The following is a 44,954-nucleotide window of genomic DNA, read 5'->3' as shown; positions in this document are numbered from 1 at the left end:
GGGAGGCTTGAGCGAGCAGATCATCCAAGTAGGTTGTCGGGTCGATAGAATGTGGTGCAGCGGTCATCGTCATATGCCTTTCGGTGAGATGTGGTAGTTGAGTCGAAAGGTTAACTGACGGTGACCGTCCCACTATTTCCGGGGCCCACCATCAGCAAGCGTTACACCACACTACTGGACGCAACCCACGAAGAAAACTGGGCGTGGCTTGTCGTTTGATTGGCTGATTTTTGACGAGTGTTTTGACCTGCCTAATGAGGTCTATGCTGCGATGAATAACACCACGAAGGCGCGGCCGAACGCGCAGAAGGTGTTTATTTCGTCGCCGGTGAATATTCATGAGCATTTTCATGGTGCGATTTTTTCCGCTAAGCGCTGGGCCGCGCTCGATGGTGCCGACGGCATTCTTTTCAAGGAGTGGTGCCGCGAGGAAGACGATGACCCATTCGAGGAAGTAACGTGGGCTAAGGCGAATCCATCATTGGTGAATGAGCCGCGGCCGGGTGTGCAGCTGGACGAGGTGCGTTCTGAAGCTAATTCGGCGCGTAGCTCGGAAGCTCTGCTGGAGCCGTTCCTTGTGGAGACGCTGGGTCAGGGTTATTGGGTGCCGCGTGATGGTGACTTGGTTGATGATTTTGTTCCGGTGATTGATTATGAGGCGTGGTTGGTGGCGTCTGCCATGATGCCGTCGTCGTTGGGTGAGTCTTGCCTTGCTGTGGATGTGACGCCGGACGGTGAAGCTGTCGGTGTGGTGTCTGCCGCCCAATGGGGCGACAAGGTTTTCTTGTCGCTGGCCCCTTATGAGGATTTTGACCGTGGCCTTGTTGTGGACAAGGTGGGGAGCACCGTTGAGTTGAATGACCCTGCTGCGGTGGTGCTCGACCCGTCGGGGCAGTGTTCCACGTTGGTGGACCCCTTGCGCGGTATTGGTGTTGCGCCGGAGACGCTGGGCGGCGCCCAAGTGTCGAAAGCTTACGAGTTGTTTTTGCGCATGTGGGCTGAGAAACGTATTGCGCATGATGGGGCGCAGCGGTGGTTGGATGCGCTTGGTGTGGCTCAGGAACGGTCGAAGAACGGTCGGTTCCGAAGTCTGGACCGTTATGCCGGTGATGTGACCGTCCTGGTTGCCGCCACGTTGGCTGTGTGGGGATTGCAGGAATACGGGGTTGGTGAGTTCGACGGCGAAGTGAAACGCCGCACGCACTATGTCAGCTCGGCCCGGGGCGTGAAACGCGGTCGTCGAGTTGCTGAAATGAGTTTCTAAGGAGGTGGCCGCTGTGGCTGGATTTAAGGCGCGTGAGGTAGGCCATGCGCGGGCCGCCCGTAACCACGCCCTGTCGGAAGATAACTGGGAACTGCGCTTCCCGCATTCCGCTCGTGTGTTTGCGAAGATGGGGCGTGAGGACGCGCAGGTCACATCGGTGTTGCGTGCAGTGACTCTGCCGATTCGGCGTGCCACGTGGTTCGTGGAGCCGAACGGCGCGCCCGATGACATCGTTGCCGCCGTCTGTGAGGACTTGCGGCTGCGGGCTAAGGGCGAGGACCCTAATAAGCCGTTTGCGCCGCGTACCGGGCGGGTGTCGTGGGAAAAGCACCTGGAACAGGCGCTGAAAGCGATGCAGTTTGGGCACATGTTTTTTGAGCAGGTGTACGAACCTGGCGCGGATGGTCGCGAACACCTCGTGAAGTTGGCCCCGCGGTGGCCGGGGACGATTGATGCAATCAACGTCGATGACGACGGTGGGTTGATGTCAATCCGTCAGACCGCTGCTGCCGGTACCCGACGTGGCGACGAGGTGCGTGAAATTCCCGTAGACCGGCTCGTAGCTTATGTTTTTGATGACGAGGGGTCGCAGTGGACTGGTAAGTCTGTGTTGCGTCCGGCGTATAAGCATTGGAAGCTGCGGGACTCACTGCTGCGGCTGGAGCTTAGTACTTTGGACCGTAATGGCATGGGTGTGCCGGTGTATACGGGTTCTGAAGTGGCGATGGACCCGGATAAGGATTTGGCTGATGGTCAGGGAATTGTTGAGGGTTTTCGTGCTGGGGAGCATGCTGGTGCGTCGATTCCTGCCGGCGCGAAACTGCAATTGTTGGGTACTTCGGGGCAGTTGGTTTCGCCGCGTGAGGCGATTAATTACCACGACAGCATGATTGCTAAGAGTGTGCTTGCTCACTTCCTGAATCTGGAGGGCAAGGGCGGGTCGTATGCGCTGGCTGAAACACAATCGGACTTGTTTATTCAGTCTTTGCAGACCACCGCGGAGTGGTTGGCTGATATAGCCACGCAGCATGTGGTGGAGGACCTGGTGCGAGTGGCGTTCCCGGACCACACTGGTTTGGCACCGCGTGTGACTTTTGACCCGATTGCGTCGAAGAAGGAAATCAGTGCGGCGGACCTTGCCGGGTTGAAGAACGCCGGGTTGATTCTGGGTGATAAGGACCTGGAGGAGGATTTGCGGCGTCGGTACACGCTGCCGCCGAAGCAGAAATTATCGGACGCTTTGGAGTCCAAGAAGCAACGTCAACGCCTCGAGGAAGAAATGGGTGTCACGTTGAGTTCTCAAGATGAGATACCGACTCATGTTGGGCCTGTGGACGAACTTAAGGAGTGACCTTGAACGAGATTCTTATCTATGGAGATATCGGGTTTGAAGTTCAAGCGAAAGACATTGTTAACCAGCTAAACAACGCGAATGGCCCTGTGACTGTCCGCGTCGATTCTTTTGGCGGCGATGTCTACGCAGGAATTTCAATCCTTAACGCGCTACGTCGATACCCGGATGAAGTGACGGTGTATGTGGACGGTATGGCCGCGTCTGCGGCGTCGTTTATTGCCGTTGGTGGTGCTGACCGTCTAATTATGTCGCCTAACTCGAGCTTGCTTATTCACGGGGCATGGTCGCAGGGGGTGGGTAACTCTGAGGAGATGGCGCAGCTATCCGCAGACCTGAATCAGATTACAGACAACCTCGCCACCATTTACGCCGAGAAAACAGGGCAGGAGCCTGAATATTGGCGTGAGCTAATGAAGCAGGACACGACCTTTACTGCTGAGCAGGCGGTTGAGGCTGGTCTGGCTGATGCTGTTGACGAGCTGGAGAAGTCGGCGCGTGCCGAGAAGCGTCACGCGGTAATGGCGGCGCAGCGGTCGCGGTTCGCTAAGCATGTTGGCGGCCGTGGTGTTCCTGAGATTGAAACCCGGGCTGCGGCTCCGCCGCCGCCTGTCACCCGGTCGGAATCGGGGGACGACAACACAACGCCCAGTGATGGGCAGAAAGGGGATACCGTGGGTATTCTGAATCAGCTTGCCCAGGAGCTGGGTAAGACACCGGAGGATGTGCAGGCTGCACTCTCCGGCTTTTTTAATGAGGAAGTAACCGTCACCGCCAAGGTTGACCTGACCTACCCGGAGGACACTAGCGTCGTGCCTACTGGTGAGGTTGAGGTCGGGCCGAGTGAGGAGGTTCCTGCAGGCTTGGTCTTTTCGTTGGGTGATACACCGGAGGGCTGGTCTGGTGAGCTCAATGAGGAATCTGGTGTGCTGAAGATAACCGCCCCGTCCGGTGTGGAACCAGGCGCGGAGGTTGCGTTCACTGTCACCGCTGAGAGTGATGGTGAGGTGACTGAGTTTACGATTCCGGTGACGGTAAAGGCTGCGGCTGAGTCTCAGAACACTGACGCCGCCCCGGAGGTGACGCCAGCGCCTGCCGCGACTGCGGAGGACACTGTCACCTTGGATGCTGAGACCTACAACGAGCTCAAGGCCGCCGCCCAGCATGGTTGGAAGGCTATGGAGGAGCAGAAGGAAGCAAAACTTGTGGCGGAGGTGGACGGCTGGATTAAAGAAGGTCGTATTTCTGCCGCTCGTCGTGGCAAGGCTATTGCTGCGATGAAGCGTGACCCTGATGCCGCTCGTGACATCTACGGCTCGAACCCCGCCGGAACTATCCCGCGGGTGGAGATTGGCTACGGCAAGGACGTTGAACCTGATGCGTCTAAGGCTGTCCGTAGCAAGGCTGACCAACTGGGTTTTTTGGCCCGCACGAATTTTCACTAAGGAGTAATTAACTATGTCGAATCCAACTTTTCGTTCAGGCCCGATTAGCTTCAAGGCCGAGGAAGACGTCACCAAGTTCCGCCTAGTGCAGGTGGGCGAAAAGGGTGTGAAGCACGCTGTGGCTGCTGGCCCGGTGTTTGGCGCGGTCACTGAGAACGCGTCCGCCCCAGTAGAGGAACAGCCTTCTAATACGTTGGCGTTGGGCGCGCCGGGCACCGTTGCTGTGCACATCGGCCCGGCAACGGTGCCGCTGGAGGTTGCTGGCACGGCTGAGGACATTAAGCAGGGTGCGCCGGTGTATGCCGCCGCTGACGGCAAGGTGTCCGGCTCTGGCTCGCTGCTGGTGGGTGTTGCTGCGCGTAATGGTGCGGGCAAGACCGTAAAGACGACCCTGGTGACCCCGGCAGTAGCTGCGCCTGCGGCTGCGGGCATGTCCGAGGGCTAAGAAAAGTACCTGAACTTTAAGGAGAAAACATAATGGCAGAACTCATTACGAGTGCCTACGACGGGCCTAAGCTGACCGTGAACGAAATGTTGGAGGACCCAACTTTTATTCCTCAGCGCGTTGTTGACGGCATGCAGGGACAGTTCCTGGAGGACCTGTTCTTCCGCCAGGCTGAAAGCAACAAGGGCGTGGTCGCGTTCCGCGAGGCCGCCGGCCAGTACCTCGCGGACAATGCAGAGGAAATCGCCGAATTTGGCGAAATCCCCGTGTCCGCCCCGGAGCTTGGGCAGCTACGTGCCGCCTACGGCATCAAGTCCGGTGAAGCTATCCGCATCTCGTACGAGATGAAGAACGAGAACAAGGTTGACCAGGTCAACCGCCATATCCGGGCGTTGGAAAAGACCATGATTCGTCATGGTATCCAGGCCACCCTGGGGGTGTTTAAGTCCGCTAAGGTGCAGGAGCTGCAGGTATCGTCCCCGTGGACCGGAGGCGACCCCGTTAAGGACGTGTTCGATGCGGTCGAGATGGTGCAGTCCGCGCACGAGGATGGCGACCTGAACCGTCAGTTCGACTATGAGCCGAACACTATTTTGCTGCATCCTGCTTCTTACACGAAGCTGGTTCGCAACGAGCAGATGCAGAAGTACTACATCGGCAACGCCGCGCTAGACAACCCCATCTTCCTGGACCAGAATGGTGATTCCATCTTTGGCGGTCTGCGAAACACGGAGCTTTTCGGCACCCTGCGTGTGGCCACATCGCGGCTGATTGAGCAGGGCACCGCCTACGTCTTCGAGGCTCAGGGTGTGGGTTTCAAGTCCGATACGATGCCGCTGACCGCGACCCCGATGTATTCCGAGGGTGGCGACACTCAGCTGGGCGGGCCGACGATGTCGTGGCGCTCTGACCTGGTGCGCAAGCGTGCCATCGCGGTGGATAACCCGAAGGCCATCGTCAAGCTCACTGGTATTGCCTAATGGTCACAGTCACGCTCGCGAAGTACTGGAACCCGGAGGACATTTTGTTGCCTCCGGGTTCTGTCGTTGAGGTAGATGATGCGACTGCCGGGTGGCTGGATAGTTGCGGCGCTGTGCGTCATGAGACTGACCACACTGCCAAGAAACCGGAGAGTAAGCCCGCCCTGGTAGAGCAGGAGGTTGAAAAGCCCGCTGCCGCGCCAAAGGGTGGTGATGTGCCGCGCCCAGCTAAGGCCGCGCCGATAGATGACTGGCGGAAATACGCCGAAGCCCAAGGCATTGTCACTAAGGGTTTGTCGAAGAAAGAACTCATTGGGGCAACCCAATAAAGAAGTGGAGGTTAGCCGTGCTGAACATCAATGCTGCCTATGTGGCAGACCGCCTACCACGTGAGCTAACCGACGCTGAAACAAAGCGCCTGCAGGTACTCATTGATGATGCCGTTGAGCTCATTGATGTGGCTTTCATGCGGGCGGGCCGTGACTTTGATGCGGAGCTGGTGACAGTGCCGTGGCTGGAGTCGGCGGCGCGCCGGGCTGTGCTTGAAATGGTGTCTGCCGCCACCTTGGTGGGTGGGAATGCTGGCATGCGGTCTATTTCGTCTACGACGGGGCCACAGTCGGATTCGGTGACGTTTGCTGACGTGGATTCCGTCTCGTGGGGTGGGGTGCGGCTAACCGACGACCTTTTGAAGCTTCTTGGGTTGTGGCGTGAGGGGGCGCGTGGTCGTTTCCCGCAACCGCGCCGGTGGCCGGAAAGGTGGTCATAATGATTCGTCCTGACCAGGCTGGTGAGCCCATCACCGTTAAAGGCGAGGTGGTGGGCCGTGACCATCGTGGCAGGCCGCAGTACGCGCCGGGGCGTGTAATTGAGCATTGTGTGGTGTCGCCGGCGGGGGACCAGGTCGTTCGCGGTGATGGTTTCGTGCATGGTGACATTACGAAACTGCAGGTGATAGCTCCTGCAGGCACGGTCGTGGCTGATGGGGATACGGTCACGATTCGTGGTGAAGATTACATAGTGCAGCAGCGTCAGTCTTTTGATTATTCGGTGGGGCGTCGCCCCGTGGTGGGGTGGCATCAGCCGAAAGTTGTGTTCGTTGTCGAGCGGGGGGAGGTGTCCGGCAATGTCGCTTGATTATCACAAGTTGTTCAAGGAATTGGCGGCTACTCCGCAGGTTCGGGACGCGTCGCGTAAGAAAGCGGAGCAGGTGAAGCGGTTTATTGAGGCTCGCTGGCCCGAGGTCAATGAGCTGTCTGCTCGCGATAAAGCATTTTTGCGTGGTGGCGGCGATGCGGTGAAAGTTACCCTCGCGACTCGCAATACTTTGCGCCCTACGCACATTGTGATGGTGCGGCACCCGGGTGCGGTTGCGAAGCAAGCTAAGGACGGCTTTTTGACCAAGGCGGTGAAGGATGCGTCCTGATTTTGGGATAACTCCGGACCCGCCTGCATTGGTGCGCAAGCATGTTGCGAAACTCTTTTCTGAAGAGGATGCGGATATGCTGCACCTGCACTTCCTGCCGGATGGGTATAACTGCCACACGGACGGTTTGGCCGTCGTGGTTGGTGGGGATACGGCAGAGGTGGACGGGGTGGCGCATTCACGTGACCTCGTCAAAATCAGCGTGTATGGGCCTGACCACGAGATGGTGCGCCGTCTTGGTCGCAACTTGTACACCGCTTTGACCCAAGGAATGACGGGTATTGGGCTGGGTGTGTCCCGGTCTGGCTCGCGGTTTTTTGGGTCTGGCCCGTCGTATCAGCCGACGGGGTTTGTGGCGACGATGTCTTTGTCGGTCGGTATCGCGAAGATGTTTTTTACCCCGTCGGCGCAGTAATCACACATTTTATCTAGTGGCCGCCTTGTACGGGGTGGTCATAATTTCTATTTATGTCCTTTGAAAGGGGATACTAATGGCTAAGAATCGTAGTGTTGGCCTTGACCTGCGCGTCTTGGAAGACCGCGAAGTACTCGTCAACTTTTCCGACACTCCAATCATCGACAAGAAGACCGGTGCTTTCGTTGGTGAGTGGGAATCCCTCGGCCTGGAGCCTACCGACTCCCAGCACTCCCACACCCGTGAGGTCTCGTCCAACACCACGAACCTGACCGGTGGTCAGTCTTCTACTTCCTACACTTCCGGCGCTATTACCGCCGCGGTGGATGGTATCGCTGGCTCGCCGGTGATGCGTTACATCGAAAACCCGGGCGCGGTTGTGCAGGACGGCACCACCTACGGCAAGCACTCTGACCAGGTCGCAAAGGCATACGTGGCTTTCGTGCATAAGTTCACCTCTGGTCTGGTGCGTATTTGGGTGTCTCGTGAAAAGGCTGACCTGGTGGTCAATGAGCGTGCGACCGCTAAGGACCCGCAGGCTCGCCCGGTTCAGATTACGTTCAACAACGGTGACGATGAGCGCTACTACGAGGAGCGTTTCTACATCGTCGGAGAGGATGGCTCCGTGGTCCGCGTGGAGGAGAAGGTCTTTAAGGACGTCGCTGACGTCAAGGCTCAGATTGAAGCCGGTACGGCGTTCCACCCGCAGGCTTCTTCCAGTGGCCTGACCGCAATGGTCGTGGCCGAGGACAAGTCCGACCACGTCAACTTGTATGAGTACAAGAACCCGGAGACTGATGAGGTTGCTGAGGGGTCTTCTGAGGGTGTTCGCCCGAGTGACGAGCCTCGCGGCCCGGGCGCTGGTTCTGAGGAAGAGGAAGCTGGCGGCTTGCCTGGGTCTGAGGAGGAGTCCGGCGACTCTGCAGGTAGCGAGCAGCTGTAGTGGGTTGATGGGCCCTGCGTCTTTTGTGGTGATTCCGCGCAGGGCCCTACACCAGACTTTAGGTCGAGGAATCACCACCACTTTTATAGTCCCCGTAAAGCGCGGGGCTTTATTCAATTCCATAGGAGGAATCACCATGACCACGGCAAAGAAAAACACCACCAAGAAGACCAGCGACGAGATTGAGGTCCTTGACAAAGCACCCGAAGTTAACTGGAGCGTCGAGAACCGTATCTACACCGAAAAGGGGGTAGAGCTTACCAACGGCGTGAAAGTCGATGTTAGCGTCTTCTTAGATAATGATGACCTGCCTGCATCTTTCGCTGCGCTAGTTGCTGAAGGCAACGTTGGCGGAATGCTTATGGCGAAATTGCCCGATCCGACTCGTACGCTCTTGGATTGGGTTGGTGCGACACAAAAAGACTTGCGTGAGGTCATCGCCCCGGTTATTCAGCGTGCAGATGACCTGCCCGAGTCTGAGAAGTACAAGAAGTAATGTCCGTCCGGCTGATTTTGGACGATGAGCCGGGCAGCTGGGTGGAGTTCACGTGCGGTCGCCGGTGCTTTAGGGCGCGGCGTGACCCCATGTGGCTCGGCCCCGACGACCTACCCGAGTTGCTGGTCAACCCGCGCCTACTGTGGCGGCTGATGGATGATGACTCGCGGATAAAGTCCATGACCACGGCGATGGTCAACGGTGGGCTCAATGACCAACTTGCCGCGTACCTGGAGGCGGTGGGGCTGAGTATTTTCAAGCTAGCACTGGCCACTCACGCCCTCGAAGATGCCGACCTACTCGAAGTAGACCTGCTGCGTATCGGGGTGGATATTCGTGACTGGCTCGCCCCTGAAGGTCCCCTGTCTACGCGCCGTGTAGTGGCGCTGTATCAGGATTTGCTGGACCGGCCGGAAACACGTGTGGGTGCGAAGCGTTTCGACGTGCAACCGATTGACAAAGCAGGCCTTGCGGCCGTTCTTTTCCACACCAGTTTCATGGACCAGGGGTTTGAGCATTCGTTTATTAAGTCGCCTACTGATTTGGAGCAAGAGGCTGAGCAGGCGCGTATTGCCGCGCAAAAGCGTGAGCGCATGAGCCAAGACCGCCGGCGCGTGTTGTCGGATGGTCGTGGCCGGTCGTTTGAGTCTTCGCAGTCGGAGTCGCTGCGGATGCTGGAGGAATTAAATCGCACGTAGGTGGGGGAAATTGAGGTTTTTGAAATGGCTGCTGGATTCGTATCCGTCCCCGTCGTGCCAACTTTCAAAGGGATGTCCAAGGAGTTTTCTGAGCGCCTGGAGAAGCCCGCGAAAAAGTCGGGCGAGGCCGCTGGTAAGGCCATCAGTGACGGGTTGGGCAGCAGTGTTGAAAACCTTGAACGTCAGGTGCGGGCGTCGTCGTCGAAGTTGCAGGACTTGGACCGTGCTTATGAGAAGTCTGCGGCGAAGCAGGCGGCGCAGAAAGAAAAGGTGGAGGCCGCTACTCTTAAGCTGCAGGATGCGGAAGAAAAGTACCAGAATGCTCTGGAGAGCGGCGACAAGGGTCTTGCTGAGCTCGCCAAGGTCAAGGAGGCGAAAGCACGCCTTATTGGTGAGACGGAAAAGCTAGAGCAAGCTGAGATTAATACTCGCGTTGCTGAGGAGAAGCACAAGAATCAGCTTGATGATTTGAACGCAACCTTGGGCAAGCTGGGTGATGCCCAAAAAGAGAATGCTCATGGTGCGAAGGAATCGGCTGGCGCGATGCGTGAGGCTGGTGACGCGGCTGATGATGCGGCGGCGAAGTCTGAGCGGCTGGAGAATTGGCAGCTTAAGGCAGCAGCGGGTTTTACCGCCTTAGCTGGTGGCGCTGCCGTCGTCGGTAAGGCCCTGTTCGATATGGGCTCCCAGTTTGATGACGCTTACGATAGCATCCGCGTAGGCACGGGTGCATCTGGTCAGGCTTTCGATGACCTGAAAGAATCGATGCGCAATGTCGCCACGGAGTCTATTGGTGTGGGCTCTGATATGGGCGCTATTGGTAGCACTCTGGCGGACTTGAATACGCGCCTGGGGTTGACCGGTGAGCCGCTGGAAAAGATGACGTCCCAATTCCTGCAGCTGCAGAATTTAGGTGTCGATGCAGACATCAACGAAGTGTCTAAAGCGATGAGCGGTTTCGGCGTTGAGGCTAAGGACATGCCGGGCGCTTTGGATGAACTTTTCCAGATTTCTCAGGCCACGGGCTTGACTATTACTGATTTGTCGAAGTCTGCGGTGAAGGCTGGCCCGGCGCTGCGCGGTTTCGGGTTTTCCATGGCTGATTCTGCTGCCTTGGTTGGTCAGATGGATAAGGCCGGTTTGGATGCGGATAAGACGTTGCAGTCGATGCAGCGTGCTTTGGCGGGGTTCGCGGCTGAGGGTCGTGACGCGCCGGAGGCGTTGAAAGAGACTATTGGGTCTATTGAAGATTTCATTAAAGCTGGTGATGAAGCAGCGGCCATTAATATGGCTGCGGGTATTTTCGGCACTCGCGGCGCTACCCAATTTGTCGATGCGGTGAAAACTGGCACTTTGTCCGTGGAAGATTTCATGGGTGCCACGGGTGCAACGTCGGACACAATTGCTGATATGGCTGAACAAACCGCTGATTTTGCCGAGAGGTGGGACCAGTTCAAGACCCGGGTTATGGTTGCTTTGGAGCCAGTCGCGACAGAGCTATACAAAAGTCTTGTGCCCGCGTTGGATTTTGCTGCGGAAAAATTCGAATCCCTGGCTAAGTGGGTTACCGATAGTCTCATCCCCGCGTTTAAAGACTTTGGCGAGTGGGTGCAGAAAAACAGTGACTGGCTGATTCCTTTAAGTGTTGCTTTGGGCACTTTTGCTGGCTCTATTACTGCGGCGGTCGTTGCGGTGAAAGCCTGGAATGGGGCGCTGGGCCTGTATAAAAAGGTGACGGAGCTGGCCACGGTTGAGACGAAGCTTTTTAACAAGGCTTTGAAGACAAACGTTATTTTCGTGGTGATTTCTGCGGTTGCTGCCCTGGTGGCGGGCCTGACGTGGTTTTTTACGAAGACTGAGACCGGTAAGAAAATCTGGGCTCAATTCATGGATGTGCTCAAGTCCGGCTGGGACACGGTCAAGGAAAAAATGTCCGGCTTCTTTTCCTGGGCTAAGGACCTATGGGATAGCGCGGTTCAGAAATTCGGTGAGGCGCGTGAGGCCATGGCACCTATCATCGATGCAGTTCAGGAAGTCGCCCGGGTCATCGTTGAAAAAGTTGTCGGCGCTTTCACCTGGTGGGCTGAGACCGTGGTCAGTGTATTTGCTGCGGTGTGGGGCAAGATTTTCGAGTTCTTGGGCTATATCAAGGATAAGTTTTGGCCCATAATCCAAACGGTTTTCACCAAAGTTGGCGGGCTGCTCTCTAACTTTGGGGATAGTTTGTCGTGGGCGTGGGGGAACATCATCCGGCCGGTGTTCCAGGCGCTCGCGGATTTTGCCACCAATGTGCTGTGGCCTGGGCTGCAGCAGGTATTTACCAGGATTGGTGATGCCTGGAAGGCCTTGTCGGATACGTTTTCTGCCTTGTGGTCCTGGATTCGTGATAGTGTGCTGCGGCCCATGGCCGACTTTTTCCAGAACACCCTGTGGCCTGCTATCCAGAACGTTTTGGGTTGGATTGGCGAAAAATGGCAGTGGATGTCGGATAGGCTTTCAGCTGTCGTAAATTGGATTTACGACAACGTCATCATGTTCTACGTTAATGCCCTCAAAACGCTGTGGGACAACGTCCAGCAGGTCATCAACTGGATTGCGGACAAGTGGCAGTGGATGGCGGACCGGCTGTCCGACGTGTGGAACTGGATTTACCAGAACGTCATTTTGCGCGCTATCGACGGGTACAAGAACCTTTGGAAGAATTTCCTGGACGTTGTGACGTGGATTTCTGAGAAGTGGGACTGGATGGGCGCCCAGCTGCATAAGGGCTGGGCGTGGATTAACGACCGTGTTTTCACCCCGTTTAAGGACGGGTTGACGCAGCTCAAGTCGTTCTTCGGGACTGTTGTTGACGGCATCCGCAGCGTATGGGATGGGTTGAAGTCCGTGCTGGCGAAGCCGATCAACTTCATGATTAACACCGTCTACAACGACGGCATCGCTAAGGCGTGGGACACTATCGCTGGATTCTTGCCGTTGGAGCCGAAAACAGCAAAACGCCTGTCCCCAATTGGTGGATACGCTACTGGTGGCGCTATCCGCGGTAAGGGCACCGGCACGTCGGATGACATTTTGGCGTGGCTGTCGAATGGTGAGCATGTATGGACGGCGCAAGATGTGCGTGACATCGGCGGACAGTCCGCCATGTATGCCATGCGTGACGCGCTGAAACATGGGCGTGGATTCACCTTCGACGGGAAAAACTTGGCGCTGTTGCCACGCGTGGATTCTCGTGTGGGTGACTTAGCAGGTGCCGCGCCGGGGCTGTTCCCGCAGGGTGCGTTTAAGGACGGCGGCGAGGTCCGCCCGATGTGGGAGCTGCAGCTGGAGAAGGGGCATCTTTGGGCGAAGTCTCGGCATGGTCGCCCGTATGTCCTGGGTGGTTCCGCTGACGGTGGCGGTGGTACTGACTGCTCCGGCTTCATGTCGGGCATTGCCGACGTGATGGGTGGCGGTAGTGGTGCTCGTCAATGGGCAACGATGGCGTTCAACGGCGGCGGAAACTCGCAGTACCCGGCTGGCCCGCAGGGTTTCGTTGCTGGGCTTAAAGGCAACACGTTTTCTATTGGTGTGACCAATGGCGGTGCGGCCGGCGGCCATACCGCAGGAACTTTGGGCGCTACGTCGCGGGTTGGTGCGGTAAACGTCGAATCTGGCGGCTCCCCTTCGCTGGTGAAGTACGGAGCGGGTGCCGCTGGTGCTAATGACTCGTATTTTACGACGCATTATCACCTGCCCATTGGCCCGGGGGGCGCTTTCGAGATTGGTAAGGGCAGTGGTGGCCCGTCGCCGGACATGATGCGCGCCTACGTTTCCAACAAGGTTGAGGGTGCTATTGACAAAATCATGGGTCCGATTGCCGCTCGACTGCCCTCTGGCCCGCCTAGCTGGAAGGAAATCCCCCGCGGGGTCTACGACAAGGGCAAAAAGTCCATGGCTGATAAGACTGCAGACATTGTCACTAATCTTGGGGACCGCTTATCCACCGTGTTTACCGCCGCAAAAGAAGTCGGCGACATCGTACGCGATGGTGCCCGGGGTGTAATGGATTTGGCAGGTCGTGCCATTGGTCTGCACGATAGTGGTGGCTGGCTGCAGAACGGTAATCTGGCGTTAAATCTGTCGGGTAAGCCGGAGCCGGTTTTGACTAATGCGCAGTGGGCTTCGGTGTCCGAGATGGTCAAGTCCCTTGGGGATTTGGTGCCTGCGATTAAGAAGCAGACTGAGGCTATTGCTCAGGCCACTGATAGTGCTCAGGACTGGTTTATGAAGGTCGGCGATTACAACAGTGTTGAGGGCATTAATGCCCGCCAGGGTGTGCGCCGTCTCCTAGACCTTGGTCTAGACCTGCCGGGCACGGAGGTAATCACGCAGGTACTCGATGCGGAAGATACTCTGTGGGATTCTCGTGCTCGCGCTATCGGGCATGTGCAGAATCTGGCCGATAAAGAAAAAGCTTTGCAGGAGGCGCGGCAGGCTGCTGCAGAGCTGGCTAATCGGCCTGCTGGCGTGTCTGCGGACGACCAAAAGAAAATTGATGATGCGCAGAAGGCGCTCGATGAGGCGAAGGCTGAGAAAGCTAAGGCTGATTCTGATGATGCTCGTGCAAAGGCCGCTGACAAGGTTACCGAGGCTGAAGAGAAGCTGAAGCAAGTCCGTGAGGGGGTGGATAAGAATTCGGAGGAGAATGCTCAGAAGCATGCCGAGGAGGTCATTAGGGCTAATGATGCTGTGGCTAAGGCTGAGCAGGAGCTGGTTGCTGCTCGCAAGCAGCAGGCCATGGACTTGGATAACATCGTTTTGGTATCGCAGGCGCAGGTCAGTGGTTTGCTGCCGATGGTGGAGAAGTTTGCAAACCAGCTCGTGACTTTGGGGGTCCCTGCTGCCGCTGTTGGTGCTGGACTCGCACCGCTTACGGGTGGTTTGTCAGCTATGGCGGCGTTTGTTGGCCCAGCTGGAATTACTTTGGGTATGGCGCTTGACCTACTCAAGGCGGGTATCGCCATTATTAAAAAGATTGTGGCTGCGGTGAAGGAAATAATCGAGAAGGTTCGAAAGGCCCGCCTTGATGCGCTTAAGGCTTTGGCTGATGGTTGGGCGGTGATTGCGGATTATGCGAAGCTCACCATGGAGCTAGAGACCAATGCGGCTAAATTGCAGCAGGCGCTTGTGCGCGGTGCGAATGCTCAGCGGGAAGCCGAGTACAACCTAATGCTGGCTCAGCATGACCGTTACATTGCGGAAGCTGAGGGTGCGTTGAAGGTGGCTGAGGCGCGTTTGGCTTTGGATGCTGAGATTAAGCGCGGTGCGACCATCGCTCAGCTGAAACTGATGGGCTTGCATGAGGACTGGGACTCGTATTTGGCATATCAGGCGATGAAGTCGCAGGGTGTGTTGGAGCAATGGTCTGATGCGGCTATTAGTGCGCTGTACACCTATGAGAAAGCGCGTGCCGAAGCGCTTAAGGGTGAGGTCACTGCTCGTCTGGAGCACATTAAGGCCGAAGCTGCTTTGGCTGCTGCGGCGCGCCAAAACCTGCGAAATCAGCAGGACTTGTTGGCGGCGCACGAGCGGCTGATTCGCATGTCTGCGAAAGTCGCCGGTGTCGACCTGGTGGAGGCTACCGGTACCGCGCAGGTGGCGAAGCTTATGTCTGAAATGGCGCAGCTTACTCAAGCGATGAATAAAAACACGCTGGGTAAATGGGGTGCTCGCTTAGGTGCCCAGGGCTCATTCGCTAATGAGTATCGTGGCCAGAAAGCTAAGCTGGAGGGCCTACGAGAAGCTTTGGACGCGGTGGTCAAGGAAACCGGGGTCACTATTGACCGTGGTGAATTGGACCGCACGCTAAAGCTCATGGCTAGGGCTGCCTACCGTGGTGGTACCCCGATGGATGTGCTGCGTGCGCGGATGCCGCAGCTGGCGGATGCGGAGACGGCGCTGCGGGTTAATGAGGCGCTAAAGCCGATTTATGATGCGCGAGACCAAAAGAAGCAGTTGGAGCGGCAAGTCGAGGACTTTAAGTCTGAGATGGACTTGTATGAGAAATCTAATCCGCTTGAGCGCACTATTAAGGGTCTTGAGTACACGATTAAGTCGCTGGAGCAGTCGGCTGGGGCTTTCGCTAAGGGCAATGAGGGGTTGCGTGGCGAGTATCTGCGGGCTGCTCAGGCTAATAGTGATGCTGCGGCCGCAGCCGGTGTTAATTGGAAGTTGGACAAGAAGTATGCCAACCAGGGTGTGCGTGACCAGATTCGCCGGGAGACCACGATTCACCTGGACGGGTCGAAGATGTACACCGCAGACCAGATTGACCAGCTTTTGGCTGAGGTCACGGCTGGTACGAGCGCGGCTTACCGTATGGTGCGCTCGGCTAGTGAGGTGGCGACGGCTCGTCGAAAGGAGCGTGTCTAAACAATGCTGAATGTGGTGCTGATTACCGCTCTGGGTGACGAGTGGAGGCTTACCGGGACTGACCGGGAGTCTGAGGTGCTTGCGCCGTACGGCATGCTGGAGGAGCTGAAAGCGAATGCGTCTAGGTCTGATATTGCGGTGCCTGGTGGTGCTGGGGTTTTGCCGGGGGCGCGTCGTTTTGGGCCGATTCAGGCGGAGCTGGAGTTTTATTTGAAGGCTCGTGAGGGTCGTGACCTGGAGGACGTGTACCGGCGTTTGCGCCAAGGGTGGGCGGCGGCAACATGGTTGAATCCGTGCGTGCTCAGCATTGAGTCAGATAACCCACTGTCGCCGCTTACGTTTGAGCTCGTCGTAGACGGGGCGTTGCCGGGTGTGCCGGTGGACATGAGGCGGCGTTCCGCTGAGGTTTTGTCGGTTCCGGTGGTGTGCGTGGATGGTGTTGCGAAATCGTCACTAATGGCAGGTACAGGTAACGTCACAGTGACGAATCATGGTGATGTTCCAGTATGGCCGATAATCCGCTATAAGGGTGCCGGTGGGGCAGTAACAACCCCATCGTCGGCGACGTTCACGCTTCCGGCCGTGGAGTCGGAAGCAGTGGTGGATTTGAATCCGATGAACCTTCGCCTGGACGGAGCTTTCCCCGAAAGCGTCCCACCCGGCGGGCAGGGCGTATGGAAGCTACCCGCGGGCGCTCAGCTTGAGTGGTCGATTGGTGTGGCTGACCCGTGGAGCTAGACAAAAAAAGGGGCCTAAAGCATGTGGAGGTGCGGCCCCGCCTCCCCCTATTTTTTCTAACTGAATTTTTGTGAGGTGTGAGCATGACCGATTGGGACTCGTGGCAAAAGACCGTCAACCATACAGTGCGGACGCAGGGCCGGTGGTATGGGATTGGTGATGCTAATGGCGCGCCGCTTTTTACATTGCCGATGCCGTCGGAGCATGACACGCCGGAGCAGTGGATGGATGCGGCTGATTTGCAGATGACATTCCCTGCACGTGACCAGTATGGGAGGCCCAACCGCGTTACGGAGCTTTTGCTGACCTCGGCGATTGAGCATTTTGACCCGTCCGGCCAGTTGCCTACCGCCGAGGGTGACTACATGCTGCTGGTGGCATTCCCCGGCAAGAATGGCACGGTGGTGCGCCGGGGTGGGGCGATTGTGCACGCCGTCGGAAACGACCCCACGAATGACGGCACGCCGTCAGAAATTACGATTAACGCCCTAAACCTTATGGATGTGTGGCACACGGTACCGGCTGTGTCGTGGCCTGCGGCGTGGTGGAAAGCTGAGCCATACGAGACAGAATCCGATGAATCTGGCCTGGAATATAAGAAGCCCAGGTACATGGCACGCGTCGAGTTGGCGACGCGGCCGATGTTTGTGTGGAAAAACGGGCCTGCCGCTTTCGTCATCCGCCGCCTGGCCCAAGAATCCCTAGACGCGACAATGCGTACCCAAGCAGACCCTGATGGGACGAAATGGGTTGATGACCCTTACCACGTGGTTGAGGTGCCGGAGCTGGATACGTCGGCGGAAATCAGTCTGGAAGCTCGCGACGGTTTCTTGTGGGAGACGGTGAGTAAGCAGGCTGAGAACGCTGGTGTCATTCTTGGCGCGTATTTGTGGTGGCCTGGTGATGCGCCGGTGCGGTGCTGGAATCAGGCCACGTCGGATATGGCTCCGCGAGATGTGGACATCACCCCGTCTCAGGGCGAGTCTTCTCGTACTTTGTCGTATCGGAGTTTTGAGCATGCGATGACCGTGATGACAGTAAAGGAGGTGGCATAGGTGCCCATACCGTATTTTGTGGCTGATTCTGCTCAAGTAACTGTGTTGCGCTCGCTCGCCTCGACGGCGTTCGGGAAATATAACCTCACGTTGCCTGAGGGCGTGGACCTGGAGGACGTGTACGAGGTGGCAGCGCCGGGCAATGAGCTTGCTTACGTGTCCTCATTGGACCCGCGTAAAAGGGTCGGCGGGATGTTTCGCCGGTTCGTACGCGCTGACGTGGACATCACCGCCAAGGGTGAGGGCACCACGCCGACGTCGAACGTGGAACGAGTCCTGGACGAAGCAGCGCAACGCACCTCGGGTGATTTCTTCCTCGAGTCGGACATTAGCCTGGCTGGTCTCGGCCCGTGGCGTCCTTTTGAGGATTTCGTCGTGGGCGATTTGGCGAATGTGGATATATGGGGGCGTGTGGTGCCGCTGCGCGTGACACGCATTGAACCGAAGCGCACGGAACACTCGGATACTGATTGGGCTGTGCACGTCGGCGGGCAGCTGGTGTCTGATGCTGATGCGCGCCTGGCTGAGAACGCGGATATTTATAAGGCCGTGGTGGACGACCGGCGTGACTTAGCCGGGCTGGATGCAAAGATTCAGGCTGAGACAAGTAATCGTAAGCAGGCGATTAGTGCTGAGTCATCAGCGCGGCGTGCTGATGTGGAGTCGGTGCGTAGTGTGTTGACTGGTGGGGGTGAGCAGCAACGGGATTTGCTGGCGTCGCTGGAGGGGTTGAATCGGCAGCTTCGGCGTAATGGTGAGGACCCTGCCCCGGGTCTTATTCCGGCGTATTTGCAGATGAATACGCAGTTGTGGCGTGTGCAGCAGGAAACAAATGAGGCATTGCGTCGCTCTGATGAGGCTTTGCGTGAGGGGCAGAAGGCGAATACGAATTTGATTCGTACGAATTCTGCTCGTCAGCAGGAGATACAGCAGAATCAGGCGCGGCTTAATGCTCAATCGCAGCGGTTGAGTGGTGTTATTGCGGATGTGCAGCGACGGCAGCCGCAGTTTATTGCTTTTGGGAGTAGGGGTGGGGTGAACGCGTTGGGCACTATTCAGGTTCGGCGCGGCAATATTTATTTCGACAAGTTGGGTTCGTGGTCGGGGACGGTGGCGATTTTTGCGTGGGTTGAGGCGTTGATTTCGTATCCGGTTTCGGCTCAGATTTCTCTTGGTGTGCAGGAGACGGGGAAGGAGTTTCGTGTGGGTGTTTTTGAGTCGGTGAAGGCTGGTTTGGCGATTATTGTCCCGGATTAAGGAGGGTTTATGGCTACTGTGAGTGGAAGTTTGTTGTTTGTGTCGTCGCGTGCGGCGCAGGTTAGTGAGGTGTGGGTGCATGCCCGTGAGGTGCGTACTCATGCGGGTGGTGTGGTGACGACGGGGAATGACCGTTTCCCTGTTAATGATGGAGAGGTAACGTTTACGGCGTTGCCTGGGCCTGCGGTACTTGCGTTGATTTCGCAGGGTAGGGCTGTGGATACGATTCCTATCGTCGTTGGTGAGGGCGATGAGCAGTCTTTGCGGCATGTGGTGCGTGCTGGTCAGGTGGTGGATGAGGCGTCGGCGCGTGAGATTGAACGGTTGTCTGCGGAGATGATGGGGGCTTTGGATTCGGCGCGGTCGGAGGCTGAGGCTGCGCGGGGTCATGCCAGTACGGCTGGTGAGCAGGCGGTGGTGGCGCGGGGGCAGGCTGAGGCTGCTGCGTCGTCGGCTGAGGAGGCTAAGGGTCATGCGTCGTCGGCGGAGGGTCATGCGTCTCGGGCGCGGTCTTCTGCTGAGGGGGCGGGGCGTGCTGCTGACCGTGCGGAAGGCGCTCGAGGAGAAGTCGGTTCGGCTCGTGATGCCGCTGTTGAGGCCCGCGATGCTGCACAGGGGCATGCGAGTACGGCTCAGGGTCATGCTAATGCGGCTGCTGCGTCGGCTCGTGAGGCTGAGGGTGCTGTCGGGCGTGCTGATGCGGCTGCTCGGCAGGTGAGGGAAATAGCTACCTCGACTCGGTGGGATGGTGACCGAGTTACGGTGAATGGTAAGCAGTCTCCACCACTGACTGGGCCACGGGGTGAGCGTGGCCCGCAGGGCCCGCCGGGTGAGGTGGATAATATTGACCTCAGCCAGTACGCGAGGCTAGACCAGCTGTCTGATGTGGTGCGCAGCGGGGAGTTGGAGAAGCGGTTTAAAGCCTACCGGCCAGAGACTACGAGCGAGATAGGTGGTAAGGACCACATTGGGGTGCCTATTGCTGCTGGTAAACACGGTCTGCTTTCTATCAGAACAGGCACCATCATCATGTCTCGGGGCGGAAAGATAAGCCTGAATGACCCGAGTTGTATCTGGGCACCTAACCGCCCTAGGGACTATTCAGATGTGACCAATAAGCGGTACGTGGATGAGAAGACTGACCTGAGTAGGGTGGCACCAGCTAATCACACGCACAGGGTAACGGATATTTCGGGGCTGTCAGAGTACGTAAGTTCAGCGACGCATAAGCTCAAGGTGCTGAAAAACTATTCATTTCCCGAGCAGAAGATTAATTTCCGAAAATATTCTAATGGCATGGTGCGAGTGCATTTATACGGGGCGCGACAAGGTGCTGAAATCACTGTTCCAGCAGATTGCGCACCTGAATTGGGTCTTTTTTACGGTGTGGTGCTAGATACTGCTGGTAATAAAGCAGGGATTTTCACTATCAAGACAACCAAGGCTGTAGTAGAGCGCATATCTGACACTGCTATTGGAACCTTCGTTTATCCAGCTTCCTAAATGTAAGGAGAAATTATGAGTATTCAAGAATTGAAATCCGCTGTCAAAAGTCTCAGCGCCCATGATTGGGATGAATTTTTAGACTGGATTTTTGATGATGAGGTCAAGCGTCGTCAAGCATTGCCTGCGGTGGAGGAAGCGCAGGTGGAGATGGTGAAGGATTTGGCGGCGCAGGGCGAGATTACGCGCCCGGACGTAGCAACGGAGGAGGCCGCGATTAATGGTGATGGCATCATTCCCGCGTGGCATAGTCCACAGGGGAAGAAGCATAAGGCGTATTTTCTGGGCGAGGCGGTGATGGATGAGGGCCGTATTTACATCAATCGTCGGGACGGGCTGAATTACGCTAAGCCGAGTGCGCCGGATTCTGGGTGGGAGGTCTACAATCCACCGAAAGAAGACGAGCAGGCGGAGGCCCCGACCGGCGGCCGGGTGGAAGAATCACCGGCACCAAGCACCCCGGCATGGCGTGAACCGGCCAATAAGGCTGAGCTTTATCCGGCGGGCGCTATCGTCACCCACAAAGGCAAGCAGTGGCGCTCCACCACCGACGGCAACCGCGCCGAACCCGGAACCGACAACAGCTGGGAAGAAACCGGGGAGGAAGCTTAGCGGCGCAGCTGTGCCGGTGAGCCCGGCCGGGCCGCATGCCAGAGCTTAATATCCTCAGCAAGCCACAGTGCGCTACGGCCATCGAGCATGGCCACAGGGGCGGGTGTGCGTTTATTCGCGTAGTAACTCGCCCACGTACGTGGGGTGATACCGCAGTGCGCTGCGCACTCTGTAGCGCGCCACAGTTCTTTTCCTGTGTCCGCGTCAATGATTTTAGGCTGCATTTTTCCGCCATTTCTGTACGAGCTGGACGGTCTCAATTGTGAGCGTAACCACAGTGGCGGCCATGATTATCCATAATATTGGGGTGCTTTCTTGGGTGAGTGTGATAAGCACGGCTAGCACTATTAGTGCGCTTGAAATTTTAGACATGATGTGACCTTTCGAGGGTGTGGTATTTTGAGGGGGTGCACCCCAGGAGCTGAGTAGTAAGGATATTCAGCTCCCGAGGTGCCTAGCTATCTAGTTCCAGCTTTTTCATCTCAATCTTGTGATTTGAAATTAGTTTTGCTGTCTCTATTGATAGCCGCCAGATGATTGCTATGGCGATAAGCCACTCCATCTTTCACCTCCTCTTTTCAGTTATTGTAAGTGCCTTGCGGCCTTACACTTAATATTGTACTGTAATAATACAGCATTAGCAAGCTGCAAACACATTAAATTCGCGGAATTTTCCAGCCCAAAACACGCCCCAGCCCGCCACAACGGCCGGGCTATTTTTATGTCAAAAGCAGGTGAAAAAATGAAAGATTATTACCAGGTCCTACCGGACAAAATACGACTACTGCAAAAACACTTCACGCCCGGCCGTGGAGGCCACCGCATCAAATACATCACACGTCACCACCTCGCCATGGTCGGCGACACAGACGCCGCATGGAATGTCTGGCAGTCACGCGCCGCGTCAGCATCCTATGTAGTATCGCCCATCGGTGAGGTCGGCCAGGTCGTCTACGACCGTGATACCCCGTGGTCCAACGCTAATCTAACCTCGAATCGCGAGACCATCACAATCGAGCATTCCAACAGTGCAATCAACGGCTACCCAATTTCAGATACCACCATTCTGGTGGGAGCACGCCTAGCCGCCTCGCTCTGCCTTTTCTACAATCTCGGTCGCCCGCTTTTCGGTGTCAATATCCGCGACCACCGCGAATTTACCTCCACGAGCTGCCCACACCACCTGGCGGCCGGAGGGAAATATCACGACCGCTGGATGGCAGAAGCCCAACGCTTCTACGACCTACTAGCGGCAGGCAAGGTCAACCCAGACGGCTCATTGAAAACACCCCAACCTCGAAAGGAACCAGCTGACGTGCTGACGATTAAATATTTCACTGATTTCATCACGGGCTTTCTCGGCCCGGTCATCTCGGACGTAAAAGACATCCGGCAGCAAATTACCGGCGGGCGGGACAGCGGCCAATACAACGGCTGGTCCATCAGCCAGCTGGTGAAAAACTACCAGTCCAAACCCGGCGACCAGGGCACCATGCCCGAAATGCTGGCCGTGATGCTGACCGAGCTGGAGAAAATACGCACCGACCTCGACGACATCAAAAAGAACGGAGCACAAAAATAATGTCCACCGAAATTCAAGACTCAGTAGCAAACGCGCTGCGTAGCCAACCATGGTTTATACGCCGCAAAGACACCATCGCCGCCGTGGCCGGCACAATCCTCCAGCTGGTTAACCTGCTGGTTGTCATCACAGCAGATGCGCCGCAATGGGTTAACGCCGTCATTGCCATCACCGTCGGTATCGCACAGACCTTGGTGCACGCGACAACGCCGGGTGCGATTACTCCATCTATGGCAACCCGGTTGGAAAAAGCCGCTCTCGAGCCCGCCCCTGTTACGGCGGAGACCACCGCCTACTCGGCAGGCGAGGAAGCAGCACGCCGAGCCGGTGAAGCCGTCCCCAACCACCAGGACCCCGAACACGCACAAGGCACGCACCCGCCAGCACATAGTCACGGTCGCGGCGAATAAGGAGGTGGCCAATAATGGGCACAACCACTCTTGACTGTGCGTTCGCCCCACTACACCGCAACCTACCCCGGCTTATCGCAGGGGTATGGTGCACATGGTCCTGGTCCATGGTGCTCGCCTACATCGGCGGCGCACCACGCCAGCTCATATCACTGGAACAGTCCATCCCCCTCCAATTGTGGACACTATGGTTTATTGCCGCTGTATTCCTCACCCTCGGCACCGTGCTACCCCTGCGAGGGAGGTATCAGCGGGTATCGAGACTTGCGAGGGTAAACGGGCTGACGCTAGTGACTGTGATGCTCATGCTGTGGAGCGTGGCGTTTTTCACCGCTGACATGTCCCGTGGCTGGGTAAGCGCAAAAAATTACCTCCTGCTGGCTTTTTCAGCGTTTTCACCTCGTATTTCATAGCCCGCGATAAACCATCTTCGGTGCATCACCTGATAGAGGGGAGGCCTATTGAATGACGTCAATCCCGACCGAAATATGGGTTGGCCTTATCACCCTCGGCGGCGTTATCATCACGGTCATCATCAATCGTCAATCGTCCCGTGATGAAACGAAAGTAAAAACCGTCACCACGCATATTCAATCCCTGGACAAGCAGGTTACGGAGCTTCGCGGCGTAGTCGATAAGCATGACCGGCAGATTGAGTATCTCAAGCAATACAATTGGGAGCTTAAGCGAGAATTGGGTCATGCTACTGACCATGCGCTTGCCGTTGCGAGTTGGAACCGAGAAGGCCGTGTCGGTGACGTGCCGGCGGCCAGCCGGATTGATTATTGGAAAAAGATTTTAGATAAGCCGATGATGCCAGACGACTAGCCAGGCCCCCGCCCCAACGTAGGGTGGGGGCCTTTTTCGTCGTTTATAGGGCGTGGGAGGCTACTACGTCCCAGAAGTCGGCGTCCGGGTCGATGTAGAACTGTGGGTTGGCTTCGGTGCCACTGGAGATAATCAGCTCGTCGATGATTTCGTGCTGGACTGCATCGTTGAAACGTTCATAGGTTTTCATTTTCGGACTTCTTTCCGTTTTTGCGGCCTCTTCCAGGAGGTTTTCTCCTTGCCGTCTGATTCTATTATATGTCGTAATTTACGACATTGCAAGTCGGTTTTACATCTTTTTCCACCGCGCCACGGTCGATTGGGTGCGTTCTACAGCCTGGGCGATGCGGTATTGGGTGATACCGTCGGCGAGTGCGGTGCGGGTGGCGGCGGCACGCCTGGCTTTCAGCTCCTCTAGTGTGGCTTCCAATCGGGTGATTTCTTTGTCCAGGCGCAGAATCTCGGCTAGGCGGTCGCACATTCCGCACCTCGCATGTTCTTGAGCTGGACAATCATCTTGCGGCACACGCGGTAAAGCTCGGCATTGTCGAGCATGTCCGCGGGGAAAAGGGTGAGTGCTTGGTCTGCTGCAATTACCGCGTCGTCTTGTACGCGGCGCTCGAAAGCAGTCGGGGCATTGTCGTTGCGGTTGAGGAGTTCTTCGGCGCGTTCTTCGACCGCCTGCCATAGCTCCATGTCAATGGCTGCTTCGTAGCCTTTGCTGTCGAGGGCGTCGGTGTAGTTGGCGATGATGGTGTTGACCTGCGCGGCGCGGAAGCGGAGGTAGTAGGCAACGGCGCGGTGTGCAGCAGCATTAAGGGCGGCAGGCTCGAAGTTCTCTTCGTTGTCCAGGCCTGCAGCAGTGTTGGCTTCGATACGCTCGGCGAGCTGGGCGCGATTGTCCTCAATCCACGCATTCAGCTCGGCCATGATGCCGCTACCGACGAGGGTGAAAGTCTGGTCCAGGTTGGTGGCTAGGGCTGGGTGGCGACCGTCTTTCAGGGTGTCGATAAGGGCGCTGGCTTCGGCGGTGGTGAGCTCGTCCAGGCCACAAGAAGCGGCGTGGTTGTGCTGCTCGACGAGGGTGTCAATCCATGCGGAGACCTGCCCGGTGGGGAGGATGTCGCCGTCGAATGCAGCGGCGTTGACAATGAAGGTGACGTTGTCGTTGAGTTGCTGACGGGTGCGGCGGGTGATTGGGGTGAAGTTTTCGCGGAGGGTGGTGATGAATTTTGCTTGTGCTGGGGTGGTCATTGTTTTTCCTTCCTCTTGCTTACACCCTTAATACTACACAACACGTAGTACTATGTCAAGCGTAGCAATAGGGAAAAGAAAAACCCCGCTAACGCGGGGAAAACAAGAGAAACATTAGCATATAAGCACTAACATCGGCTCAACCCCGCTAACGCGGGGACACCACACAATCTATACCGCTACGGCGCAGGAAGCAATTCATAGTCAAAATCGCACTGTTCTAAAGCCATACAAATATGCCCAAGCAACGCCGCATGCTCGTTGGCACTCATACCCTGCCGCTCGAAAGCAGTCGCATCATCACGGTAAGAAATAAGCCGGATTGGCTCACCGCGCTCGGCCAGGTCGATAACATCGCCCACCCGGTCGGCTACCAGCGCCCACTTATCCAGCAGCCACGCCTGAACATCGGCCGGAGGTTCTTGTGAGACCTCCCAGCGCTGTGCGGTGCGCAAGGCAACCTCGCTGGCGCTAGCCACATCTTGCGCGGTTAAACCTAGCGAGTTGCGCAGGACACGAAATTCAGCAGGGGTCAATTAAGCAGCCTCCTTAACGGCCTGGCCAACCCAATTCCACATGAAGTCATTCGAAAAAGTTATACCCTTTTCGCTCGTGATACGTGCCACGATTGTGCGGTCGTCATAATCTCGCAGGGTGAGTGTGTGTAGACCATCTCGAACGAGAGAAATAAGGCGGTAGGTGAATACGCCGTCAACAATGACGTCAGCGGCCATTCCGGTGCGATTGGGAGTTGAGTTAGCGATAGTAAAGGACATTTTCGGACTTCTTTCCGTTTTTGCGGCCTCTTCCAGGAGGTTTTCTCCTTGCCGTCTGACTCTATTATATGTCGTAATTTACGACATTGCAAGTCGGGGAGCGGGGTGAATCTGTCCCGCAAAATCCCGCAAAAATCCCGCAATTCGCCCCAGATCCACTGTAATTCCTGGAATTTTCGGACGTATCGAAACGCTGTGACCAGGACAAACACACAAACCGCAGGCCATAAAACCGCCGCTACATCATGTCACGCGTAGAGGAGACAACGGTGGAAAGATCCGGAGTTCGGGTGACCAATCCGGCGCGGACGTGCTTGGATATCGCTAGGTTACATGGGTTTACGGAAGGGCTTGTAGCGGTTGATTCCGCGTTGCGTGCGGGCTTGGTTTCGATAGAAGAGCTGAAGGAAACTCGGGCAGCAATGGCGCGGATGAAGGGACCAATCCCTATGACAATGGCAATAAAGCATGCATGTGCCGGTTCCGAGTCCCCGTATGAGTCGCTTTTGCGGGCGTTAATTATTGAAAAGATTCCCGCGGCCAGTGTGTACCCACAATTTCGCGTATTGGGAAAGTACCGGGCTGACTTATGCATCGATGGGTGGCTCATTATCGAGGTTGATGGGGATACCAAGTATGACGGTACTTATGGAAAGCCACCGGAAACAGTGGTGAAAGAACAGATGCGCAGGCAAAGAGAAATCGAAAACCAGCACTTTACGGTCTTAAGATTTGGCCCAAAAGAGCTGGTCAATGACTCAAATCGGGTAGTGGAGACGATAGTTGAGTGCCTGGGACGAAGGGCAGGGAAAGTAGCGTAGATCACCCCCGAATCACCCCTAGCTATTGATGTTGTTGAACAACATCAGTACTAGCAATTATGATGATGCGAATCACATTTGGCAGAGACCGGTGTCACGAAAGGTGAAAATAGTGAGTGCTGAAAAACAGGCATCCGCCCCGACACAGGCGGAGGCGAAGACCCCGCCCAAAGGTATCGGCGCCTTGGCGGGTGCCATGTTCCTCATGGCTACCTCGGCCATCGGTCCGGGATTTTTGACCCAGACTTCGGTCTTTACCGTCCAGATGGGCGCCTCTTTTGCCTTCGCAATTGCGCTGTCTATCTTGGTGGACATCGCCATTCAGCTCAATGTGTGGCGTGTGCTCTGCGTATCGGGAATGCGCGCCAATACTCTGGGCAATACCGTCTTTCCCGGCTTGGGCTGGGTGCTCGCTGGTTTCGTCTTCTTCGGCGGAGCGATCTTTAATATCGGCAATATCGCCGGCGCAGGTTTAGGATTGAATGCGATGTTGGGCATCGATGCGCGGATTGGCGGCGTCATTGCGGCGGCGATTGCGGTGTTCATCTTCCTTTCTCGTCGCGCCGGAATGGCGCTTGACCGCCTCGTGGCTGTCCTGGGCGCGGTGATGATTTTGCTTATGCTTTATGTGGCTATCGTCAGCCAACCGCCGGTGGGAGAGGCGCTTAAGAATACCGTTGCGCCGGGCGAAATCGATTTCTTTGTCATTACTACCATTATTGGCGGCACTGTGGGCGGCTATATCACTTTTGCCGGCGCGCACAGGCTAATCGATGCGGGCTTTTCTGGCGTTGAAAGAGTCAAGGATATTACCCGAACCTCCGTCAGCGGCATCATCGTTACTGGAATTATGCGCATGCTGCTTTTCTTGGCGGTGCTGGGCGTGGTGGCTACCGGCGTCACGCTTGCAGAAGATAATACGGCCGCCGATGCCTTCTACCGTGCCGCCGGTGAATTTGGTCTCCGCGCATTCGGTGTTGTTCTCTTTGCCGCGGGCCTGTCTTCCGTCATTGGTGCCGCATATACTTCGGTATCTTTTGTGACCACCCAGGGAACCTCGGCCCGTACGCGTAATATTTTCACCGTCATCTTTATTGCGGTCTGCACGATTATTTTTGTAATAATCAATTCCGCGCCACAAAAGCTCTTGATTTTCGCCGGTGCGATTAACGGGCTCATCCTTCCCATTGGTTTCGCACTGGTGATGTGGGTAGCCTGGCGCCGCAATGACTTGCTGCAAGGTTATAAGTACCCAAAGTGGCTGCTTATCCTTGGTGGTCTGGCGTGGTTACTTACCATTTTCATCGGCCTTCGAGCAGTCTCCGGGATCACCGCAATCTGGGCATAAAGCACACCCCAGAAGAGGTGCGTGAGTTCACGCGCACCCATGAGAAGAGGCTTACCGCTGGGCATGCACGGAGATCTACAGGGGCCAACCTGCTGTCGTTGCCCAGCGCAACCCCCAAGCCGGTCCCCATTGTCGGCGTTCTTAAGGCTGGCTAGTACACATCGGATCTGCCTGCCCGTCTTTTGGGCGTGTGGGGTCACTTCGTAGGCCATCGTGATGGAATTAAAGCTAGAGTTGGCCGTCACACATACGCCTGGCAAGCGTGGGCGAACAATGCCCGGGATGCGGAGTATTTTATCCCTTAGGCTTTTGACCTTGCCACTGGATTTTAGTCCGTGACGGCCAAGATCTTATCGCAGGTTTTTAAGAGGCTATCGCGCAAGTGCGTGGTGGCCTCTTCGCGTTTTCCCTCCGCGATGAGCGTGGCCACATCAACGTTGCCTTGAATGTGCTCGGCGTGCAGCTGTGGGTAGCGGGGGATGACCAGGAGGAAGGTGAGCCGCATGCGTGCGAGCAGGTTGCTCATCTGCTCATCCAGGGTGGGGGAATTAAGTCCGGCTACCAGCGCTTGGTGGAAGCGCTGGTTAATGGAGGAGACTTCCTGGTGGTCATTGTGACTTGCGTAGTCAAAGGCGGAGGAGGCGAGGGAGATGAGCGAGGGGGCATCACTAAACGCGCCCCACCGCGCGGCAGCCGGCTCGATGGCGGCGCGGGCGGCGAATAAATCGCGGATATAGGCGGCATCCGGGGTGGCGATAAAAACGCCGCGGTGGGGGATGCGTTCAACCAGACGCTCGGCTGCGAGCGTGGTGAAGGCCTCGCGGAGGGTATTGCGGGAGCAACCGAATTGCTCGGCCACCTTTACCTCGCTGAGCTGCTCGCCGGGCTGAAAATTGCCGGCCGACATCTCTTGGCGCAAAGCGGTGGCGACGGACTGGGAAAGCATGCCCCTCACCTTACTGAATGGGTGAGGCGTCAATGGTCATTCCGTATGACTTAAAGATCTAAAAGTTCTAAAGGGGTGGTGAAGTTCTAAAAGATCTAAACTGAAGTCATAGTTCTAAAAGATATAAACGGAAGGTCTGTCAGAGTGATTCCGGATAAGAACCCTTTTCGCCCCAGTTTTGGTGCGTCGCCGGTGCAGCTGGCCGGGCGCGAATTTGAAATCAGCTCGTTTAACTATGGGCTCGTGGGTGGCGTGGGCAGCATGCAGCGCGCCTTGCTGGTAAGCGGTACGCGCGGGGTGGGCAAAACCGTGCTGCTTAATGAGTTTGAAGAATCCGCACACCGCTTAGGGTGGGTTGTCATCCGTGCCTATGCGGATGCCCAGATGGTAGCGCAGCTGCGCGATTCCACGATTCCGGAAGCCATAGAGGAGCTGGACTATACGGAGAAGAAGGGCCGCAAGATCACGGGATTCTCTGTGGCGGGCGTGGGATCTGTGACGACGCAGCTAACCCACAACCAGGCCCAGCCCAGCTTGGTGTCGCGGCTGCGCAGCCTCCTCAAGGCCGCGCGTGCGCATGATGCTGGCGTCTTGTTGACGGTCGACGAGGTGCAAGCAGCTTCCGTGGATGAGCTTGCGCAGCTTGCCACCGCCATCCAGGATCTCATTCGGGACGAATACGATATCGCCTTCGCCGCCGCGGGATTAACCTTTGGGGTAGAAGAACTATTGGAGCACGAGGGTACAACCTTTTTGCGCCGCGCTCAAAGGTTGGATTTGGGTCTGCTTGATGATGCCACCGTCGCCGAGACCCTCCACAGCACCGCCACCGCGGCTGGGCGCGGTTTCGCCGAGCGCGCTTTGGAAGAGGCAACCGCATTGGTGCAGGGCTATCCGTACCTCTTGCAGCTGGTCGGTGCTTTGGCGTGGACCTGTGCGGTACTCGAAGGGACGGAGACCATAGAAGAGCGCCACGTGTCCTCGATTGCGCGCGAGATTCCAGCGCATATGGGCAACCAGGTGCACAAGATTGCGTTGAAGAATGTTCCTGACGCCCAGCGCGCTTTTCTCAACGCCATGGCGGAGCTGGAGACCGACCACGGTACTGATATTCCCACCGGTGCCATCGCCACGAGCCTGGGCAAGAGTCCCAATGCCATTTCCATGGCCCGCAAGCTGCTTTTTGAGCGCGATCTCATCGCCAGCCGCCGCTACGGAACCGTGCATTTTCTCTTGCCCTACCTGGGCGAGTATCTGCGCGGCCAGGCGCCCAGGTAGGTGTGCGGGCCCACCGGCAGGCAGCACGCGCTAGTCGATGGTCGCAAGCACCGTCGCAGAATCCAGGCGGTCGCCCTCCTGAGCGATTATCGTGATGGTGCCGCCGCGCGGGGCCTTGATAGCAGATTCCATCTTCATAGCCTCGACCGTGGCGATGGAATCACCCTCGGAAACGCTATCGCCATCGGATACATTCCAGGCCACGAGATTGGCTTCGAAGGGGGAGGTGACCGCATTATCATCGGTGGCCTGCGCCCCGGCCGTCGAGGGAGCGGTGGCACCAGAACCACCCGTGGCGCCCGCGCCAGCGCCGGGACCGGCACCAACGAGGAAATCCATGGGCACGCCGATATTGACGAGCTTGCCGTTTATTTCCACCGCGACCGTACGGCGCTTGGTATAGATTGCCTCGACCTTGTCCACCTGATTGGCGGCAGAGGGCCGGTAGTTGTGATCGAGCCAGTCAGTAAAGACACCGATTTCGCTAGCACCGGCATCGGCATCGGCGGAAGAAGCGGTGCCAATGAGGGCAGGCTCGTCCATCATGTCGCGGTGGAAGGGCAGCACGGTGCGCACACCAGAGACATCGAACTCGCGCAGCGCCTGGCGCGAACGGGCGAGGGCTATCTCGCGCGTGGGTCCCCACACGATGAGCTTGGCGATGAGCGAGTCATAGTACGGCGGGATGATAGAACCCGAACGAACAGCCGAATCGACGCGGATACCCGGACCGGTGGGCGGCTCGAAGGACACAATGGTGCCAGGGCAGGGGGCGAAACCGTTGAGGATGTCCTCGGCATTGATGCGGAATTCGAAGGCGTGGCCGGTGGGGACCGGATCCTCTGAAATGGACAACGGCTCGCCGGCGGCGATGCGGAACTGCTCGGCGATGATATCGGTGCCGGTAACTACCTCGGTCACCGGGTGCTCGACCTGCACGCGGGTATTGACCTCTAAGAAAGAGATGGTGCCGTCCTCGGAGACGATGTATTCCACGGTGCCCGCGCCGGTGTAGCCCACGTGGGAACAAATGGAACGAGCACCTTCGATGATGCCGGTGCGTTGGGCAGCGGAAAGCGCGGGCGCAGGGGCCTCCTCGATGAGCTTTTGGAAGCGGCGCTGGGTGGAGCAATCGCGGGTCCCCAGCACGCGCACGTTGCCGTGGTTATCTGCCAAGACTTGCGCCTCTACGTGGCGCGGGTGGGTCAGGAACTTCTCGACGTAGCACTCGGCGCGGCCGAAGGCCTCCATTGCCTCGCGCCCGGCGGAGTTGAATGCGCCCTCGATCTCTTCCATGGAATCTACGACCTTAAGGCCGCGTCCACCGCCGCCGTAGGCAGCCTTGATGGCAATTGGTAGGCCGTGTTCCTCGGCGAAGGCGCGGGCCTCTTGCCAATCATCAATCGGATCGGAAGTACCCGGGGCCAGGGGCGCGCCAACCTCTTCGGCAACGCGTCGAGCGGCAATCTTATCGCCCAAAAGCTCAATGGACTCCGGCGACGGTCCGATCCAAATCATGCCGGCATCGGTGACGGTGCGGGCGAAGTCGGCGTTTTCGGAAAGGAAACCGTAGCCCGGGTGGATGGCATCGGCATCAGCCCGCACGGCGATATCCAACAGCGCCGGGATATTCATATAGGTATCGGCGGCGGTATTGCCGGGCAGCGCATAGGCTTCATCCGCAACCTGGGTGTGTAGGGCGCCGGCGTCGGCCTCAGAATAAATTGCTATGGACTTAATGCCCAAGTCTCGAGCCACGCGGGCGATGCGCACGGCGATTTCGCCGCGGTTTGCAATAAGAACAGTTTTAATCTGCATATTATTCTCCGGTATGTGAAGCGTGGGGTGTCATCAGTGGGGTTTCACTAGGCGGAAGGTCAAGCGCGCGCCGGGTGGAAGTTGCGCGGCGATGTCAATATCTTCCTCCAATACGGTGGCAATGACGGGGTAGCCGCCGGTGACAGCGTGGTCGCGCATGAAGACCACCGGCTTACCATTTGGCGGGACCTGGATGGAGCCTGCAACCATGCCCTCGGAGGGGAGCTCGCCGTCTTTGACGCGCTGTACGGTGATGTCCCCGCCTGCAGAGGCTTCGGAAGCCGCTGCGCGTTCTCGGGCACCGGAAAGCCGCAGCCCAACGCGGTTGGAATCAGAGGATACGACCCATTCGGTATCGAGGAAGGTAGCGATATTATCGCCAAACCAGTCATCCCGCGGGCCCAACACGCAGCGCAGTGTTGCGCGCGTTTTGCCAGCGGAGTCGACAGATACGCGAAGCGGATTGACCAATTGCGCATCCGTCATGCCGGTTGAGCGTGGTAGCACGCCGATGATATCGCCGGTGCTGACGGGATCGGGGCCGAGGCCAGAAAGGATGTCGGTGGCAGAAGACCCGAGCTCAGACTCGGCGACGATACCACCGCGAATGGCCACGTAATTGCGCATTCCTACCGTCGCGGCACCGACGCTCACGGTTTGGCCCGCGGTAACGAGCACCGGGCGGGCGAGGTGCACGGGCATATCGCCCAAGCGAACGCAGGCGGTGGCGCCGGTAACGCAGATGACGGTATCGGTCAGCGCGCGCAGCTTAATGCCGCCGATATTTTCGAGCACCGTCGCACCCCGCGGATTGCCCACGGCAACATTCGCGGTCGCTGCGGCGGCTTGGTCGGCGGCACCGGAGGGCGTTACGCCGAGGTCACCGACACCGGGACGGCCCAAGTCCTGATATAGGGTGAGCAGCCCGGCATCGAGGACCTCCATGCGCGGCAGACGGGCCGGCGAGCGCTTGAATTCCGCGCTGCGATCCACCAAGTCTGGCAGCTCTTCCACGGCGCGGTAGCGCACGCGGTCACCGGGTTGCACCAGCGCCGGCGGGTTCGTATGCGAGTCCCACATTGGGGTATTGGTGGTGCCAAGTAGCTGCCAGCCACCTGGCGAAACGCGCGGGTAGACCGCGGAAAACTCGCCCGCGATGCCCACGGCGCCAGCCGGAACGGCCGTGCGCGGATCGCGGCGGCGGGGCACGGCCTTGGCCTGAGCAGGATCGGAGGGCGCGCAGTAGGTAAATCCGGGTGCAAAACCGCCAAAGGCGGCGGTCCATTCGGCAGAGGTGTGCCAATCAATCAATGCCTCGCGCGACATGCCGAGGAGATCGGCGGCGGTGTCGATATCCTCGCCATCATAAAGCACATCGATATCGACAGTGCGTTGCTCTTTCGCGGTGGCTGCGGCAGGGGAGAAGTCCGCCAAAAACTCTGCGGCCGCGCGTGCGGAATTCGGCGCCTCAAAGGTAATGAGCAACGTGGTGGCAGCGGCGATGCAATCCACCTGGTTCTTCAGCGGTTTAGCGGATAGCGCCGTATGCCAGGCCATGACCTGCTCGAGCGCGTCCAAATCGATGAGCAGGGCGCGGGTACCAACGAAATGAATATGCGGCATTAGATAAAGCTCCGAATGTCGATTCCTTCCGCGTTGAGGCGCTCAACCACACCGCGTAGCAATTTCACGGACCCTGGCGAGTCACCGTGGGTGCATACGGACTGGGCATCGACATTGAGCGTGGTGCCATCGATGGCAGTAATGGATCCGGTCTGGGCGACTTCCAGCACGCGCTTGGCGACATCCCCTTCATCCCTCAACACCGCATTGTCCTGCGTGCGGGAGACCAACGTGCCATCTGGGTTGTAGTTGCGGTCTGCGAACGCCTCGCGGATGACGGTTAAGCCTTGCGACTTCGCAATATCGACCGCTAGTCCGCCCGGCAGCAGCATCACGGGTAGATCCCCGAAGGCCTTAATGCCCGCGATAACGCCCTTGGCCTGTGCCTCGTGTGTGACGATGGTGTTGTACATCGCGCCGTGCGGCTTCACGTAAGACACTCGCGTGCCATTAGCGCGCGCTAGCGCATCGAGCGCACCAATTTGGTAGGTGACCTCATCCGCCAGCTCTGCCGGGTTGTAGTCGATGAAGCGGCGGCCAAAGCCCGCTGGATCGTTATAGCCCACATGCGCACCCACCGTTACTCCCGCACGCGCTGCAGCCTTAAGGGTCTGGGCAATGGAGTGCGGATCACCGGCGTGGAAGCCGGTGGCGACATTGGCGGAAGAGACCATCTCCAGCATTGCGGCATCATCGGCTACTGGGTTGCCGGCGGTGGTTTCACCCAAGTCCGCGTTAAGATCGATGTGGAGTGAAGCCATGCAACACCATCCTTAATTGTTGAACAATAAGTGTGGATCCAAGTGTAACCCGTGCCACTGCCTTTTGTGAAGGCGGTTACTTTTTGGTGAAGAGATATCGATGGAGCAGCTCCGGTCCAGGCAGGTTGAGGGGAGGACAGAATACTAAGATTCCACGGCGGCTTGTGGTTCGGCCCGCAGGATCGAGGAGACAATCTCTTCTGCTGCTTCGCGGGAGTTGGCTTCGTGCAGCTGGGCTCGAAAATCTTGTCTCATGATGGCGCGGGCGAGGGTAGAAAGCAGCTTCAAGTGCTGTTTCCCAGCGTTATCGGGAACGGCGATAAGAAACGCTAAGGTCGTGGGTTCTTCTTCAGCTCCCCAGGTGATACCGCCTTTAGGAAGCCGGGCGAAGGCCAACGTCGGTGTGGTAACCCCAGCGCAGCGAGCGTGAGGGATGGCCACTCCGTGTCCCACGCCGGTGGAGTGTTGGGCCTCGCGGGCAAGGGCGGCATCGGTAACCGCGGTGGCGTCGTTAATGCGGCCATCGTCTGCGGCGAGAGAGACTAATGACCTGATGACGGCCTCAGAGTCAGTGCCGAGCGGTTCATCGAGGCTAATGGTGGAGGTGCTGAGAAGCGGAAGGACGGCCGGTGACTCCGTCTCCTTGTCCGATTCGGGGGAGCGTTGCGTCAGGCGAATGAGCAGGAGCATGAGCGCGGCACACACGGCGATGCCGCTGAGCATGGACAGGAAGAACCACGCCACGTGATCCACCGCGCCGAGGACGGCGACGATGGGCCCGCCATGCATGACATGATCTTGGACGCCGCACGCGCCGGCCATGGCACCGGCGACGGCACCACCCACGACATTGGCCGGGATGACCTGCAGGGGACGCGCCGCAGCCAGGGGAATGGCACCTTCGGTAATGCCGAAAAATCCCATAAATAGCGCGGCGATACCGGAATCCTTTTCTGCTTTATTGAACCAATTGCGGCGCAGGAGGGTGGCCACACCCACGGCGAGCGGCGGAACCGCAATCGCGGTCGCGGCCATGCCCATCGGTGCTGCATTTCCCGCCGCAATCATGCCGCCGCCAAATAGGAAGGCAGTCTTATTGAATGGCCCGCCCATATCGAAAGCGATCATCGCGCCGATGATGAGTCCTAACACGATTGCAGACGAGCCTTGCAGACCACCGAGGTATTCGGTCATGGCCCCGAAGGCGGTGGCAATTGGCGCGCCGATGAAATAAATGAAGGTCAGGCCCACTATTATCGTGGTGAAAATGGGGATGACGATAATCGGCCAGATCGGCGCGACGAATTTGTGCACCGGAATCTTCTTAATCGCAAGTGCGACGTAGCCGGAGAGAATACCGGTGACGATACCACCCAAGAATCCAGCTCCGGCTTCGGATCCATACAGCGAGCCGGTCGTGGCGATGAGCCCGGTGACCAGGCCCGGCGCTAGCCCCGGCCTATCTGCGATGCCAACGGCAATGTAGCCAGATAAGACCGGCACCATGAGCGAAAAAGCCAGGCTACCGAGCTCATTGAGGGTATTCCAGAAGCTATCTTCAGGAATGGACAGACCTTCCGGCGTAGGCGTGCCGCCCAAAGACAGCGCCACGGCGATGAGCAATCCGCCGGTGACCACAAAGGGAATCATGTGGGAAACACCGTTCATCAGCGCTTTGTACATGGTCTGCCCGATACTGCTCAGCCCTGCGTCTTCCGCGGGATTGCCCGCCCCGCTTTCTAATGCTTCCTTATCCTCCCCCTTCCACGGTGCGGCCTCCAATGACTTGGTCAACAGCTGTTCGGGGTGCTTGATGGCCTCGTCTACGCCGGTGGATACCAGACGTTTACCCTGGAAGCGGTCCTTCGCAATGACGGTGTCGGCACCGATAACAATGGCATCGGCTTGTTCAATGTCGTGTGTGCTGAAGTTGCCTTCCACACCAATGGAACCGTGTGTTTCAATTTTGATGCGGTAGCCCAGCTTTTTAGCGGCGGCCTCTAAGTTCTCAGCGGCCATATAAGTATGGGCGATACCCGTCGGGCACGCCGTTATGGCGAGAATGAAGGGCGAAGAATCTGATGTTTTCATACTCATATTAAAGGCATCCGTTTAAGCGAGCACAAGCATGTCGGCGGGTTTTGTGCAGGGCCCGGCGTGCAGGACGCCATGGACAAGGCCCCTTGCGCAGTGTCCTATGAGGTCCTATGCGCAACGTCCTCTGCGCATTGTCCGATGTGCAACCTCCTCTGCGTCAATTGAAGGCGCGTTGCGATTTTTGAAGGACGAATTTGCTCAAACTGTGCGTAGGACCTATAGCATCGTGGAGATCACACAGGCCTCGACCGGCGGTACCCTAGAACCAGAACCAGAACGGGAAACAGAGTGAAACCGCCGCCCACTTGGGGAACATTAGTGAATCATGCCCGTTTGAACCGAAGAAAGCCGCATCGTGAGTTCAGCATCGCCGGATAATATCCTGCTCTACCTACCTGAAAGGCAGGAGGAGCACATCCGAGAGATATTTGCAGGTTTGGCCGAGCGCGGATTCCCCGTGCAATACCAGCGCCCGCATATTACGGTGACCTTCGCGCCGGAGATGGATCCCCACGTTGTTGAGCTTGCCGGGGAGCTCTTACCGGCGGTCATTCCGGCGATGTTTCGGCGCGTGGGAAACGTCATCTTTGGCACGAAACGGAAACGAACCGTGGCTTGGTTATTAGAGACCAGCGATGAACTCGACATGGCAGCGCGGAAGATTAGCGCCGCCAATCCCGAGGGCCGCGGTCCGCGCTGGACGCCGCACTTGACGATGGGCCTGCGTTTACCGCGCGAGGATGTGGCTGGCTATTTAACCGCAATGGATGAGCTGACGTCCTCGCACTTCAAAGAACTTACCGCAGTAGAAGCTGCATATTGGCGCCCGCGCACGCAAGAAAAGACCGTGCTAGCGCGAGGCTAACCAGCGCGAAATCGATTTAACGTATTGCGTATATACATCTAATACTCGCGGGATTGAATTGGAGACGATTCCCAAATCCACTTCAACGTATTGGTGAGTAATGACATTGCGCAAAGCTGCACTCTTATAGAAATCCTGCTCCAAGTCGGCGGGTAGAATGCCCGCGCGGATGAGATCTTCGAAACCGCGACGGCTACTAGAGTCCGCAACGTTTAAGGTCGTTGCCGCAATGTGCTGGTTAATATCCGTGGCAAGATCGATTACTTGCTGCAGCATGAAAAACACGGCATACATTTGTGAAAGGTCAGAGCGCAGTTCTTTCGCATCTGAATCCCGGTATTTTTCAAGCTCGCCAAGTATGCGCCGGAGGGAGACAAGCCTTTTGCGGATAGTGTCTGTTTGGAAATCCCGTGGACTCATGACATTAAGCTCCTGAGCTCGAAATCGCGACGGTACGCCGTATTGATGTACTCCCGTGCCGCCATCATTTGCAGCGTTCCATACTTGGAATTGGACGGATCGACCAAGAGCTCGCACTTTTGTAGAGCTTCATTTTGCGCCACCGTGTCTGCGGTATCCAGGCACATGAGATCGATGCCGTCGCCATAGCGGGCGTAAAACGCTGTGGCAACGTCGAGCACGTTGGGACGCGCAGCTTTCGCGCGCGAGAAATCGACCGAATAGGCAAGGTCAACATCATTAGCATTGGTGGCATCTACGTGCGCGCTACCAAAAAGAACCAGCAGGTCAATGCCGGTATCCAAGCAGAATGACTCCAAGGAGCCGTCATCGGCCTCAGCGCGCAACCGCGCGGCAAGCTGTGCTGGAGTGCTCATAACCATCACCTTACCAACGACGTCAGCAGGCAGAGACGCGCAAAATTTCGGTGTGCTTAAAGCAGTGCCTGAATTTCGCGGGCGGCGCGTAAAACGGTGAGGTCCTGGCCCGGCTTGTCGATGACTTGCACCGCATCACCCACTCCCGTGGTGTCCCTCGTGCGCAGTGGGATAGTGATCGCCGGCCAACTCAACACATTGAAAGGCTCGGTCCAGCGGCGCAGGCTGGCGGCGGAGTCGGCAGTGCTGCCGTGCGCAACTCCTCTACCTGCTGCGCTGCAGCGTCGTAGTCTGCCTGAGAAATATCCTGCCCCGCCGAGGACGCGCTCCAAGATGACATCCTGGTACTTATCCCGCTGGTCAAGATAGGGCTGGTGGACGTCATAAGCCTCCTTGAGGCGCATTGGAGCGTAGAGCTTCACGGTGGTAGCGAGGGGGATTCGAGTTGGCAGTAATCGACGCGCACCACGGCTGCGAACGTGGAATCCTGCAGCGCAGACAGCAGACCAGCGAAGCGCTCACCTTTGGTTTGCAACGCAGAGACATCGATGGTGGATGATATCTTGGCCGGAACCGGCGTTATCGGAACCCACCGTGAGATCGAGCGCCTCGCACGCAATCAGCGCCGCCGACCCAGAGCTGGATCCGCCGCCGCAGACCTGTGGATCGCGAGGATTGATTCCGCGGCCATAGCGGAGGCGTCACCCAAGATGCCATAGGAAAACTCCTGGAGGTTGGCCTTGGCAACGGGAATCGCGCCGGCATCCATTAGCCGCTGTGCCACCGTGGCATTCATGGTCGGAGCCGGTCCCATATCCACGTTGGTGCCACAGGTCGTTGGCACCCCGGCGATATCCACGATGTCTTTAAAAGCAACAGGCGATCCGCGCAGCGTAAGTACAGTATCTACGGCATCCTCATCAAAAGGAATGGTGGAAATCACCGCGTTAAAATCTTGCTGTGCCTGGGTCAGGCGGTCAGAAATTGAAGGCATGGCGGGGCGAATTCCTTTCCACGACGGTTTATACCGTTTACGGGGTGAGTTGCTGCTTTCCAGGGTACAGCTGGTGAGCACAGAGGAATTGAAGCTGCGCCGCACGATGAGACCGTGGCAGTCTTCACCGACCAAAAGTAGGCTCGAGACATGACGCAAAAAATTATTCTGGACTGCGATCCCGGCCACGATGATGCGGTGGCTTTGCTCCTGGCCATGGGCAACCCCAACATTGATTTGCTGGGCATTACCACCGTCGGCGGCAACCAGACCTTGGACAAGGTCGCCCGCAATGCCCTGGTGGTCAAGGAGATCGCCGGCCACCCAGAGATTCCGGTCTACGCCGGCTGCGATCGCCCGCTCGTGCGCCCCGTAGAAGTCGCCGAGGCCATCCACGGCTCCACCGGCATGGATGTTAATGGCGTCGAGCTTCCGGAGCCTAGCACCGCGCTTGCCGATGCCCACGCCATCGACTTCATCATCGACACCATCATGTCCCACGAACCCGGCACCATTACCTTGGTTCCAACGGGTCCGTTGACCAATATCGCTATGGCCGCGCGCAAAGAACCGCGCATCGTAGAGCGTGTCAAAGAGGTTGTGCTTATGGGCGGCGGCTACCACGAGGGCAATTGGTCCCCAGTCGCCGAATTCAATATAAAGATCGATCCTGAGGCGGCACATATCGTTTTCGAAGAACCCTGGCCGGTCACGATGGTGGGCCTAGACCTGACCCACCAGGCACTGGCCACTGCCGAGGTCGAAGCCGAAATTAAGGCGTTGAATACGCCCGTCTCAGACTTTGTTGTCGGCCTCTTCGGCTTCTTCCGTGAGGCGTATCAGCAAAACCAAGGATTTACGGATCCTCCGGTTCACGATCCGTGCACGGTGGCTTACCTCATCGATCCGAGCATCGTGCGAACACGCAAGGCACCCGTGCATGTCGAGCTCGCCGGCGTACTTACCACCGGCATGACCGTGACTGACCTGCGGGAACCCGCTGATGACAGCTGCCATACCCAGGTCGCTACCAAGCTGGACCATGCGGGCTTCTGGAAATTGGTAACCGAGGCCCTTAAAAATCTTGCTTAGTATGTCCTCCGGAGTCATTTTCAATTGGCACTTGAGTGAGGAATCGGGACTCGTAAGAACCCCTTCTCTTAAAGAATTTTTCTCGGAGCATATTTAAGGTATGTAAGTTTTTACGAGCTCTTCTGACTTAGTACTGCACTGCTATGGTGTAGAACCAAGCAAATTTGCATCATAAGTATAGCGTGCAAGTGAAATCCGATAAGGCTTTGACAAGGATGTCCCCGAACGTTGAATTTGATGGGCAAGACGCTCCAGCTTTGCGTTAACCTTTCCTTCTGACCAGCCAAGCGAGTGTGCAAGAGTCTTCACCATGGGTATGGCGGAGTCATCTGATCCGGGATATCGATACAATTTTTCGGTGAGCACTTTAAGCAACTGGCGTTGCTCAAAATTCAATTTGAGTCCAGATACGGTTTCGGGGCTGTCGAAGAATGCTGTGTCTACCTCGGGGCGTGAGCATTTTGGTTCAGTGAGCGTAAAAGAAATTTCGTATTCCATTTGGGGCGTGGAAAAGACAACTAGATTTAATCCTCTTGGTAGTGGACAGCTAGCTCCACTTCTAAGTAAGATTTCGCTTTTGGGTTCAAGCGAAGAAGATTTATTTTGAGTTTTACGCTTCCTTATTGAAGACATTTGTACTAGACGTACAGATATCGAAGAGCCCCTATTTTCGACCAGCCATTTTGCTCCGTCCCACCAAACCTGAAGCAAAATTCGGTGTAGGTACGGATCATCGGAGCCGATCCTGAAATCGCCTTCTCTGCCAACGGTGATCGTGCTGGGAGGGAATAATCCGAGTGTCCTACCGTCTGCATCCCGCATCACCAATTGAGTCAGCATATAGGCATATTAACAGATTCTTCTGCGGCTTGAGCGCCCCATACTTTAATCAAGTAGTTTTCAGTGAGATCCAAAGGGGCAATGAATACCTCAGAGTCGCTGACTTTGGAAAACTTGATTTTGCATTTGCCGTTCGAAAGCGTACGAATGTCTTCCTCTGGCATGAAGTCGGACCAACTTCCGGTTGATGATAATTTGGCAATCGCATATCCTTCATTCGAGTTGCCGCATTCTACCAGTTGGCTAATTTTGTCAGTGCTGCTCCCAGTTTTACAAGGGTGATCTCTCCATCCCTTATTTCCAACCAATTGTGGAAACTCTGCAGCAATGTCTGGGTACTGGGAATCATTGCTTGATCGCAACCAGGATGCACCTGCAAAAAGACTAGCGACCAGAGTGCTGCCAGCTCCAATTAGAGCGATAATTTTCTTTAAAGATGTGTGAGCCCGCACTGGAGTGTCCACACTTGAAGAATTCATGTGAACTGATTCAGGAAGAGTTTCATCGTTAACGGACAGGGCGGATGCGTTTTCGCTACGCTGTGCAGGGGAGATGGGGGAGGCAGCATCAAGAAAATCGGAGCAGGTTGCGAACCTCCTAGCAGGTACGTTGGATAGCTCTTGTTGAAGGGCCGCCACAAGGCGCCTGCGATCATCTATTTGCATCGGCGGAAATTGAGACTCAGAAACGTCTATGGCACCGGTTGCTGGATCAATGAAGTTTTTTGGTGAAGTTAGCGTTAATAATTCTAGTAAGATTAGGGCAAAACTATAGCCGTCGGACTTAGCGGATCCTGACATTCCAGTGCCGTTGGGTGTAGCTCCATCTGAGCTCCCGAGTTCAGGGGCCATATATTTTGGTGTCCCAACATAAAATCCCGTTTGAGTTATGGAAGTAATATCGTGGCTTATACTGATTCCAAAATCGGTTAGCATCGCACCCGGGTACCCAGAACTTTCATTGGGGATGAGGATATTAGCGGGCTTGATGTCTCGATGAATTACGGAGTTTTTGCCGCGATGGTGTAGGTAGTCTAGAGCCTTCGCAATGGGCCAGAGTAGATCGAGACTTTCCTCCAACGTAAATTTTATGCCTTGGCTTTTGCGCTCCGTAATCAAATGGCGAAGATCTGTCCCTTCGACATAGTCCATAAAGAAGTAAGGGACACCTTCTGGGAAAACACCACAGTGATTAACTCGAACGATATTTGGGTGGCGCAAACTTCCGAGCATCCGTATCTCGCGGATGAACCGCTGTCTCAATTCAGCTGAGCTTTTTAGGTCATCGACCGCTAGGATCTTGATGGCTTCTAGTCGGTCGAGAGAACGCCGATTGACCAAATATACAGTACCCATGCCTCCATTCCCCAAAGGGCGCAAGACATGTGTATCTTCTTTGAAGTCGAGGTGATCAATAAATGATTGCTTCAAGTCACGGCGGTCGTCGTTCACGGATTGCTCAATTGCTTCTTAGAGGAAATTGCGAACCCAATCACCTCTCGGATGTAATTTAGAAAGTTTGCGCTCTATCTTGATTGGCTTCGGCTGTGATCCTACATGAGTTGGAAGGATTCTTCGCAGACCTTCCAATTTTCAGCTTCTTTTACTAACTTTACTTCACCGGTGTCGAATAACTCTGCAAATTCATCTCCGTTCGAGGTGACGTAGGCTTCGTCGTCCGTCGAGGAATCAGATTTTTTAACATCCTTGATGGCGTTGTCGTTCTTTTCCTGAAGCTCATCGCGTTTGTTTTCGCTCGGGATTTCGGACGGCTGAGATGTTTGGACAAATAACGCCGCTGCTTGTGCGCTCGTTGATGAGCGCTCAGCTGCACAAAGAAAATCTGCTTGGAATTCGTTGTATCGATCGGCCCAATCGTGCGCAGCTTCTACCGCCTTCTTACTATCACCTTCCTGGTGGTTTTCCGCAATCTACAGCAGCTCGATAAAGATATCCATACGTTCGCTGGCCGCGTTTTGGAAGGCCTTTTCTGGACTGTGCGATGCCGAGCATCCTGTTGTCGCCATTGCAACGGCTAATAGAGCACTTCCGATCCCGATTGCTTTTCGCATCTTCTTCTCCGTTCTTAAGCAGGTATTCAAACGCCCGATTTTCCGTAGCTATATGAAAAAGGAAGTTTGAAGTTGATTAAATGAAACGAACTACTCAGCTCTTGAGCAGGCAAGGTTGAGATTAGTTTCATCGATCGAGGATGTCTTTCGAAGTGTGGAGTACTCGACGCTTAGCTTCAGTAGTCCAGTAGATGCACGATAGTTTGATGCTGGACCTTCGAATACCTTCATCGAGGTCACATCCAAGAGTCTAAAGCGAAGAATTCAGGTTAGGACAGTTTGCCATCGAGAAGAAGAGAGTTAGGACAGTTTGCCATCGAGAAGAAGAGATCTGAAATTTCAAAAACCGGTGTCTGTCTTTTTGCCGAGGACAATCGCAACGGCGGAATGCTTCCCTGTAGTAACGCTTTGGTAGCAGGGAAGTAGAAATACGGATTCTTAGTTGCGGTACGCCACGTGTTCGAAAGCTGTAAGATACTGTCGTGTCGTCAGCTTGCTAGTAGGTCATTTGCCATCGCTTACAGGCTGGGGTACTAGATTTCGCATCTGACGCTTGATTCAATGGAATTTTGTTCTACGGCGTATAACTAGAATTTAATTTGTCGAATCGTCGAGCCTGCCCTGAAAAAATCTTGGTGTATAAAAAGATCCATCAAAGGTAAAGGAAAATTAAGTGTATAATAGAAAATCAATTTTTGGGTCTACGACTTCCGCTTTTTTAGCACTGTTGCTTCTGGCGGGATGCTCACAAAGTGATCAATCTGATTCAGGGAGTCCTTTCGAAGAGATATCCCCTGAAACTACTATTTCTACCGAACGATCTGCCTCTGCGCCCCAGTCTGAGACATCGAAAGCTGAGAGTGCGGAGGCTGAGGAGCCGGATAGGTCCAGTGAATCGGCGAAAAGTGCAGAAATAGAAAATGACACTCTTGCATTTTCCAACAATAAACCAGGGGAAGGTGAACTAACTGATCGGACCCAGACATGGGAAGACGTGGAAAAATACGGGTTTTCAAAGATTCAATTGACATTTTTCAAAGAACCGATGACGGGCCCGTTTATTTTTCCAGTAGGTGAAGCACCATACATGTCGGTTAGTGGTCCAGTACCCAGTGTTGCACCGATTTACCTCAAACTGCGGACTTGGGGCCTAGATGGAGATGAAATTGCTGCTGGAGATGAAGGCTGTGTATTAAGAACGTCAGCGAAAGTACCGGGCGAGCAAAACGAGCATGTAGACACAATGGATCTCGAATACCGAGGTTATGTTTCAAACCCAGACGCTCCGCGTGCTAGCAGCAATGGAGAAGACCCATCCCTATGCTCTGGAGCCGTGAAAGTTTACGTGACTGGCTCTGACGAAAGTATGAATTTCCAGTTCAGCATCGCAAGGAAAGGATACCCGCTTCTGAACATTAACCAAGAAATAAGGGCTGCAGAATAGGGCCTAGTTACCGAAAAGTAGACCTCTCACCACGGTGGCTTACTGGGGTTACCCGCAAGTCGTGGACACGTTGTTAAGCTGCTTAGGGGTTAAGCAGCGGTTTTCTTATTACAATTTTGATCAGCGAGCTGGGCTTCGAAATCGACGGGGCTTACCATCCCGATGGACGAGTGGCGACGACGCCGGTTGTAGACAATCTCAATCCAGCGAGCCACCGCCTTCCGGGCT

General features: G+C 56.4%; 47 protein-coding genes. 29 read left to right on the top strand and 18 right to left on the bottom strand.

All coding sequences use genetic code 11. The annotated features are described in order from the left end of the window. Positions 1 to 208 precede the first annotated feature (208 nt). From D9V82_RS09450 to D9V82_RS09360, 19 genes are all read left to right on the top strand, one after another. Complete coding sequence (locus D9V82_RS09450) at positions 209 to 1,264, top strand: hypothetical protein (protein WP_121912145.1); 1,056 nt, start codon at positions 209 to 211, stop codon at positions 1,262 to 1,264. A 13-nt stretch (positions 1,265 to 1,277) separates the two neighbouring features. After that, entirely contained in the window at positions 1,278 to 2,615 is a 1,338-nt protein-coding gene (locus tag D9V82_RS09445; protein ID WP_121912144.1) for a phage portal protein family protein, read from the top strand. Positions 2,616 to 2,617: 2 nt separating this feature from the next. After that, positions 2,618 to 4,060 carry a head maturation protease, ClpP-related gene (locus tag D9V82_RS09440; protein ID WP_121912147.1) on the top strand — a complete coding sequence of 481 codons (1,443 nt, stop codon included), beginning with the start codon at positions 2,618 to 2,620 and terminating at the stop codon, positions 4,058 to 4,060. 13 nt (positions 4,061 to 4,073) lie between these two features. Beyond that, positions 4,074 to 4,505, top strand: a complete 432-nt coding sequence (locus tag D9V82_RS09435) for a hypothetical protein (RefSeq protein ID WP_121912143.1) — start codon at positions 4,074 to 4,076, stop codon at positions 4,503 to 4,505. Between the two features lie 32 nt (positions 4,506 to 4,537). Then, positions 4,538 to 5,485 (top strand): phage major capsid protein, encoded by a 948-nt coding sequence (locus D9V82_RS09430; RefSeq protein ID WP_121912142.1) that lies wholly within the window; start codon positions 4,538 to 4,540, stop codon positions 5,483 to 5,485. Next, on the top strand, positions 5,485 to 5,814 hold the full coding sequence (locus tag D9V82_RS09425; RefSeq protein WP_121912141.1) for a hypothetical protein: 330 nt from the start codon (positions 5,485 to 5,487) through the stop codon (positions 5,812 to 5,814). Before D9V82_RS09430 ends, D9V82_RS09425 begins: the two co-directional genes overlap by 1 nt. A gap of 17 nt (positions 5,815 to 5,831) precedes the next feature. Then, entirely contained in the window at positions 5,832 to 6,254 is a 423-nt protein-coding gene (locus D9V82_RS09420) for a Gp19/Gp15/Gp42 family protein (RefSeq protein ID WP_121912140.1), read from the top strand. Then, a complete protein-coding gene (locus D9V82_RS09415) occupies positions 6,254 to 6,622 on the top strand; it encodes a hypothetical protein (RefSeq protein WP_121912139.1) in 369 nt (122 codons plus the stop codon). Before D9V82_RS09420 ends, D9V82_RS09415 begins: the two co-directional genes overlap by 1 nt. Further along, a complete protein-coding gene (locus D9V82_RS09410; protein ID WP_121912138.1) occupies positions 6,612 to 6,911 on the top strand; it encodes a hypothetical protein in 300 nt (99 codons plus the stop codon). Before D9V82_RS09415 ends, D9V82_RS09410 begins: the two co-directional genes overlap by 11 nt. Beyond that, positions 6,901 to 7,326, top strand: a complete 426-nt coding sequence (locus tag D9V82_RS09405; RefSeq protein ID WP_121912137.1) for a hypothetical protein — start codon at positions 6,901 to 6,903, stop codon at positions 7,324 to 7,326. The genes D9V82_RS09410 and D9V82_RS09405 overlap by 11 nt, the downstream gene beginning before the upstream one ends. Before the next feature lie 76 nt (positions 7,327 to 7,402). Then, a complete protein-coding gene (locus tag D9V82_RS09400; RefSeq protein WP_121912136.1) occupies positions 7,403 to 8,269 on the top strand; it encodes a hypothetical protein in 867 nt (288 codons plus the stop codon). Positions 8,270 to 8,405: 136 nt separating this feature from the next. Further along, entirely contained in the window at positions 8,406 to 8,765 is a 360-nt protein-coding gene (locus D9V82_RS09395) for a hypothetical protein (RefSeq protein ID WP_121912135.1), read from the top strand. Next, the gene (locus D9V82_RS09390) at positions 8,765 to 9,463 is read left to right on the top strand and encodes a hypothetical protein (protein ID WP_121912134.1); all 699 of its coding nucleotides are present in this window, start codon (positions 8,765 to 8,767) and stop codon (positions 9,461 to 9,463) included. Before D9V82_RS09395 ends, D9V82_RS09390 begins: the two co-directional genes overlap by 1 nt. 24 nt (positions 9,464 to 9,487) lie before the next feature. Then, positions 9,488 to 15,877 (top strand): phage tail tape measure protein, encoded by a 6,390-nt coding sequence (locus D9V82_RS09385; protein ID WP_147446197.1) that lies wholly within the window; start codon positions 9,488 to 9,490, stop codon positions 15,875 to 15,877. A gap of 3 nt (positions 15,878 to 15,880) precedes the next feature. Then, positions 15,881 to 16,615, top strand: coding sequence for a phage tail family protein (locus D9V82_RS09380; RefSeq protein ID WP_121912132.1), 735 nt, complete (start codon positions 15,881 to 15,883; stop codon positions 16,613 to 16,615). 83 nt (positions 16,616 to 16,698) lie between these two features. Further along, positions 16,699 to 17,670 carry a hypothetical protein gene (locus tag D9V82_RS09375; protein ID WP_121912131.1) on the top strand — a complete coding sequence of 324 codons (972 nt, stop codon included), beginning with the start codon at positions 16,699 to 16,701 and terminating at the stop codon, positions 17,668 to 17,670. Continuing rightward, positions 17,671 to 18,927, top strand: a complete 1,257-nt coding sequence (locus D9V82_RS09370) for a coiled-coil domain-containing protein (protein ID WP_121912130.1) — start codon at positions 17,671 to 17,673, stop codon at positions 18,925 to 18,927. Positions 18,928 to 18,936: 9 nt separating this feature from the next. Further along, positions 18,937 to 20,430: a hypothetical protein gene (locus D9V82_RS09365; protein WP_121912129.1), complete on the top strand. Its 1,494-nt coding sequence runs from the start codon at positions 18,937 to 18,939 to the stop codon at positions 20,428 to 20,430. A gap of 15 nt (positions 20,431 to 20,445) precedes the next feature. Then, on the top strand, positions 20,446 to 21,042 hold the full coding sequence (locus D9V82_RS09360) for a hypothetical protein (RefSeq protein WP_121912128.1): 597 nt from the start codon (positions 20,446 to 20,448) through the stop codon (positions 21,040 to 21,042). On the opposite strand, the gene D9V82_RS09355 is transcribed toward D9V82_RS09360, so the two are convergent. Beyond that, entirely contained in the window at positions 21,039 to 21,266 is a 228-nt protein-coding gene (locus tag D9V82_RS09355) for a hypothetical protein (protein ID WP_121912127.1), read from the bottom strand. The two genes, D9V82_RS09360 and D9V82_RS09355, sit on opposite strands and share 4 nt — an antisense overlap. A gap of 518 nt (positions 21,267 to 21,784) precedes the next feature. Here D9V82_RS09355 and D9V82_RS09350 point away from each other — a divergent pair. The 4 genes from D9V82_RS09350 to D9V82_RS09335 are packed head-to-tail and all read left to right on the top strand — an operon-like array spanning position 21,785 to position 23,862. Beyond that, positions 21,785 to 22,624 carry a peptidoglycan recognition protein family protein gene (locus D9V82_RS09350; RefSeq protein WP_167449776.1) on the top strand — a complete coding sequence of 280 codons (840 nt, stop codon included), beginning with the start codon at positions 21,785 to 21,787 and terminating at the stop codon, positions 22,622 to 22,624. Then, positions 22,624 to 23,034, top strand: a complete 411-nt coding sequence (locus D9V82_RS09345) for a hypothetical protein (RefSeq protein ID WP_121912125.1) — start codon at positions 22,624 to 22,626, stop codon at positions 23,032 to 23,034. Before D9V82_RS09350 ends, D9V82_RS09345 begins: the two co-directional genes overlap by 1 nt. A 14-nt stretch (positions 23,035 to 23,048) precedes the next feature. Next, positions 23,049 to 23,447, top strand: coding sequence for a hypothetical protein (locus tag D9V82_RS09340; protein WP_121912124.1), 399 nt, complete (start codon positions 23,049 to 23,051; stop codon positions 23,445 to 23,447). Between the two features lie 52 nt (positions 23,448 to 23,499). Next, positions 23,500 to 23,862, top strand: a complete 363-nt coding sequence (locus D9V82_RS09335; RefSeq protein ID WP_121912123.1) for an MlaD family protein — start codon at positions 23,500 to 23,502, stop codon at positions 23,860 to 23,862. A gap of 43 nt (positions 23,863 to 23,905) precedes the next feature. Here the strand turns inward: D9V82_RS09335 and D9V82_RS12260 are convergent, their stop codons facing one another. The 5 genes from D9V82_RS12260 to D9V82_RS09315 form a co-directional block, all read right to left on the bottom strand. After that, positions 23,906 to 24,052, bottom strand: coding sequence for a hypothetical protein (locus D9V82_RS12260; RefSeq protein WP_167449775.1), 147 nt, complete (start codon positions 24,050 to 24,052; stop codon positions 23,906 to 23,908). Between the two features lie 99 nt (positions 24,053 to 24,151). Further along, positions 24,152 to 24,343, bottom strand: coding sequence for a hypothetical protein (locus D9V82_RS09330; RefSeq protein ID WP_121912122.1), 192 nt, complete (start codon positions 24,341 to 24,343; stop codon positions 24,152 to 24,154). Further along, entirely contained in the window at positions 24,328 to 25,116 is a 789-nt protein-coding gene (locus tag D9V82_RS09325; RefSeq protein ID WP_121912121.1) for a hypothetical protein, read from the bottom strand. Before D9V82_RS09325 ends, D9V82_RS09330 begins: the two co-directional genes overlap by 16 nt. Before the next feature lie 179 nt (positions 25,117 to 25,295). After that, positions 25,296 to 25,652: a helix-turn-helix domain-containing protein gene (locus D9V82_RS12440; protein WP_200436672.1), complete on the bottom strand. Its 357-nt coding sequence runs from the start codon at positions 25,650 to 25,652 to the stop codon at positions 25,296 to 25,298. Beyond that, positions 25,653 to 25,892 (bottom strand): hypothetical protein, encoded by a 240-nt coding sequence (locus D9V82_RS09315; RefSeq protein WP_121912120.1) that lies wholly within the window; start codon positions 25,890 to 25,892, stop codon positions 25,653 to 25,655. A gap of 455 nt (positions 25,893 to 26,347) precedes the next feature. Between D9V82_RS09315 and D9V82_RS12715 the strand changes: the two genes are divergently transcribed. After that, a complete protein-coding gene (locus D9V82_RS12715) occupies positions 26,348 to 26,713 on the top strand; it encodes an endonuclease domain-containing protein (RefSeq protein WP_234456428.1) in 366 nt (121 codons plus the stop codon). Between the two features lie 184 nt (positions 26,714 to 26,897). Then, positions 26,898 to 28,061: an NRAMP family divalent metal transporter gene (locus tag D9V82_RS09305; protein ID WP_183122526.1), complete on the top strand. Its 1,164-nt coding sequence runs from the start codon at positions 26,898 to 26,900 to the stop codon at positions 28,059 to 28,061. A 328-nt stretch (positions 28,062 to 28,389) separates the two neighbouring features. Here D9V82_RS09305 and D9V82_RS09295 read toward each other — a convergent pair whose 3' ends face one another. Then, positions 28,390 to 29,007 (bottom strand): GntR family transcriptional regulator, encoded by a 618-nt coding sequence (locus tag D9V82_RS09295; protein WP_121912116.1) that lies wholly within the window; start codon positions 29,005 to 29,007, stop codon positions 28,390 to 28,392. A gap of 144 nt (positions 29,008 to 29,151) precedes the next feature. Between D9V82_RS09295 and D9V82_RS09290 the strand changes: the two genes are divergently transcribed. Beyond that, positions 29,152 to 30,285: an ATP-binding protein gene (locus D9V82_RS09290; RefSeq protein WP_121912115.1), complete on the top strand. Its 1,134-nt coding sequence runs from the start codon at positions 29,152 to 29,154 to the stop codon at positions 30,283 to 30,285. A gap of 30 nt (positions 30,286 to 30,315) precedes the next feature. Here D9V82_RS09290 and D9V82_RS09285 read toward each other — a convergent pair whose 3' ends face one another. The 4 genes from D9V82_RS09285 to D9V82_RS09270 form a co-directional block, all read right to left on the bottom strand. Continuing rightward, positions 30,316 to 32,103, bottom strand: coding sequence for an acetyl/propionyl/methylcrotonyl-CoA carboxylase subunit alpha (locus D9V82_RS09285; protein WP_121912114.1), 1,788 nt, complete (start codon positions 32,101 to 32,103; stop codon positions 30,316 to 30,318). Between the two features lie 33 nt (positions 32,104 to 32,136). Next, a complete protein-coding gene (locus D9V82_RS09280) occupies positions 32,137 to 33,726 on the bottom strand; it encodes a 5-oxoprolinase subunit B/C family protein (protein WP_121912113.1) in 1,590 nt (529 codons plus the stop codon). Next, on the bottom strand, positions 33,726 to 34,487 hold the full coding sequence (locus tag D9V82_RS09275; protein WP_121912112.1) for a LamB/YcsF family protein: 762 nt from the start codon (positions 34,485 to 34,487) through the stop codon (positions 33,726 to 33,728). The genes D9V82_RS09280 and D9V82_RS09275 overlap by 1 nt, the downstream gene beginning before the upstream one ends. 144 nt (positions 34,488 to 34,631) lie before the next feature. Further along, positions 34,632 to 36,578, bottom strand: coding sequence for a fructose-specific PTS transporter subunit EIIC (locus D9V82_RS09270; protein ID WP_121912111.1), 1,947 nt, complete (start codon positions 36,576 to 36,578; stop codon positions 34,632 to 34,634). Between the two features lie 361 nt (positions 36,579 to 36,939). Between D9V82_RS09270 and D9V82_RS09265 the strand changes: the two genes are divergently transcribed. Then, a complete protein-coding gene (locus tag D9V82_RS09265; protein WP_121912110.1) occupies positions 36,940 to 37,449 on the top strand; it encodes a 2'-5' RNA ligase family protein in 510 nt (169 codons plus the stop codon). Here D9V82_RS09265 and hepT read toward each other — a convergent pair. The 5 genes from hepT to D9V82_RS12705 all read right to left on the bottom strand — a co-directional run bounded on the left by hepT (position 37,435) and on the right by D9V82_RS12705 (position 39,279). After that, on the bottom strand, positions 37,435 to 37,869 hold the full coding sequence (gene hepT, locus D9V82_RS09260) for a type VII toxin-antitoxin system HepT family RNase toxin (protein WP_121912109.1): 435 nt from the start codon (positions 37,867 to 37,869) through the stop codon (positions 37,435 to 37,437). The two genes, D9V82_RS09265 and hepT, sit on opposite strands and share 15 nt — an antisense overlap. Then, on the bottom strand, positions 37,866 to 38,285 hold the full coding sequence (locus D9V82_RS09255) for a hypothetical protein (protein ID WP_121912108.1): 420 nt from the start codon (positions 38,283 to 38,285) through the stop codon (positions 37,866 to 37,868). The genes hepT and D9V82_RS09255 overlap by 4 nt, the downstream gene beginning before the upstream one ends. A gap of 56 nt (positions 38,286 to 38,341) precedes the next feature. Continuing rightward, complete coding sequence (locus D9V82_RS12710; protein WP_234456427.1) at positions 38,342 to 38,707, bottom strand: amidase; 366 nt, start codon at positions 38,705 to 38,707, stop codon at positions 38,342 to 38,344. A 96-nt stretch (positions 38,708 to 38,803) separates the two neighbouring features. Then, positions 38,804 to 38,965, bottom strand: a complete 162-nt coding sequence (locus tag D9V82_RS12900) for an amidase family protein (protein WP_259466312.1) — start codon at positions 38,963 to 38,965, stop codon at positions 38,804 to 38,806. Continuing rightward, positions 38,905 to 39,279 carry an amidase family protein gene (locus D9V82_RS12705; RefSeq protein ID WP_259466310.1) on the bottom strand — a complete coding sequence of 125 codons (375 nt, stop codon included), beginning with the start codon at positions 39,277 to 39,279 and terminating at the stop codon, positions 38,905 to 38,907. The genes D9V82_RS12900 and D9V82_RS12705 overlap by 61 nt, the downstream gene beginning before the upstream one ends. A 150-nt stretch (positions 39,280 to 39,429) precedes the next feature. On the opposite strand from D9V82_RS12705, the gene uriH reads away from it, so the two are divergent. Beyond that, the gene (gene uriH, locus D9V82_RS09245) at positions 39,430 to 40,371 is read left to right on the top strand and encodes a uridine-preferring nucleoside hydrolase UriH (RefSeq protein WP_121912107.1); all 942 of its coding nucleotides are present in this window, start codon (positions 39,430 to 39,432) and stop codon (positions 40,369 to 40,371) included. A gap of 141 nt (positions 40,372 to 40,512) precedes the next feature. Here uriH and D9V82_RS12255 read toward each other — a convergent pair whose 3' ends face one another. Beyond that, on the bottom strand, positions 40,513 to 41,211 hold the full coding sequence (locus tag D9V82_RS12255; protein ID WP_167449773.1) for a hypothetical protein: 699 nt from the start codon (positions 41,209 to 41,211) through the stop codon (positions 40,513 to 40,515). After that, entirely contained in the window at positions 41,205 to 42,662 is a 1,458-nt protein-coding gene (locus tag D9V82_RS09235; RefSeq protein WP_121953310.1) for a serine/threonine-protein kinase, read from the bottom strand. The genes D9V82_RS12255 and D9V82_RS09235 overlap by 7 nt, the downstream gene beginning before the upstream one ends. A gap of 1,293 nt (positions 42,663 to 43,955) precedes the next feature. On the opposite strand from D9V82_RS09235, the gene D9V82_RS09230 reads away from it, so the two are divergent. Beyond that, entirely contained in the window at positions 43,956 to 44,726 is a 771-nt protein-coding gene (locus D9V82_RS09230) for a hypothetical protein (RefSeq protein ID WP_121912105.1), read from the top strand. Positions 44,727 to 44,954: the final 228 nt, after the last annotated feature.

The organism is Corynebacterium macginleyi (assembly GCF_003688935.1).
Classification (GTDB): Bacteria; Actinomycetota; Actinomycetes; order Mycobacteriales; family Mycobacteriaceae; genus Corynebacterium; species Corynebacterium macginleyi.
This window is presented reverse-complemented; position numbering and strand designations above follow the sequence as displayed.

What these genes read in the sequence shown, in the direction of transcription:
- D9V82_RS09435 (WP_121912143.1), top strand. Translation starts at nt 4,074, where the DNA reads ATGTCGAATCCAACTTTTCGTTCAGGCCCGATTAGCTTCAAGGCCGAG.
- D9V82_RS09430 (WP_121912142.1), top strand. Translation starts at nt 4,538, where the DNA reads ATGGCAGAACTCATTACGAGTGCCTACGACGGGCCTAAGCTGACCGTG.
- D9V82_RS09425 (WP_121912141.1), top strand. Translation starts at nt 5,485, where the DNA reads ATGGTCACAGTCACGCTCGCGAAGTACTGGAACCCGGAGGACATTTTG.
- D9V82_RS09415 (WP_121912139.1), top strand. Translation starts at nt 6,254, where the DNA reads ATGATTCGTCCTGACCAGGCTGGTGAGCCCATCACCGTTAAAGGCGAG.
- D9V82_RS09410 (WP_121912138.1), top strand. Translation starts at nt 6,612, where the DNA reads ATGTCGCTTGATTATCACAAGTTGTTCAAGGAATTGGCGGCTACTCCG.
- D9V82_RS09405 (WP_121912137.1), top strand. Translation starts at nt 6,901, where the DNA reads ATGCGTCCTGATTTTGGGATAACTCCGGACCCGCCTGCATTGGTGCGC.
- D9V82_RS09400 (WP_121912136.1), top strand. Translation starts at nt 7,403, where the DNA reads ATGGCTAAGAATCGTAGTGTTGGCCTTGACCTGCGCGTCTTGGAAGAC.
- D9V82_RS09395 (WP_121912135.1), top strand. Translation starts at nt 8,406, where the DNA reads ATGACCACGGCAAAGAAAAACACCACCAAGAAGACCAGCGACGAGATT.
- D9V82_RS09390 (WP_121912134.1), top strand. Translation starts at nt 8,765, where the DNA reads ATGTCCGTCCGGCTGATTTTGGACGATGAGCCGGGCAGCTGGGTGGAG.
- D9V82_RS09385 (WP_147446197.1), top strand. Translation starts at nt 9,488, where the DNA reads ATGGCTGCTGGATTCGTATCCGTCCCCGTCGTGCCAACTTTCAAAGGG.
- D9V82_RS09380 (WP_121912132.1), top strand. Translation starts at nt 15,881, where the DNA reads ATGCTGAATGTGGTGCTGATTACCGCTCTGGGTGACGAGTGGAGGCTT.
- D9V82_RS09375 (WP_121912131.1), top strand. Translation starts at nt 16,699, where the DNA reads ATGACCGATTGGGACTCGTGGCAAAAGACCGTCAACCATACAGTGCGG.
- D9V82_RS09365 (WP_121912129.1), top strand. Translation starts at nt 18,937, where the DNA reads ATGGCTACTGTGAGTGGAAGTTTGTTGTTTGTGTCGTCGCGTGCGGCG.
- D9V82_RS09360 (WP_121912128.1), top strand. Translation starts at nt 20,446, where the DNA reads ATGAGTATTCAAGAATTGAAATCCGCTGTCAAAAGTCTCAGCGCCCAT.
- D9V82_RS09355 (WP_121912127.1), bottom strand. Translation starts at nt 21,266, where the DNA reads ATGCAGCCTAAAATCATTGACGCGGACACAGGAAAAGAACTGTGGCGC.
- D9V82_RS09350 (WP_167449776.1), top strand. Translation starts at nt 21,785, where the DNA reads ATGAAAGATTATTACCAGGTCCTACCGGACAAAATACGACTACTGCAA.
- D9V82_RS09345 (WP_121912125.1), top strand. Translation starts at nt 22,624, where the DNA reads ATGTCCACCGAAATTCAAGACTCAGTAGCAAACGCGCTGCGTAGCCAA.
- D9V82_RS09340 (WP_121912124.1), top strand. Translation starts at nt 23,049, where the DNA reads ATGGGCACAACCACTCTTGACTGTGCGTTCGCCCCACTACACCGCAAC.
- D9V82_RS09335 (WP_121912123.1), top strand. Translation starts at nt 23,500, where the DNA reads ATGACGTCAATCCCGACCGAAATATGGGTTGGCCTTATCACCCTCGGC.
- D9V82_RS12260 (WP_167449775.1), bottom strand. Translation starts at nt 24,052, where the DNA reads ATGAAAACCTATGAACGTTTCAACGATGCAGTCCAGCACGAAATCATC.
- D9V82_RS09330 (WP_121912122.1), bottom strand. Translation starts at nt 24,343, where the DNA reads ATGTGCGACCGCCTAGCCGAGATTCTGCGCCTGGACAAAGAAATCACC.
- D9V82_RS09325 (WP_121912121.1), bottom strand. Translation starts at nt 25,116, where the DNA reads ATGACCACCCCAGCACAAGCAAAATTCATCACCACCCTCCGCGAAAAC.
- D9V82_RS09315 (WP_121912120.1), bottom strand. Translation starts at nt 25,892, where the DNA reads ATGTCCTTTACTATCGCTAACTCAACTCCCAATCGCACCGGAATGGCC.
- D9V82_RS12715 (WP_234456428.1), top strand. Translation starts at nt 26,348, where the DNA reads ATGGCAATAAAGCATGCATGTGCCGGTTCCGAGTCCCCGTATGAGTCG.
- D9V82_RS09295 (WP_121912116.1), bottom strand. Translation starts at nt 29,007, where the DNA reads ATGCTTTCCCAGTCCGTCGCCACCGCTTTGCGCCAAGAGATGTCGGCC.
- D9V82_RS09285 (WP_121912114.1), bottom strand. Translation starts at nt 32,103, where the DNA reads ATGCAGATTAAAACTGTTCTTATTGCAAACCGCGGCGAAATCGCCGTG.
- D9V82_RS09280 (WP_121912113.1), bottom strand. Translation starts at nt 33,726, where the DNA reads ATGCCGCATATTCATTTCGTTGGTACCCGCGCCCTGCTCATCGATTTG.
- D9V82_RS09275 (WP_121912112.1), bottom strand. Translation starts at nt 34,487, where the DNA reads ATGGCTTCACTCCACATCGATCTTAACGCGGACTTGGGTGAAACCACC.
- D9V82_RS09270 (WP_121912111.1), bottom strand. Translation starts at nt 36,578, where the DNA reads ATGAAAACATCAGATTCTTCGCCCTTCATTCTCGCCATAACGGCGTGC.
- hepT (WP_121912109.1), bottom strand. Translation starts at nt 37,869, where the DNA reads ATGAGTCCACGGGATTTCCAAACAGACACTATCCGCAAAAGGCTTGTC.
- D9V82_RS09255 (WP_121912108.1), bottom strand. Translation starts at nt 38,285, where the DNA reads ATGAGCACTCCAGCACAGCTTGCCGCGCGGTTGCGCGCTGAGGCCGAT.
- D9V82_RS12705 (WP_259466310.1), bottom strand. Translation starts at nt 39,279, where the DNA reads ATGCCTTCAATTTCTGACCGCCTGACCCAGGCACAGCAAGATTTTAAC.
- uriH (WP_121912107.1), top strand. Translation starts at nt 39,430, where the DNA reads ATGACGCAAAAAATTATTCTGGACTGCGATCCCGGCCACGATGATGCG.
- D9V82_RS12255 (WP_167449773.1), bottom strand. Translation starts at nt 41,211, where the DNA reads ATGCTGACTCAATTGGTGATGCGGGATGCAGACGGTAGGACACTCGGA.